The sequence below is a fragment of the Acinetobacter sp. ANC 4470 genome (assembly GCF_002135335.1).
In the GTDB taxonomy this organism is placed as follows: Bacteria; Pseudomonadota; Gammaproteobacteria; order Pseudomonadales; family Moraxellaceae; genus Acinetobacter.
The window spans coordinates 115,344-173,014 of record NZ_NEGC01000006.1; the positions used below are offsets into that span (position 1 = coordinate 115,344).

General features: G+C 38.3%; 54 protein-coding genes and 4 pseudogenes (2 of these 58 cut by a window edge). 41 read left to right on the top strand and 17 right to left on the bottom strand.

What is annotated here, in order from left to right; genetic code table 11:
* Positions 1-747: the 3' end of a penicillin-binding protein 1B gene (mrcB, locus tag B9T25_RS10405; protein ID WP_086188354.1), read on the top strand. 1,650 nt of this gene lie to the left of the window's left edge; the window shows 747 of its 2,397 coding nt (coding positions 1,651-2,397); its start codon lies beyond the left edge, outside the window; it ends in the stop codon at positions 745-747.
* A gap of 15 nt (positions 748-762) precedes the next feature.
* A complete protein-coding gene (locus B9T25_RS10410; protein ID WP_086188355.1) occupies positions 763-1,329 on the top strand; it encodes a hypothetical protein in 567 nt (188 codons plus the stop codon).
* A 59-nt stretch (positions 1,330-1,388) separates the two neighbouring features.
* Here B9T25_RS10410 and B9T25_RS10415 read toward each other — a convergent pair whose 3' ends face one another.
* Positions 1,389-2,288: a thiamine phosphate synthase gene (locus B9T25_RS10415; protein ID WP_086188356.1), complete on the bottom strand. Its 900-nt coding sequence runs from the start codon at positions 2,286-2,288 to the stop codon at positions 1,389-1,391.
* A 140-nt stretch (positions 2,289-2,428) separates the two neighbouring features.
* Here B9T25_RS10415 and hemP point away from each other — a divergent pair, with 140 nt between their 5' ends.
* Positions 2,429-2,599, top strand: coding sequence for a hemin uptake protein HemP (gene hemP / locus B9T25_RS10420; protein ID WP_086188357.1), 171 nt, complete (start codon positions 2,429-2,431; stop codon positions 2,597-2,599).
* A 69-nt stretch (positions 2,600-2,668) separates the two neighbouring features.
* On the opposite strand, the gene B9T25_RS10425 is transcribed toward hemP, so the two are convergent.
* The 4 genes from B9T25_RS10425 to B9T25_RS10440 all read right to left on the bottom strand — a co-directional run bounded on the left by B9T25_RS10425 (position 2,669) and on the right by B9T25_RS10440 (position 7,030).
* Positions 2,669-4,000 (bottom strand): sensor histidine kinase, encoded by a 1,332-nt coding sequence (locus tag B9T25_RS10425; RefSeq protein ID WP_086188465.1) that lies wholly within the window; start codon positions 3,998-4,000, stop codon positions 2,669-2,671.
* 4 nt (positions 4,001-4,004) lie between these two features.
* Positions 4,005-4,664, bottom strand: coding sequence for a response regulator transcription factor (locus B9T25_RS10430; protein ID WP_086188358.1), 660 nt, complete (start codon positions 4,662-4,664; stop codon positions 4,005-4,007).
* Positions 4,665-4,811: 147 nt separating this feature from the next.
* Complete coding sequence (locus B9T25_RS10435) at positions 4,812-5,174, bottom strand: NirD/YgiW/YdeI family stress tolerance protein (protein WP_086188359.1); 363 nt, start codon at positions 5,172-5,174, stop codon at positions 4,812-4,814.
* Between the two features lie 98 nt (positions 5,175-5,272).
* Complete coding sequence (locus B9T25_RS10440) at positions 5,273-7,030, bottom strand: GspE/PulE family protein (protein ID WP_086188360.1); 1,758 nt, start codon at positions 7,028-7,030, stop codon at positions 5,273-5,275.
* Positions 7,031-7,338: 308 nt separating this feature from the next.
* On the opposite strand from B9T25_RS10440, the gene B9T25_RS10445 reads away from it, so the two are divergent.
* Complete coding sequence (locus B9T25_RS10445; RefSeq protein ID WP_228146882.1) at positions 7,339-8,544, top strand: MgtC/SapB family protein; 1,206 nt, start codon at positions 7,339-7,341, stop codon at positions 8,542-8,544.
* Here the strand turns inward: B9T25_RS10445 and tsaA are convergent.
* Positions 8,541-9,260: a tRNA (N6-threonylcarbamoyladenosine(37)-N6)-methyltransferase TrmO gene (tsaA, locus tag B9T25_RS10450; protein WP_086188362.1), complete on the bottom strand. Its 720-nt coding sequence runs from the start codon at positions 9,258-9,260 to the stop codon at positions 8,541-8,543. The two genes, B9T25_RS10445 and tsaA, sit on opposite strands and share 4 nt — an antisense overlap.
* A 102-nt stretch (positions 9,261-9,362) precedes the next feature.
* On the opposite strand from tsaA, the gene B9T25_RS10455 reads away from it, so the two are divergent.
* Entirely contained in the window at positions 9,363-10,142 is a 780-nt protein-coding gene (locus tag B9T25_RS10455; RefSeq protein WP_086188363.1) for a ferredoxin--NADP reductase, read from the top strand.
* Between the two features lie 448 nt (positions 10,143-10,590).
* On the opposite strand, the gene B9T25_RS10460 is transcribed toward B9T25_RS10455, so the two are convergent.
* A complete protein-coding gene (locus B9T25_RS10460) occupies positions 10,591-11,157 on the bottom strand; it encodes a TetR/AcrR family transcriptional regulator (RefSeq protein ID WP_086188364.1) in 567 nt (188 codons plus the stop codon).
* A 261-nt stretch (positions 11,158-11,418) separates the two neighbouring features.
* Here B9T25_RS10460 and B9T25_RS10465 point away from each other — a divergent pair, with 261 nt between their 5' ends.
* Positions 11,419-12,258, top strand: a complete 840-nt coding sequence (locus B9T25_RS10465) for a hypothetical protein (RefSeq protein WP_086188365.1) — start codon at positions 11,419-11,421, stop codon at positions 12,256-12,258.
* A gap of 346 nt (positions 12,259-12,604) precedes the next feature.
* On the top strand, positions 12,605-13,330 hold the full coding sequence (locus B9T25_RS10470) for a DUF2071 domain-containing protein (RefSeq protein WP_228146878.1): 726 nt from the start codon (positions 12,605-12,607) through the stop codon (positions 13,328-13,330).
* A 203-nt stretch (positions 13,331-13,533) separates the two neighbouring features.
* Here the strand turns inward: B9T25_RS10470 and B9T25_RS10475 are convergent, their stop codons facing one another.
* Positions 13,534-14,163, bottom strand: coding sequence for a cation transporter (locus B9T25_RS10475; RefSeq protein ID WP_086188367.1), 630 nt, complete (start codon positions 14,161-14,163; stop codon positions 13,534-13,536).
* Positions 14,164-14,234: 71 nt separating this feature from the next.
* On the opposite strand from B9T25_RS10475, the gene B9T25_RS10480 reads away from it, so the two are divergent.
* From B9T25_RS10480 to B9T25_RS10490, 3 genes are all read left to right on the top strand, one after another.
* A complete protein-coding gene (locus tag B9T25_RS10480) occupies positions 14,235-14,651 on the top strand; it encodes a MerR family DNA-binding protein (RefSeq protein ID WP_086188368.1) in 417 nt (138 codons plus the stop codon).
* Between the two features lie 71 nt (positions 14,652-14,722).
* Positions 14,723-16,120 carry a tRNA 5-hydroxyuridine modification protein YegQ gene (yegQ, locus tag B9T25_RS10485; protein ID WP_086188369.1) on the top strand — a complete coding sequence of 466 codons (1,398 nt, stop codon included), beginning with the start codon at positions 14,723-14,725 and terminating at the stop codon, positions 16,118-16,120.
* An 11-nt stretch (positions 16,121-16,131) separates the two neighbouring features.
* Positions 16,132-16,386 carry a YfhL family 4Fe-4S dicluster ferredoxin gene (locus B9T25_RS10490; RefSeq protein WP_086188370.1) on the top strand — a complete coding sequence of 85 codons (255 nt, stop codon included), beginning with the start codon at positions 16,132-16,134 and terminating at the stop codon, positions 16,384-16,386.
* A gap of 280 nt (positions 16,387-16,666) precedes the next feature.
* Here B9T25_RS10490 and ahpF read toward each other — a convergent pair whose 3' ends face one another.
* Entirely contained in the window at positions 16,667-18,232 is a 1,566-nt protein-coding gene (ahpF, locus tag B9T25_RS10495; RefSeq protein WP_086188371.1) for an alkyl hydroperoxide reductase subunit F, read from the bottom strand.
* A 272-nt stretch (positions 18,233-18,504) separates the two neighbouring features.
* Here ahpF and B9T25_RS10500 point away from each other — a divergent pair, with 272 nt between their 5' ends.
* Positions 18,505-18,726 carry a DUF1653 domain-containing protein gene (locus tag B9T25_RS10500; protein WP_004648713.1) on the top strand — a complete coding sequence of 74 codons (222 nt, stop codon included), beginning with the start codon at positions 18,505-18,507 and terminating at the stop codon, positions 18,724-18,726.
* Positions 18,727-18,788: 62 nt separating this feature from the next.
* Positions 18,789-19,403 (top strand): annotated as a pseudogene (locus tag B9T25_RS10505) (O-methyltransferase).
* Positions 19,404-19,522: 119 nt separating this feature from the next.
* On the opposite strand, the gene B9T25_RS10510 reads toward B9T25_RS10505, so the two are convergent.
* Positions 19,523-19,729: a KTSC domain-containing protein gene (locus B9T25_RS10510; RefSeq protein ID WP_086188372.1), complete on the bottom strand. Its 207-nt coding sequence runs from the start codon at positions 19,727-19,729 to the stop codon at positions 19,523-19,525.
* Positions 19,730-20,038: 309 nt separating this feature from the next.
* Between B9T25_RS10510 and B9T25_RS10515 the strand changes: the two genes are divergently transcribed.
* The gene (locus B9T25_RS10515; RefSeq protein ID WP_086188373.1) at positions 20,039-20,812 is read left to right on the top strand and encodes a glucose 1-dehydrogenase; all 774 of its coding nucleotides are present in this window, start codon (positions 20,039-20,041) and stop codon (positions 20,810-20,812) included.
* A 103-nt stretch (positions 20,813-20,915) separates the two neighbouring features.
* Here B9T25_RS10515 and ahpC read toward each other — a convergent pair whose 3' ends face one another.
* Entirely contained in the window at positions 20,916-21,479 is a 564-nt protein-coding gene (ahpC, locus tag B9T25_RS10520; RefSeq protein ID WP_086188374.1) for an alkyl hydroperoxide reductase subunit C, read from the bottom strand.
* 512 nt (positions 21,480-21,991) lie between these two features.
* On the opposite strand from ahpC, the gene hrpA reads away from it, so the two are divergent.
* The 10 genes and pseudogenes from hrpA (at position 21,992) to B9T25_RS10560 (ending at position 34,816) form a co-directional block, all read left to right on the top strand.
* Complete coding sequence (gene hrpA, locus B9T25_RS10525) at positions 21,992-25,855, top strand: ATP-dependent RNA helicase HrpA (protein ID WP_416202363.1); 3,864 nt, start codon at positions 21,992-21,994, stop codon at positions 25,853-25,855.
* Positions 25,856-25,883: 28 nt separating this feature from the next.
* Positions 25,884-26,993, top strand: a complete 1,110-nt coding sequence (locus B9T25_RS10530) for a beta-ketoacyl-ACP synthase III (RefSeq protein ID WP_086188375.1) — start codon at positions 25,884-25,886, stop codon at positions 26,991-26,993.
* Between the two features lie 10 nt (positions 26,994-27,003).
* Positions 27,004-27,127 (top strand): annotated as a pseudogene (locus B9T25_RS14875) (glycerol acyltransferase); the annotation flags it as partial.
* A gap of 311 nt (positions 27,128-27,438) precedes the next feature.
* Positions 27,439-29,460, top strand: a complete 2,022-nt coding sequence (locus B9T25_RS10535) for a hypothetical protein (protein WP_086188376.1) — start codon at positions 27,439-27,441, stop codon at positions 29,458-29,460.
* Positions 29,461-29,532: 72 nt separating this feature from the next.
* A complete protein-coding gene (locus B9T25_RS10540) occupies positions 29,533-31,248 on the top strand; it encodes an AAA family ATPase (RefSeq protein ID WP_086188377.1) in 1,716 nt (571 codons plus the stop codon).
* Positions 31,249-31,366: 118 nt separating this feature from the next.
* Positions 31,367-32,350: an ion transporter gene (locus B9T25_RS10545; RefSeq protein ID WP_086188378.1), complete on the top strand. Its 984-nt coding sequence runs from the start codon at positions 31,367-31,369 to the stop codon at positions 32,348-32,350.
* 70 nt (positions 32,351-32,420) lie between these two features.
* Positions 32,421-32,635 (top strand): annotated as a pseudogene (locus tag B9T25_RS14880) (transposase); the annotation flags it as partial.
* A pseudogene (locus B9T25_RS14885) lies at positions 32,631-32,806 on the top strand (IS5/IS1182 family transposase); the annotation flags it as partial. The pseudogenes B9T25_RS14880 and B9T25_RS14885, both read left to right, overlap by 5 nt.
* A 258-nt stretch (positions 32,807-33,064) precedes the next feature.
* Positions 33,065-33,541, top strand: coding sequence for a hypothetical protein (locus B9T25_RS14460; RefSeq protein ID WP_143222469.1), 477 nt, complete (start codon positions 33,065-33,067; stop codon positions 33,539-33,541).
* A gap of 354 nt (positions 33,542-33,895) precedes the next feature.
* On the top strand, positions 33,896-34,816 hold the full coding sequence (locus B9T25_RS10560) for a LysR family transcriptional regulator (RefSeq protein ID WP_086188379.1): 921 nt from the start codon (positions 33,896-33,898) through the stop codon (positions 34,814-34,816).
* Between the two features lie 569 nt (positions 34,817-35,385).
* Here the strand turns inward: B9T25_RS10560 and B9T25_RS10565 are convergent.
* Positions 35,386-35,838 (bottom strand): DUF441 domain-containing protein, encoded by a 453-nt coding sequence (locus B9T25_RS10565; protein WP_086188380.1) that lies wholly within the window; start codon positions 35,836-35,838, stop codon positions 35,386-35,388.
* 140 nt (positions 35,839-35,978) lie between these two features.
* On the opposite strand from B9T25_RS10565, the gene B9T25_RS10570 reads away from it, so the two are divergent.
* A complete protein-coding gene (locus tag B9T25_RS10570) occupies positions 35,979-36,689 on the top strand; it encodes a pseudouridine synthase (RefSeq protein WP_086188381.1) in 711 nt (236 codons plus the stop codon).
* On the opposite strand, the gene B9T25_RS10575 is transcribed toward B9T25_RS10570, so the two are convergent.
* The 3 genes from B9T25_RS10575 to B9T25_RS10585 all read right to left on the bottom strand — a co-directional run bounded on the left by B9T25_RS10575 (position 36,682) and on the right by B9T25_RS10585 (position 38,571).
* Positions 36,682-37,125: a GNAT family N-acetyltransferase gene (locus tag B9T25_RS10575; protein ID WP_086188382.1), complete on the bottom strand. Its 444-nt coding sequence runs from the start codon at positions 37,123-37,125 to the stop codon at positions 36,682-36,684. The two genes, B9T25_RS10570 and B9T25_RS10575, sit on opposite strands and share 8 nt — an antisense overlap.
* A gap of 89 nt (positions 37,126-37,214) precedes the next feature.
* Positions 37,215-37,550, bottom strand: coding sequence for a type II toxin-antitoxin system RelB/DinJ family antitoxin (locus tag B9T25_RS10580; RefSeq protein WP_086188383.1), 336 nt, complete (start codon positions 37,548-37,550; stop codon positions 37,215-37,217).
* A 115-nt stretch (positions 37,551-37,665) separates the two neighbouring features.
* Positions 37,666-38,571: a pseudouridine synthase gene (locus B9T25_RS10585; protein ID WP_086188384.1), complete on the bottom strand. Its 906-nt coding sequence runs from the start codon at positions 38,569-38,571 to the stop codon at positions 37,666-37,668.
* Positions 38,572-38,708: 137 nt separating this feature from the next.
* Here B9T25_RS10585 and tsaE point away from each other — a divergent pair, with 137 nt between their 5' ends.
* The 4 genes from tsaE (at position 38,709) to hfq (ending at position 42,712) form a co-directional block, all read left to right on the top strand.
* A complete protein-coding gene (tsaE, locus tag B9T25_RS10590; protein ID WP_086188385.1) occupies positions 38,709-39,185 on the top strand; it encodes a tRNA (adenosine(37)-N6)-threonylcarbamoyltransferase complex ATPase subunit type 1 TsaE in 477 nt (158 codons plus the stop codon).
* Positions 39,178-41,136, top strand: coding sequence for a DNA mismatch repair endonuclease MutL (gene mutL, locus B9T25_RS10595; RefSeq protein ID WP_086188386.1), 1,959 nt, complete (start codon positions 39,178-39,180; stop codon positions 41,134-41,136). The genes tsaE and mutL overlap by 8 nt, the downstream gene beginning before the upstream one ends.
* Positions 41,137-41,142: 6 nt before the next feature.
* A complete protein-coding gene (miaA, locus tag B9T25_RS10600; RefSeq protein ID WP_086188387.1) occupies positions 41,143-42,087 on the top strand; it encodes a tRNA (adenosine(37)-N6)-dimethylallyltransferase MiaA in 945 nt (314 codons plus the stop codon).
* Positions 42,088-42,178: 91 nt separating this feature from the next.
* Entirely contained in the window at positions 42,179-42,712 is a 534-nt protein-coding gene (gene hfq / locus B9T25_RS10605) for an RNA chaperone Hfq (protein WP_086188388.1), read from the top strand.
* A 214-nt stretch (positions 42,713-42,926) separates the two neighbouring features.
* Here the strand turns inward: hfq and B9T25_RS10610 are convergent, their stop codons facing one another.
* Positions 42,927-44,231: a peptidylprolyl isomerase gene (locus B9T25_RS10610; protein WP_086188389.1), complete on the bottom strand. Its 1,305-nt coding sequence runs from the start codon at positions 44,229-44,231 to the stop codon at positions 42,927-42,929.
* Positions 44,231-46,693 (bottom strand): LPS-assembly protein LptD, encoded by a 2,463-nt coding sequence (locus B9T25_RS10615; RefSeq protein WP_086188390.1) that lies wholly within the window; start codon positions 46,691-46,693, stop codon positions 44,231-44,233. Before B9T25_RS10615 ends, B9T25_RS10610 begins: the two co-directional genes overlap by 1 nt.
* A 120-nt stretch (positions 46,694-46,813) precedes the next feature.
* Here B9T25_RS10615 and B9T25_RS10620 point away from each other — a divergent pair, with 120 nt between their 5' ends.
* From B9T25_RS10620 to B9T25_RS10680, 13 genes are all read left to right on the top strand, one after another.
* Entirely contained in the window at positions 46,814-47,827 is a 1,014-nt protein-coding gene (locus B9T25_RS10620; protein ID WP_086188391.1) for an aminoglycoside phosphotransferase family protein, read from the top strand.
* Positions 47,827-48,516 carry an N-acetylmuramate alpha-1-phosphate uridylyltransferase MurU gene (gene murU / locus B9T25_RS10625; protein WP_086188392.1) on the top strand — a complete coding sequence of 230 codons (690 nt, stop codon included), beginning with the start codon at positions 47,827-47,829 and terminating at the stop codon, positions 48,514-48,516. The genes B9T25_RS10620 and murU overlap by 1 nt, the downstream gene beginning before the upstream one ends.
* A gap of 84 nt (positions 48,517-48,600) precedes the next feature.
* Entirely contained in the window at positions 48,601-49,233 is a 633-nt protein-coding gene (gene rsmG / locus B9T25_RS10630; protein ID WP_086188393.1) for a 16S rRNA (guanine(527)-N(7))-methyltransferase RsmG, read from the top strand.
* Positions 49,234-49,258: 25 nt separating this feature from the next.
* Positions 49,259-50,041 carry a ParA family protein gene (locus tag B9T25_RS10635; RefSeq protein WP_086188394.1) on the top strand — a complete coding sequence of 261 codons (783 nt, stop codon included), beginning with the start codon at positions 49,259-49,261 and terminating at the stop codon, positions 50,039-50,041.
* On the top strand, positions 50,038-50,925 hold the full coding sequence (locus B9T25_RS10640; protein ID WP_086188395.1) for a ParB/RepB/Spo0J family partition protein: 888 nt from the start codon (positions 50,038-50,040) through the stop codon (positions 50,923-50,925). The genes B9T25_RS10635 and B9T25_RS10640 overlap by 4 nt, the downstream gene beginning before the upstream one ends.
* A gap of 26 nt (positions 50,926-50,951) precedes the next feature.
* On the top strand, positions 50,952-51,590 hold the full coding sequence (locus tag B9T25_RS10645) for a MotA/TolQ/ExbB proton channel family protein (RefSeq protein WP_086188396.1): 639 nt from the start codon (positions 50,952-50,954) through the stop codon (positions 51,588-51,590).
* Positions 51,591-51,598: 8 nt separating this feature from the next.
* Positions 51,599-52,021: an ExbD/TolR family protein gene (locus tag B9T25_RS10650; protein WP_086165799.1), complete on the top strand. Its 423-nt coding sequence runs from the start codon at positions 51,599-51,601 to the stop codon at positions 52,019-52,021.
* Positions 52,021-53,748, top strand: a complete 1,728-nt coding sequence (msbA, locus tag B9T25_RS10655; protein ID WP_086188397.1) for a lipid A export permease/ATP-binding protein MsbA — start codon at positions 52,021-52,023, stop codon at positions 53,746-53,748. Before B9T25_RS10650 ends, msbA begins: the two co-directional genes overlap by 1 nt.
* Before the next feature lie 3 nt (positions 53,749-53,751).
* Entirely contained in the window at positions 53,752-54,756 is a 1,005-nt protein-coding gene (gene lpxK, locus B9T25_RS10660; RefSeq protein WP_086188398.1) for a tetraacyldisaccharide 4'-kinase, read from the top strand.
* A 12-nt stretch (positions 54,757-54,768) separates the two neighbouring features.
* Positions 54,769-55,530: a 3-deoxy-manno-octulosonate cytidylyltransferase gene (gene kdsB, locus B9T25_RS10665; RefSeq protein ID WP_086188399.1), complete on the top strand. Its 762-nt coding sequence runs from the start codon at positions 54,769-54,771 to the stop codon at positions 55,528-55,530.
* Between the two features lie 29 nt (positions 55,531-55,559).
* Positions 55,560-56,543, top strand: coding sequence for a DNA polymerase III subunit delta' (locus B9T25_RS10670; protein ID WP_086188400.1), 984 nt, complete (start codon positions 55,560-55,562; stop codon positions 56,541-56,543).
* A 17-nt stretch (positions 56,544-56,560) separates the two neighbouring features.
* Positions 56,561-56,902, top strand: coding sequence for a PilZ domain-containing protein (locus tag B9T25_RS10675; protein ID WP_086188401.1), 342 nt, complete (start codon positions 56,561-56,563; stop codon positions 56,900-56,902).
* Between the two features lie 26 nt (positions 56,903-56,928).
* Positions 56,929-57,671, top strand: the 5' portion of a protein-coding gene (locus B9T25_RS10680; protein WP_086188402.1) for a TatD family hydrolase. 31 nt of this gene lie beyond the right edge of the window; 743 of the gene's 774 nt are visible here — the first part of the coding sequence; it begins with the start codon at positions 56,929-56,931; its stop codon lies beyond the right edge, outside the window.

Here is a 57,671-nt window from a genome sequence, read left to right on the forward strand (position 1 = left end):
TTAGGTGCTGTTGATATGTCACCTATGGAAGTGATGAGTGTTTATAGCAATTTTGCAACGGGCGGCTTCAAATATCCAATCAAATCAATTCGTTCAGTGGTCGATTCTAATGGTCGTTTGTTAGAACGTTACGGTCTTACAGTTCAAAACACAATCGATCCTTCTGCTGCGTATATTTTAAATTACGGTTTACAACAAGTCATGAGCGCTGGTACTGGGCGTTCGGCATATAACACGCTTCCTACAGACTTAAAATTAGCAGGAAAATCTGGAACTACGAATGATACGCGCGACTCATGGTTTGCAGGTTATTCTGGCAACTATTTAAGTGTAGTTTGGCTCGGTTTAGACGACAACAAAGTGACTGGTTTAACCGGTTCTTCAGGTGCACTTCCTGTTTGGACCAATGTCATGAAACAATTGCGCCAAAAACCAGTGAACTTACGCCAAACAGAAAATGTGCAATGGCAATGGATTGATCGTGCGACTGGACACTTATCTGCACAAGGCTGTGAAGGTGCAATGTATATTCCACTGCTACGTAATAATGTGCCTCGTCAGGCAACAGGTTGCGGTTTACCCCATTATCAAGTTGAGCCAGTTTACAATCCTGATACCGAAAACAATCAAGCACCCGCAGATCAAAACGATAGTATTGAAAACTATATTCGTGAAAGCGAAACTGAAATGCAGCGCGACCTTCCGAGTAATGAGAAAGTCATTTCAAGTGGTAGCTATGATAATTAGTGGTGAAAATTAAGAATGAATGTACGATTCAGCAGATATAAACAAATAGCAATCAGTTTAGGTTTAATAGGGTTGGTCGGCTGTCAAAGCCTACCTACCCCTCAGCAGCCAGAAGCAGAGAAAAAAACCTCTACTGAAAAAAAGGACATTAAAACATCGGATGGCGTTGTCATTACGCCTTATGATCGTGAAGAAATTCAACGTAAAAAAATGCAAGTGGTGATTCCTGAACAAAGAAGCAAACAGCGATTTGAAGATGGTCGTCAGCTACCTGCATTTCAAAAATTAATGCACAAAACTCAGCTAGCGTATAAACAAGGGAAATGGAATGAAGCAGAAGCTGCTGCACTGCAAGCACAGCGTTTAGCCCCACAGTCTGCCGAGACTTTTTTGTATTTAGCTTTGGTTGCGCATAAGAAAAACAAGCCTGAAAATGCTAAAGCTCTAGCGCAACGTGGGCTAAGTTATGCACAAAGCAATGCCATGAAGAAACAACTTTGGCTGGTGATTTTAAAAGCTGCACAACAGCAAAAAGATCAAAAAATGATTCAACAAGCACAAAAAGCCCTGAAAACCTTATAAAATTTAGAATGTATTGAAATCTAAAAGATATTGCTCAATACATCCTCTTAGACCGTTTTTTATAAGAATCGAATGCCTGCAATACCGTATGCACCCTGTTCTTGAGCCAGACCAAGATCACTCGCTTGCATGCCACCGAGTGCAAAAACAGGAATATCGACTTGTGAAGCTAAAGTTTTAAATTGCTCCCACCCAAGTGCAGGCGTTTCTGGATGTGTTACTGTCGCAAGGACTGGACTCAACACAATTGCATCACAACCAATGTGCTGTGCTTGTTGCATCGCTGCCAAATCATGACATGCAGCAATATAGCGTTTTCCAAGTGTTAAATCACCTTGCTTTAAAGACATCAGTTGCGACTGCTTTAAATGAATTGCGGAAACTGTTTGTTGTTGGATCGTATTCAATTTCGTATAAATATCAATATTGATAATGAGCTGAGATAGTTGCTCAACACTCAATTCTGCAAGTTCAACTATCTGCGCTTGAGTTCCCTCAACACGCCAATACATGAGTTGATCTTGATGTAATTGTCTCAAGCCATCTAATTGATCTGAAATCTTAATTTGGTGTGCCCAATGTAATCGTTGGATCATGGCTTGATTGGCTTTCGGAAAATTCAAATGCAATAATTCATCACGACTATACCATGCCCAAGGCTGTTGAATTTCATTCAATAATGCTGTGGGTACAATGGCATGAAATAAATGTAAGTTGACGATCACATCATCATATTCATGACGAATCACATCAAAAGTATGCCAATCCTGTAAACCGACACCGACTTCTTCATAAATTTCACGGCGGCATGCAGCCAAAGGTGTTTCACCCTCCTCTACCTTCCCACCTGGAAATTCATGCTTATTGCCCTGATGCTGCTTTGCTTCACGCCAGCCAACCAGTACTTTGCCCTGATGCAATAAAATCGCAATTGCAACGTGAATCGTAGGTTTGGACATTGCGTACTCCTTTGCGTGAAAATAGACCTAAGTGTAAGCAACTTTAAGTTTTTTATAAATTATTAAATAATTGATTGACAGGTCTATTCGATAATGATTATCATTTAAGTCGTTCCCCCATATACCACGGAGTCGAAGGAATGAACGCACCATTTAGCCTATTTACACGTAATAATGAAGCAGCTCACTCACTACCTATGTTGCACTCGAACAATCTATTTTCCCTAGGCAAAGAAATCCGAATTATGCATGCTGGAGAAGAATATCGTCTACGCCTCACTCGGAACAATCGACTCATTTTAACCAAATAAAAATAATTATAATTTAAGAATAATAAACGTGGAAACAAGCAGTATGTGCACAAACATACTGCTTGTTAGTTATTGAATGGGCAATTGTAGCGTGACCTGTAATCCACCATACCCAGATTTAGCAAAATGAATTTCACCCGCATGTAATTGCATTATTTTTTGACAAATTGAAAGTCCAAGTCCCGAGCCTTGTGTTTTTGTCCCTAAAGCACGATAGAAACGCTCACCTAAACGCTGCAAAATATCTTCAGTTAGCACTTGCCCATCATCAGCAATGGTCATAACCACATTTTGATACCTTTGTTGTACATCAATAAATACATGCCCATCTTGCCCAGCATAGCGAATCGCATTATCAACAAGGTTTCGCATACAGGTAAAGATTAGTTTTTCATTGGCAAGGATAGAAAGATCATCCGCGATATGTGTCGTAATCTGAATATTTTTCTCTAGTGCAAAGGGTTGTAAAGCTTGAATGACATCCGACACAACAACCTGTAAATTGACGTCTATTTTAGGTAATTGATCAACATTGGTTGGATCAAGGCGTGCCAGTAAAAGTAAATTTTCTAAAACTTGCGTACCACGACTGACATCATTTTGAATACTCGCCAAGTCCTGATCTAAATCTGGATATTTACGTTTAAGCACCTGTAAACGCATCTGAATAGCGGATAAAGGCGAACGCAGTTCATGAGAAGCATCCGCAGTAAAGCGCTGTTCTGCGAGCAACGATTGTTTAAGCCGCTGCAATAACTGATTCAACTGCAATACCATCGGTTGTAATTCTTTTAACGCAGGTACTTGCTGCTGAATGGGTGCTAAATCATCGGCATTTTTTTCAGCAATGTTTTTAGATAATTGCTGAATGACTCTAAATTGACGTTGCACCGCAAAATGTAAAATCATCCACTGCATGAACCAAAGCAAAATTAACACCAAGCTATAGCCCATGACATTTTGAGCCAGCTCTTTGAAGCGTTCCCCTACAGGTTGTAACATTGTCACAGACATATTAAGTTCAGCATCTTCAACACTATACATACGCCATAATTGCTGATCTTGCCAAATATAGCGATAACCATTCGATGCCTGCATTTGCAGTTTTGAATTTTGCTGTTCTAGCGGGAATTCTTTTGATTCGGTCAGTATATGTTGCTGATTTTTTAATTGGTATTGGATATCAAACTCATCGCTCAGCTCATCCACCTGTTGTCCTAAATGAGTGGTTATATCCGAAATCAAGAGCATATCGGCAATTTCATCCATGATTTGATCTTGCACTTGCATGGTCTGATACAGTGAAATCAGCACAAACAGCAACAATGCCAACAGCCCTGTCACAATTGAACTAAATAGTGAGGTTTTAATCAGTTTGGTTTGTAAAGAAACTGTTTTCAGCATATTAATCGTGACTCATGCGATAGCCTAAACCACGAATGGTTTTAATATATTGGCTGCCTATTTTTTTACGCAATTGATAAATAAAGACTTCAATCGCATTACTCTCTATTTCATCGCCCCACGCATATAAAGATTCTTCTAATTGTTCACGTGTGACCACATAATCTGGTCTTTGCATCAACTTATGCAAAATTTGAAACTCCTTTGCAGTAAGGTTAATGGGTTGACCATCTTGCTTTAGAGTTTTCGTTTGTGGGTCTAATTGTAAATTGGCAAAATGAAGATATTGCCCCACTTGAGTTTGATGTTGTCGTAATTGCGAACGTACGCGGGCTGAAAGTTCTTCCAAACTAAAAGGTTTGACTAAATAATCATTTGCACCTAAATCTAAACCTTCAACACGATCATGAATACTGTCTTGCGCTGTAATAAAAATCACTGGCGTGGGTTGCTGTTGTGCGCGTAAAGTTTTCAGAATGTCATCGCCATTGATTTTGGGTAGTCCACGATCCAGTAACACACAATCATACTGATGCTGCTCAAGGGCTAAAATGGCATGATCTCCACGCTCAACCCAATCGATATTATAACCATCCATTTCCAGCCATGTTTTGATGCTTTCTGCTTGGGAAGCATCATCTTCTGCCAGTAAGATTCGCATGTATTGTTCTCATATTTAGGCATAATTTAATTTTAAGATAACATGCTTTAAAACTTGTTGGATGCAAAAAACCACATGAATGAATCATGTGGTTTTGGGAGAGATATTTGCTTAAGCCGCTGCTTTTACGTCAGTTGCTTGAATGAACTAGAATTTAATGGCTTCCACATCAATTTCAACACGTTTTGCAGGTTTGTAATCGATGTCGACTTCACCAATTAAGGTAACAGGTGTTTTTGCAGAGATTGGCTTACCTTGCCATAACTCATCATCAATATCGACCGTAATCGTGCCAGTATTATCACGGAATTGATATTTTTCATCACCTACAGCTTTAACCACATAACCTTTAAGCTGTACTTTAGTATCGTCTTTTAAAATCAAAGCCTGTTTAACCGTTGTGGTCACTTGCGGTGCAATTGCAGTTTGATTCACTGCGGTATTTGCCATAGCAAATGTCGTTGCACCCACCAAACCTGCAATTAAAGCTACTTTTGAAATCATATTCATGGTTAAAACCCTCATTTTTGTGTTCACCTTTTCGATAAAGTCATTAAAACAAATAAAGATGAGGTGAATCTTAAGATTTCTTAATTTTCACCAATACTTTAATTTAAAGGCACCACGCGTAAAACTTCTTCTAAAGTGGTCATGCCTGCTAAAACTTTACGTGCACCTGCAATTCGAAGAGGTTCAATACCTTCTTTCTTGGCCTGATGACGCAACTGGTTTAAGTTAGCATTTGCCCCAATCAGTTGCTTGCTCTCTAGGCTTAAAGGCATAAACTCATAAATACCAATACGACCTTTATATCCAGTATGACGACATTCTTCACAACCGACAGCTTGGAATACAAAGTTGGGCATCTCGATCTCATAATCAAAAGTCAAATGCTTCCACTCTTGCTCATTAATAAAGGTTTCTTGTTTACAATGTGGACACAGTTTCCGCACCAGACGCTGTGCCAATACCCCTAGAATGGTCGCTGCAGTTAAAAATGGCTGAATGCCTAAATCATGCAATCGAGTCAGACTTGAAGGTGCGTCATTGGTATGTAAAGTAGATAACACCAAATGACCAGTCAACGCAGCTTGAATCGCCATATTCGCGGTATCATGATCTCGAATCTCACCCACCATAATAATATCGGGGTCTTGACGCATTAAAGCACGTACACCATCGGCAAAACCCAAATCAATCCCTTGATTCACCTGCATTTGGTTAAAACTGGGTTCAAGCATTTCAATTGGATCTTCAATGGTACAGACATTCACTTGTTCTGTTGCCAACTGTTTCAGTGAAGAATACAAAGTTGTGGTTTTCCCTGAACCCGTTGGTCCCGTCACCAAAATAATGCCGTGACTATGCGACGTTAAAGCTTGCCAAGCACTGAGTAAATCGCCTTCAAAGCCCAACTGTTGAAAACTTCTGACCAATACTTCAGGGTCAAAAATACGCATCACCATTTTTTCGCCAAATGCAGTCGGTAAAGTCGATAAACGCAGCTCGGTTTCTTGTCCTTTCGGGGTACGAGTTTTTAATCGGCCATCTTGTGGTTTTCGCTTTTCCGCCACATTCATACGACCTAAAATTTTAATCCGTGAAATCACCGCGGTCAGTGTATTGGCAGGCATTTTATAAATGGTATGCAACACACCATCTATTCGAAAGCGTACTTTTCCTGCATCTTTGCGCGGTTCGAGATGAATATCACTGGCACCTTGTTCAAAGGCAAACTGTAAAACCCAATCCACCAACTTGACAATATGTTGATCATTAGCATCTGGATTTTGGCTATCCCCTAACTGTAAAAGGGCTTCTACCCCTTTGTGATCTCGCTCATAAGCACTGGCTTTTTGCGATGAGTTTACAGCACGGCTGACTTGATAATACTCCACCAAATAACGCTGCAATTGCTCAGGACTTAATAATACACGCTGAATTTTTTTCGGTAAAAGACTATGTTCTAAGTTAGCAACCCATTCTGTTTTATAAGGTTGATCAGTAGCAATTAATACTTGATCTGACTGAATTTCAACTGCCAGAATTCTATTACGTAAAGCAAACTCTTGTGACATGACATTGGTCAGCGCCTGCACATCTGCTTTTAAAGGATCAATAATATAAAAAGGAATATTGGCTTTTTCTGCAATCCACTGACATAAACGGTTTAAAGTCAGGGTTGATTGAGGATGCGATTGATCCGCCAGAGCAAAATTTGCAATCCATTGTAATGGATGCCATTTTAGTTGCTCACGTTGCCGATGTGTCGTTTGTATCAATAGCTTATTGCGCTCGGTAATACGTCCATCTTTTTGTAATTGTTCTAGACACCAAGATGTGTCCATTTCAAAATTAAAATTCATTGTTCTAAGCCCCAAAACAGAACAATACTATATCAAACTATATTTCATCTCGCTTAAATCACTTTTAGAAAAAGAAGCGCTTTAGCATTAAATCAGCTTTCTTGCTCCTTTTATGCCTTTCAAATAAAGGCGATCGCTGTTCTTAACTTAACGACAATTACGCTTTTACTTTCGCTGATTTATAGCCAATAATGTTTCACATACTGTTCAATTAATCAGCAGATTTCTCAACCTTAATGTCTTGGATTAATACTGTGAATAATCTACTTGACCTATCACTGCAAAGTACATCATTTCAAGAGTTACTGATGATTATGGCTGCGGCTTTAGGTTGTGGTTTATTAATAGGTTTAGAGCGCGAGAGAAGTAAGCAACGTGAAAATCAACATAGCTTTGCAGGAGTTCGTTCCTTTGTGATCTGTGCATTACTCGGTGCACTCTGTTTTACCTTTGGCGCTATTTTTGGTCTTATCGGTGCAATCATTATTGGTGGAATTGGTATTTTTTCGCTTAAAAACCAACTTAAAGATCCTGGGGTAACCACTGAACTAGCATTCGTGATGACCTATTTTATCGGCGCACTTTGTCTATGGAATATTACACTGGCTGCAAGTTTATCCGTTGTATTAACCATTATTTTAATGATGAAACATTCGATGCATGGTATTGCAAGCAAATGGATTACCGAAGCTGAATTTAAAGATGGTTTATTTTTACTCGCACTGATTTTAATCGGCTTACCGCTGACTCCAAACACGCCTTTATGGGGCTCAGTCCTCAACCCTTATATTATTTTAAAACTACTTGCGCTCATACTGCTGGTTCAAGCTTTAGCACATATTGCAAAACGCTTACTGTCTTCAAAAAATGCGCTCATTCTTTCAGCTGTAGCATCTGGTTTTGTCTCTAGTACAGCCACCATCGCCAGTTTAGGTATGGAAGTTCGCTCGGGTCGTGCTGAAGCCAACGCCAATGCGGGGGCAGCACTCATGTCCTGCATTTCCACCTTATTGCTGTTGTTAATTATTGTGGCTGGAGTGTCGGTCAGTTGGTTAAAAGTTTTAATTTTGCCATCACTGGCTGCAATCATTATTCTAGCACTCAGTGCCTTATGGCTTTTGCGTCATACCCAACCACTTGAAAAAATAGAATTAATCGATAGCCGAATGTTTAGCTTAAAAGAAGCTGCCATCATTGCAGGCACATTAACCATTATTCAAGCAGGTATTTATGGACTCAATCTTTTGCTTGGGGATGCAGGTTTAATTGCAGGAACGCTGTTAGCTTCGCTATTTGAAATTCACGCGGCGGCGGCAGCAGTAGTCATGCAAGGTGATCCAACAAACTTAACATTACTCTATGCCATGATTTTAGGCTTAGGTTCGCATGCTGTTTCAAAATCGATTAATGCGGCTTTAACGGGTGGTTGGAAATTCGCACGCGTATTCGTTCCAGTTCAAATACTCCATATTCTTGTTTTAATCAGTGTGCTTTGTTGGATTACCCTACGCTAGAGTTGAACAATATCAACAACCGTAATGTTGTCCAATCCGACAGAAAAACTCACATCCAAATGGGCAAAATTCATTTTATAAATTCGCTCTGCATCATGTTGATAAGCAGGTCTTGGATCCAGTGATAAAACTTGTTCCAATTCATGCGCAATTCGATCATCTAAACTCTGAGTTTGAATTAAATTTTGCTTTTGTTGCTCGGCACTTTCTGTCCAAATAACCAGCATTCGTTCAGGCTCATGTTGTGCATAACCACTTTTTGCGTCTGCAACTGCATCTGAATATTGAATATATGGCTTAATATCTAAAATTGGTGTGCCGTTAAGCAAATCACTCCCGGTCACATAAACACGAACGGACTTACCAACTTTTTTTACTTCTTTCAACTGCACCACAGACAAACCCATAGGTGCAGGACGATACATACTACGTGTCGCAAATACCCCGATTTTCTTATTTCCACCTAAACGTGGTGGTCGGACTTGAGGGCGAAATTTATGGCTATCTTGTTGATTTTTATTGTCATGGAACTGCCAAATCAACCATAAATGACTAAATTCATCAATGCCCTCGAACGCCAATAAATCATTATAAGGTTCAAGCATTTCAATATAAGATTCAACTTGAACTAAATTGGGTTGCCTCGGAATACCAAATTTTTCACAATAAGGTGAATTCATATAGCCAATAATAGGCAGTTTAAGTTCAGTAGTCATCACTTTTTCTAATAAGCTCAATTAAATATATTCAGTTTATCGAGAATGTTTTTAGATTAGAATAGTAAGCTGTTCTAATTTGATAATTTATTGAGACCTTTAATGGCTGCTTTCAACGTCGAAAAGATTACTCACGTCCACCACTGGAATGACACCTTATTCTCTTTTAAAACCACACGTGATACTGCGTTACGTTTTAAAAATGGACAATTTGTAATGATTGGTCTTGAAGTAAACGGTAAGCCTTTAATGCGTGCTTATTCTATTGCCAGTGCTAACTACGAAGAAGAATTAGAGTTTTTCTCTATTAAAGTTCCAGATGGTCCTTTAACCTCTATTTTACAAAAAGTAAAAGTGGGCGATGAAATCTTAATTTCTAGAAAACCTACAGGGACTTTAGTGCTTGATGACTTAAATCCAGGTAAAAACTTATATCTGCTTTCTTCAGGTACAGGTCTTGCGCCATTCTTAGCAACCATTCGTGATCCTGAAACCTATGAACGCTTTGAAAAAGTCATTGTTGTTCACGGTACACGTTTCATTTCTGAATTGGCTTACCAAGACTTAATTTTAAATGAACTTCCAAACAATGAGTTTTTCGAAGAATTAGGTATTAAAGATAAACTGGTTTACTACCCAACAGTAACACGTGAAGAATATCCAAACCAAGGACGTGTAACGACTGTAATTGAAACGGGTGAGATCTTCGAAAAAATTGGTCTACCACGTTTCAACCCAGAAACTGACCGTGCAATGCTTTGCGGTAGCCCGTCTTTCCTAGACGACGTTGCTGCACTTCTTGACCAACACGGTCTTAAAGAATCTCCACGTATGGGTGTTCTTGGTGACTACGTAATTGAACGTGCATTCGTTGAAAAATAATACCGTGCAATATTGAAAAACCGAGGAGTTTCCTCGGTTTTTTTTTAATTTCAAAGATTTATTTTTTATCAAAACCGAACAAAAAACAACCATACTGACGATTTTGGTCAAAATTGGTCAAAAAACTGACTAAAAATTGTTGTCTTAAGCAATAAAATTACCTATACTCTCAAACACAAACAGACAGGTCTGTATACTCCTGATTTGTTTTATTTAGCTGAAATTTATAATACATCCAGAGGGCACTTTACAAGTATAAAAACAACATAAGAAGGGAGTTTTCAAACTCCTCATAATATTAATATTTTAGCCTATTTTATTATGAAATAGACTTCAATATTAATATTGAACCAAGAACTTTCAGCGAGGCGTGATATATAACTATAATATTCACGCTTTTTTTATTTTTTAAATTTAGAAACTACAATGGATAAGGCACAGTAAAAATTTAAACTGACATAAGTTCCAATTGAATTAACTGATAAACACGTTTCCAATATTCCTCAATATTGACCGAATCTTTATCAATTTGTGCTTGTATCGTCATCCCGTCCAAAATGCTCGTCAGAAGTATAGCCAACTGAAGTGGCTGTTTTATTTTTAACTGTTCTAAAGCAAAACGAATTCGCTCCAGTAACCACTCTTTATATTCTATAGCGGGCTGCATCGTTGATGGATATATTTTAGAAATTTCCTCAACAGCCTTCTGAAACATGCAACCATTAAAGTCTTCCATGTGAAACCATGCCTGATACCAGAAGAAAATGGCTTTTACATGCGCTAAGTAGTCATTGTCGTCGCATTTAGCAATTGCAGCACCTAAAGATGCTTGTATATTCATATTTCTACGATACAAGCATTCCTCAATCAGTTTCGCTTTAGATGGAAAATATTTATAAAATGTCATTTTAGCGACACCGGATTCACTAATGATCCGATCGATCCCAATTGAGTTATAACTGTAAGAATTAAAAAGATGCAGTGCAGTATTAATTATGTCGTCTTTTTTGGACATGCTACTTACCTACCAACCTTATTTTCATTGTATGCTGAACCAAAATCAAATAGAAAAAATGCATCTTTTTAATGATCTAATGCGAATATGAAATAGTATAACATTTTTTGAATCGTATTAAAAAAAATCATGTTTATCACTTATTACTCTATTCATTCTACAAGAACAAATGTTTGAAATAAAAGTCTTTTATAAAAAATGGTGTAGCGTATTTATATTTTTTTTACTATGATTGAAAGATTCGAAGACTGACCTCCCCTTATGAGTACACTTTCTTTCACTCAATCTAAAAATGCACGGCTTGAAGCTTTAAGTTTTATTAAAAAGTCTATTCCGTCTACCTTATGGAACAAGCATGTCCATGAGGTTCAACAACTTAAACAAACTTGCCTACAACATCCGTTGTTTCAGCATCCAATTTTAACGCGTCTTAACACTCAAACTTTGTCTTTAGAACAGTTAAAATTCATCCATCTCAACTATTTTACTGCCATTGTAAAAACCTTTACTGATGCGCTCAGCATGGTTATTTATCAAGCTTTACAGCTAGAAAATCATGAAAATATTCATGAAGTAGACCGTGTTCATGCTAAAGCCCATGCTCGCTATTTACTATCTCTCAACTTGATTGATGAATTAGGTTTTAATACATATGAGCTAAGTTTGAGTTCACCAGCAAAATCGCATCTGATTTACTTTATCGATTTATTAAGATTACTACAGGTCGATCCTTTAGATCAAAAAGCAGTGGTTACAGAAGCCTATGATCTCAACCAATTCAATCAGCCACACCTACCTTCTTATGACAGTTTATTGTTAATTTTAGCCTGTGCAGAATTGCAGGTGATCAAATACAGTGAAGCACTCAGAATTAATTTAAAAAAATACGACGTGCAATTTACACATGGATATTATGCTTGTCATGGTGTGGTGGATCATTCAAAAAAATTAGCCAATGATGACAATCATGAAGACGATATTTGGGCACTTTTCACCCAAAGCTATATGCATATTCAACGACCTGCTTATGAACAACTCATTGAACAATACCTACAGCTTTGGCAAAATTTTTGGAGCAAAATGGACAATCCAACTGCATAAACATTTGTTTTTAAATATTTTTATTGTTCATAAAGCACTGTATATTTGATTAAAAAGTCTGTCAGTCGCTTGAAATAACTCTGTTTCTAAGAATTATTCGATTTTAAAAACACTTTTGTAAAGCCCACTTATAGTCGTGGCACCCTTTCCCTTGCTTGTCTGAATTAGAAAAACTAAATCTGTTAAAAGAAAATGTGCATAATGTTTCATCTATATTTACGCATCTGTAAACTTTGTTTTATATTTACTCAACAATTATAAATTTTCCAAATTGGTTAAAATGACTTTTCCAAACTTAAATTTTCAAGACTTTTTATACCCGCGCCCCAAGCCGACGGGCCTGGATGTGCAATGTAAGCTGCAACATTTTGCACTGATCACTTATGCAATCGACCCCATCCGTTTTAAAGACATTATTCCTGCACGATTTAAATTGGACACCATTCAATATCAAGGCAAAGAACAGGCTTTGATGTCTGTCGTTCCATTTATAACTGTTGATTTTACTTCTGCTGTGTGCCCTTTTCCTAACTTCACTATGGAACAGACCGATTACCGCGTTTATGTGGTCGATCAGGAAACACAAGAACGCTGTGTATGGTTTATTGGCACGACTTTAGATTCTTGGACCTTGCTTGTGCCGCGCCATTTATGGCAATTACCGTGGCACCCAGCAAGTTTTGAATTTGACTGTCAGCAAGATAATGCTGGATTGTATACACAGTATAAAGTGCAAACTCAATCTGCATGGGCCAGCTCAGCATTGCATTTAACCCAATCTGAAAGTGATGATTGGAACTATTCCGGCTTTCCAAATTTAGAAAGTTATCAGGTCTTTTTAACTCATCCGCTGGCAGGTTTTTATCATCGCCGAGATGGAAAATTAGGTACTTACCGTGTGTGGCATGAACGCTTGCAGCCCAAACCGGCACAACTACTGCATGCCAAATTTGAACTTTTAGCGCGTATGAAGTTAGTGTCGTTTGAAAATCAATTACAGCCTTATAGTGTGCTAATTGAACCTGTTAATGAATTTACGATTTATCTGCCGCCGACCATACTCGGCGAATAAAAAAAACAGAGGTCTAGACCTCTGTTTTTTATTGATCTAATTGTTGTTATTTTTCACAATGAATAGGGAAATCTGATTCCATTGGTGCAGGAGACCAGAAAACTAACTCGCTATCTGTTAATGTTCATACGCTGTTTTTCGCTCAGCCATAACGGTGAAATATCTGTTTCAGATCTTCCCTTAAGATATGTGAGGAACGCCTATTAATTGACTGCGGTGACTCTATTATCTTTTCGCTCATGAAGTGCTTTCACCACCACCTGATACCCACCCGTTAAACCTAAAGCAGCCATAATCACCGCCACAATAATATCCGGCAACATACTTCCTGTTCCAAATACACCAATCGCGGCAAATATTACCGCAGTATTACCAATGGCATCGTTACGGCTGCAAAGCCAAACCGACTGCATATTCGAGTCACCATCACGAAAAGCATATAAAATGATCGCTGACACAACATTTGCAATTAAAGCCAAAATCCCAATTGCACCCATGGTTATCGCTTCAGGCGAAATACCTTGCATATAGGCATAAATCACTTTGCCAATGACCACAAAACCAAAAGTAGCCATTACAATACCTTTCGCTAAAGCAACGGTTGCACGCCAATATAAGCTTGCACTAAGTACAGCCAACGAAATAGCGTAATTCACGGCATCACCAAAGAAATCCAGCGAATCTGCCCATAACGCAGATGAATGTGCATAAGCGCCCCCCATTAGTTCAACAAAGAACATGGTCAAATTAATGAATAGCACAATCCATAAAGCCGTTCTAAATTTGCTATTGGGTTTTAGCGGTGCTGGTTCAGCACTGCAACTACAAGCCATGGCATACCTCTTGTTTAAAGTTTAAACTGTATATGCTATTTAAAACTATGGTCTAACTCCAAGGTCAAGGCATGCAGCAGTATTTAATTGGTGATTTAGCAAAGAAAGCGCAATTAAGCACAGACTCAATTCGTTTTTATGAGAAAAAACTGCTGATTAAAGCAAATTTTCGTGCAGAAAATAACTATAAATATTATGATGAAGAAACATTAAAACGGCTGATTTTTATTAAACGCTGCCGTGCATTGGATATTTCGCTGCACGAAATTGCCGAATTAATCGAATTAACCAAACAGCCAAAGCAAGATTGTTTGGTTATTGACCACTTGATTGAACAGCATATTCAGCAAGTGGAAGAAAAACTGAACGAACTGCAAAAATTTAAAACTCAATTACAGGAACTGCGTCAATCATGCAGTTCAAATACTACCGTAGATCGCTGTAATATATTAAAAAACCTAAAATTGAGCACAGATAAACCTTACTAAAATACTAGGTTGAATCATTTTTTTATATCCTTACAATAAAGACATATTTTTTATATGCCTTTATTTAAGTCATGACTATTTCCCACGTAACTGAACTCCTCTCTCCGGCTGGTTCACTTAAGAATATGCGTTATGCATTTGCTTATGGAGCCGATGCCGTTTATGCAGGACAGCCACGTTATAGCTTACGTGTACGTAATAATGCGTTTGATCATGACAACTTAAAAATTGGTATTGCTGAGGCACATGCTTTAGGCAAAAAATTCTATGTGGTCGCAAATATTCAACCACACAACAGCAAACTTAAAAATTTTATTCAAGACCTTGAGCCTGTTGTTGCCATGCAGCCTGATGCTTTGATTATGTCTGATCCCGGATTAATCATGATGGTGCGTGAACATTTTCCAGACGTTTCGATCCATCTTTCTGTTCAAGCCAATGCGGTGAACTGGGCAACGGTGAAATTTTGGAAAAATATGGGCTTAACCCGTGTCATTTTGTCACGTGAATTATCTTTAGAGGAAATTGAAGAAATTAAACAGAATGTGCCTGATATGGAAATTGAAGTTTTCGTACATGGTGCACTCTATATGGCTTATTCCGGTCGTTGCTTACTTTCAGGCTATATGAATAAACGTGATGCAAATCAAGGTGCTTGCACTAACGCATGTCGCTGGGAATATAAGATTCACGAAGCAGCAGAAGATACCTCTGGGGATGTCATTCCAGTCCAACCACTGGAAACGGCATCTTGCTGCAACAATAAAGATGCCGATGAGCAACACGCCATAGAACAACACCAATTTGGCGAACCGGTTTTATTACAACGTAATGAAGAAGAAATGTTCGCTGCGGAAGAAGATGAACATGGTACGTACTTCATGAACTCTAAAGATTTACGTGCCGTTCAGCATGTCGATCGTTTAGCGAAAATAGGCATTCACTCATTAAAAATTGAAGGTCGTACCAAATCTTACTTCTATTGTGCACGTACTGCACAAATTTACCGTAAAGCACTTGATGATGCACTGTCTGGTCAAGCTTTTGATCCAGCATTAATGAATCAATTAGAAGGTTTGGCCAACCGTGGTTATACCGAAGGTTTCCTACGTCGTCATGTGCATAGCGAATATCAAAACTACGAAACGGGTTCATCACGTTTTAATCATCAACAGTTTGTCGGTGAGGTTTTAGAACGTAATGGCAACTATATTAAAATTGAAGTTAAAAACCGTTTTGACGTGGGTGATTCATTAGAACTCATGACTACTTCTGGCAACATCACTTTTACGCTGACTGAAATTTTAGACAAAAAAGGCCATGCTATTTCTGAAGCCAAAGGCTCTGGTTATATCGTTGATATTCCTGTTCCTGCCAATGTCGATATGAACCATGCCCTGCTCATTCGTAATCTACCGTATTCAATGCAAGATATTACCGCCTCTGCACTGGCATATGTAGCGAGCTAAGAGATAAACGTATGGCTTTATTGATTACCAATCAATGTATTAATTGCGATATGTGCCTGCCTGAATGCCCTAATGAGGCCATTTTGGAGGGCAGTAAAGTGTATGAAATTGATGTAGATCGTTGTACAGAATGTGTCGGTTTTTATGATCATCAGACCTGTTTAGCCGTTTGCCCCATTGACTGTATTACGCCGCATCCTGAGTACTTAGAAACACGAGTGCAATTGCTGGAAAAATTCAAAGGATTGGACTTATTTAAAGCTTAATATTTGCCATTGAGTTGGAACATTAATTGCTTAATTAAATAAAAAAAAGCTTGGGAAAAGTAAAATAATAAGATTGCAAAACAAAAAATGTTTAATGCAACCGTAAATCTAAGGTGCTTGGGGACACTTTAGATTTACACATTGCAAGCATAAAAAAGGAACTTAAGGATTAGCCTCCAAAGTTCCTATAAAACAAGAATATTTGAGAAAAATAATAGTCAAATAACGCGTGATGAAGAGGTTAAGGTGCTTGGGGACACTTTAACCTCTTTTTTATTATTTACATCCCCGAACGGATGATGTAATCAAAAGCTGAGAGTGATGCTTTCGCGCCTTCACCAGTAGCAATGATGATTTGTTTATATGGCACTGTGGTACAGTCACCTGCTGCAAATACACCTTTCACATTGGTTTCATTACGATCATTAATCACAATCTCACCACGGTTGGAAAGTTCAACATTGGATGCTTTTAAGAAATCCGTATTCGGTAACAAACCAATTTGTACAAAGATTCCAGCAAGCTCAATGCTATGTTCGACATCCGTTGCACGATCTTTGTATTTAAGTGCAGTCACTTGTGCACCATCACCGACCACTTCAGTCGAAAGTGCATTCATGATCACGGTGGTATTTGGCAAGCTGTTGAGTTTATCTTGTAAGACTTGGTCTGCACGTAATTTGGTATCAAACTCAACCAAGGTCACATGCTCAACAATCCCAGCAAGATCAATTGCCGCTTCCACACCTGAGTTACCCCCACCAATCACTGCAACACGTTTGCCTTTAAACAATGGGCCATCACAGTGTGGGCAGTACGCCACACCACGGGTTTTGTATTCTTGCTCACCCGGTACATTCATTTCTCTCCAGCGTGCACCTGTCGATAAAATAATGGTTTTTGATTCCAGTTTAGCGCCATTCTCCAATGTCACTTCAACTAAACCATTCACCGTTTCATCAGCACCTTTAATCGCAGCCACTTTTTGTAAGTTCATGATGTCGACATCATAAGCACGCACATGCGCTTCCATTTCAGCGGCAAACTTCGGACCTTGTGTTTTTTGTACTGAAGTGTAGTTTTCAATGTCCATGGTATCCATGACTTGACCACCAAAGCGTTCCGCCACAATACCCGTTTGAATGCCTTTACGTGCCGCATAAATGGCTGCGGTATTTCCCGCAGGACCACCACCAATCACCAGTACATCAAACACACCTTTGGCATTGAGTTTTTGTGCATCTTTACTCGATGAGTGTGTATCTAGTTTTGCCACAATTTCTTCCAAAGTCATACGACCTTGACCAATATGCTCACCATTTTGGAACAACATTGGTACGGCCATGATTTTGCGTTGTTCAACTTCGTCTTGGAAGAACGCCCCATCAATCATGGTTGCAGTGGCATTTGGGTTGTTAATGGCAATCAGGTTTAAAGCTTGYACCACGTCAGGACAGTTATGGCAGCTTAAAGATACGAATACATCAAAATCATCGCTTAAGTTTAAGCCTTTGATTTGTGCTAAAACTTCATCAGATACTTTAGGTGCATAACCCGATACTTGTAACAAAGCCAAGATCAGTGAGGTGAACTCATGACCCATTGGCAAACCAGCAAAGTTAACTCGTGGTTGCTCACCCACTTTGGCAATCCCAAAACTTGGACGACGGCTATTTGTGCCATCAAAACGAGCCGTCACTTGATCGGATAATGCTGCAATTTCAGTGACCAATTCTTTAATTTTGTCTGATTTGTCAGAATCATTGAGCGATGCCACAATTTCAATTGGACTTTCTAAGCGTTCAAGTAGGGTTTTTAATTGTGCTGAAGTATTTTGATCTAACATGGCTAAGGTCTCCAAAGGAGTAAATGTCTATTGAATGTAGTCATCATAAGATAAATCAATAAATAGGTAAAACAGTTTGTTTTTATAATTATAATCGAATAAGTAGATTGATTATTCGTCATTGATGTCAGTAATATTTTAACTTTGGATATCAGGGTTTAATGCGTGTATTCAAACATTTATTAGATATTTTATGGAAACATTAAATTTATGTCATGATCAATAGGTAATTTGATTATGATGAGGGAAACTTTTTCACTGGGCAAAAATCAATGAACCTTAAATCTGGAATTTATCAACATTATAAAGGGAATTTATATCAAGTTTTTCATGTGGCAACACACAGTGAAACAGGTGAAAAGCTGGTGGTCTATCAGTGTTTATATGGTGATTATTCTATGTGGGTGCGTCCATTAGAGATGTTTCAAGAAACGGTTACTTTATCTGATGGTCAAGTGCTACCACGATTTAAATTGATTCAAGAGACGGCTTAAATATAGTTTTTATTATAGATAAGTTAGGCTCAGAACAACCGCTAAAGATTAGGACATCTGATATGAGCATGAGTTTACTATTTCAACAACGGATGCAAGAGTTGTATCAAAGTTTTATCAAATTTGATGCTTTACAAACTGACCGTATTAAGCGTTATCGAAATATTGAACCTGACTCTGCATTATTTTTAGCCATGCAAATTCGGATCCAGCAATCTAAAAAAATTCTAGAGATTGGTACTTCGACAGGTTATTCGACTTTATGGCTAGCCAATGCTGCGAAAGAAACGCAAGGTCATGTGACAACTCTCGAAATTGATCAATCACGTACAACAAAAGCAAAGAAATATGCTCAAGAATTAGCATTGGATGATGTAATTGATTTTTGGGTAGGTGATGCTCAAAACTTTCTTGAAAATAGTGTAATGCAATATGATTTTATTTTGTTAGATGCAGAACGTATTGCTTATGTTGATTATTGGACCTATCTACAAAATATGATGAATCCGAAAGGGGGTGTTTAAATGGTGGATAATGTGATTTCTCATACGGCAGAAGTTAAAAAATTTATTGAGTTAGTAACAAATGATGAACGGTTCATGACGATGATACTATCTATAGGGGCAGGTATATTTATGGTTGCTTATAAACAATCTTCTAATCTTGTCTGTGGTTAGATTGCTTGTATAAAGCATTTATCAATCAGTATAGATTATATTAATTTGAAAATAATATAATTGAAGGTTTCCTGCATTATACAAGTGATCTAATACTTTGAATTATTCATTTTCTGAGTTTACTGAATTGAAAGCCGCGTAAAATGTACATCATATTCTAGGTATTTGTGTACAAAGGCTGTTTTATCACTACAACGCAACAAATTATTATAAATAAATTCAGGGACAGGGTAGTACAGCTCTCCCGAGCCATTATTATAAAAAATTTTTAAATAGCGTGAAGATGCATTGTATTTATAAGAAGTTACCATAAGTATTGTTTCCATAAGCAACTCCTTTTTATTGTTTATTTACAGACTTCTATGCTACCTCTGTTTCATTTAAAGGTAATTAAAAAGACTTAATGGATGTATAGCAAATTTGTAACTAAAAAATAAAATGAAGCAGAGAGGTGCAATATGCAAAAATAATAAATTAAAGCAAGCTCTATTTTAAATTATTGATTTTTTATAATTTCATATAATGTTACTTATATACTTAAATCTGTATATCAAAAAGTTATGCAATGAGATAAAACTGATAAGAATTATACTATTTCTTCTCTCATAATAAAGTTTGATAAAAAAGGTATTGGCATGAAAATGAATGAGCTTTTTAACCTAAAAGATAAAGTCGCTATTGTTACAGGCGGTGCGGATGGTATTGGTAAGGCAACGGCATTACTTTTAGCAGAAGCAGGTGCGCATATTGTTATTGGCGACTTAAATATGGAAAAAGCTCAAAAGGTGGTGGAAGACGTTGAGCAAATAGGCGTACGAGCTTTAGCTGTGCAATGTAATGTTTTAGATGATCTGAGTTTGGTTAATCTTGTTGATTTAACCGTGCAAACTTTTGGTACGGTCAATATTCTAATTAACAACGCAGGCGGTGGAGGTGGAGGACGTGAAAATCCTTTTCAAATTACCATTGATGACATTAAGCGTGATTATGAGCTCAATGTATTTAGTGGCTGGCGCTTAAGTCAGTTATGCGTACCGCATATGAAAAAATCAGGTTATGGTTCAATTGTGATTACTTCTTCAATGTCTAGTAAAAATGCCTCTCCAAATATGAGTGGATATGGAGGATCTAAAGCTGCTGTCAATCATATGGTTGCGAACCTAGCCTTTGATTTTGGTCCAGAGGTTCGAATTAATGCAGTTGGCCCTGGTGCAACGCGAACCGCTGCTTTGGTAAGTGTGCTGACCCCAGAGATTGAAGAGAAAATGTTGCAGCATACACCCATAAAAAGACTGGGAACGGCAGACGATATTGCAGGAGCAATGTTGTATTTTGCCTCGCCAATTTCAGCGTGGGTGAGTGGACAAACTATTTTTGTAAATGGCGGCGGTGTTCAGACTTTAGATTAGATTCTAGTTTGATAAAATTAATAAAAATTTAAGCAACTTAGATTAGCAATAAAAAAACCACGCTAGAAAGCGTGGTTTTTGAATCAGTTCAATCTAATAGAAATTAGATTTTACCCACTAGGTCAATTGAAGGCGCTAAAGTTGCATCGCCTTCTTGCCATTTAGCTGGGCAAACTTCACCTGGGTGAGCGTGAACATATTGAGCTGCTTTAACTTTACGAAGAAGTTCAGAAGCATCACGACCAATACCACCAGCGTTGATTTCAACGATTTGGATTTTACCTTCAGGATCGATTACGAAAGTACCACGATCAGCAAGGCCAACAGATTCAATTAATACTTCAAAGTTTTTAGCAAGCGTCCAAGTTGGATCACCAACCATTACGTATTCAATTTTTTTGATTTCTGCTGAAGAATCGTGCCAAGCTTTATGCGTGAAATGCGTGTCAGTAGAAACTGAAAAGATTTCAACGCCTAATTTTTTGAATTCAGCGTAGTTGTCTGCAAGGTCACCAAGTTCAGTTGGGCAAACAAAAGTGAAGTCAGCTGGATAAAAGAAGAATACAGACCATTTGCCTTTAAGATCAGCTTCAGTCACTTCAATAAATTGACCGTTGTGGAATGCTTGTGCTTTAAATGGTTTAACTTCTGTATTAATTAAGCTCATCATTATCTCCATGATCGAGGTTTGTATTTAATTTCTAAAAGAATAGCGAATTTTTTGTTATTGATGAAACAGTATTTTTACATTATTGAAATCGGAAAAACCGAATTAAATATTGTGAAGTTTACTATTTCATCAAATCTGATCTTTTTATTGATTAAGCCATGTAAAGATGATGGCTTAATGACAAAACATCAGTTTTTCGGCTTGCCTTAGAAGATGAAGGCTGGCTATCTAAAATTCAAGGGTAAGTTTTTAAAAAAGTAGATTTCTTTTTGAAGATCAAATCGTTTTTGCGGTGAATTATGACAGTAAATATAAATTGTTAGATCGTTTTATATGGTTTATGAATGTGATGGTCTACGAATTTCAATAGCCTATTTAAACTTAGATCGTGAGCTGTTCTGATGTTTTTGAATATTCTTTGCATTAAATGCAATGAATAAATATTGCGTTGTCTTTCTCTCGAGAGCGTTACAGCGTAAAATGTGCAGTTCAATTTTTTGTTTTGGGATATGTTATCTGTGTTAAGTCATTTAAATGTAGATCAATGGGTCATGGCGCGTGACCATCATCGTTTAAATCGACTACGCAAAGGTAAAGATGCCAGTGAGGCGCAATATCAGGAACTTTTTGAAAAATCCAATCATAAAGTCCGTGAACGTCTATCACGTCTCCCAAATATTCGACTGAATCAAGATTTACCCGTGACCCAATCTGCGGATCAGCTCATTAAAGCGATTCAACAACACCAAGTGATTATTGTGGCAGGGGAAACGGGGTCGGGGAAAACCACGCAGTTACCACAAATTGCCATGCTGGCTGGACGTGGTTTAACAGGTATGATTGGTCATACCCAACCACGTCGACTGGCTGCACGTAGCGTATCACAGCGTATTGCCGAAGAAGTTGGTGAAAAACTGGGTGAATCGATTGGTTTTAAAATCCGTTTTAATGAACAAGGTTCGCAAGACTCTATCGTCCGTTTAATGACGGATGGTATTTTACTGGCTGAACTGACAAATGATCGCTATTTAACCAAATACGACACCATTATTATTGATGAAGCGCATGAGCGTTCGCTCAATATCGACTTTATCATGGGGTATTTAAAACAACTCCTGCATAAACGTCGTGATTTAAAAGTCATCATTACTTCAGCAACTTTAGATGTGAATCGCTTTAGTCGTTACTTTTTTGATGCCCCTGTTTTTGAAGTAGAAGGACGAAGCTTTCCAGTAGAGCTTCGTTATCGTCCCATTTCAGAAATGACCATTGGTGGTAGTGATGACGATGAATTTGACGACTTTGAAGAAAATTTGCCGCGTGCAGTGGTTCAAGCGGTAGAAGAATGTTTTGCTGATGCTCAAGAAAAAGGACATCCTGAACATGCAGATATTTTAATATTTGCCAGTACAGAACAAGAAATTCGCGAGCTACAAGAAACCTTACAAAAGCATGGTCCACGACATACGGAAATTTTACCGTTATATGCTCGCTTAGCATTGGCTGAACAACAAAGGATTTTTAGTCCGGGTGGTGGTGGACGACGTATTATTATTGCCACCAACGTGGCTGAAACGGCTTTAACTGTGCCGAATATTCGCTATGTTATTGATAGCGGGTTTGCCCGTATTTCACGTTATAGCTATCGTTCACGGGTACAGCGTTTACCGATTGAGGCTGTATCTCAAGCCGCAGCGAATCAGCGTAAAGGGCGTTGTGGTCGTATTGCACCGGGTGTGTGTATTCGACTGTATTCAGAAGATGACTTCCAAAGTCGCCCTGAGTTTACCGAACCAGAGATTAAACGAACCAATCTTGCCTCGGTGATTTTGCAGATGCAAAGTCTCAATTTGGGAGATTTGGAAGCTTTTGACTTTATTGAGCCGCCAGATCATCGCTTGGTCAATGATGGACGGAAGTTGCTGCTTGAACTTGGGGCAATGAATGAGAAGAAGTCTGAATTGACGAAAATCGGTCAAATGATGGCAAAGATGCCAATTGACCCACGTTTGGCACGAATGATTTTAGGCGGTGCACATTTTGGTGTCTTGAATGAAGTGCTGATTATTGTGGCTGCACTTGCTGTGCAAGACCCACGTGAACGCCCGAATGATAAACAAACCCAAGCCGACCAAAAACATGCGTTATTTAAGGAAGGCGATTCAGACTTTTTGTTCTACATTAAGTTATGGGAAACCTTACAGAATAACCGTGAATCGATGAATGAAAATAAGCGTCGTAATTTCGCGCGTCAGCATTTTCTCAGTTGGTTACGTTTGCGTGAATGGAAAAAAACGCATGAACAACTCTCTGAATTGGCTCAGGGTTTAAAGCTTTCATTTAATGATAAAAAAGCCAGTTATGAAAACTTACACCGTGCTTTATTGACAGGGCTACTTTCGTTTATTGCCAATAAGACCGATGAAAAAAATGTCTATATGGCTGTTCGTCAGCAAAAAGCCCGTATTTTCCCTGCATCGACTTTACATAAAGGTGGAGCATCTTGGGTGATGGCATTTGAGATGGTGGAAACCTCACAAGTGTATTTACGGACTTTGGCGAAAATTGAACCTGAATGGATTTTGCTTGCTGCACCTGATTTGTTGAAGCATCACTATTTTGAACCGCATTGGTCGAAAAAAGCAGGTATTGTGAATGCCTATGATCAAATTTCATTGTTTGGATTGATTATTCAGCCAAAGCAGTTAATGAATTATGAAAAGGTTGATCAAGCCGCAGCTCATGAAATTTTCCTGCGAGATGCTTTAACCACAGGCAATTTAGGTATTACACCACCATTTTTAAAACACAATTTGCAGAAACTAGAAGAAGTAGAACGTGTTGAAGACAAATTACGTCGTCGTGATTTGGTGGTGGATGAAGAAACCATTTATCAATTCTATGCTTCCAAAGTACCTGAAGATGTGGCCAGCCGACGTGCTTTTGAAGATTGGCGAGCGACGATAGAACCGCAAAATCCACGTTATTTATTTGTGGATGATGATGCGTTGTGGATGAATGATCGTCCGACCACGCAGCAATTCCCTGATTATCTACACAATGGTTCATTGCGTTTCGCTGCAAGTTATCGCTTTGACCCAAGTCATGATGAAGATGGCGCCAATGTTAAAATTCCTGTACAGGCTTTGCCGCAGGTCGATGAAAATATTTGGTCATGGGGAATTCCCGGCTGGCGACAGGATTTGATTGAAGCATTATTAAAATCTTTGCCGAAAGATAAACGCCGAAATTTAGTGCCTATTCCTGATACAGCGCGTAAGTTGATGAAAGGCATTGATGCCGTTCATTTGCATGAACATATTTTTAGTTATTTGGCATTTCAACTGCGTGGGGAACAAATCACAGCAAAAGACTTTAGTTTTGAGCGTATTGATCAGTATTTGTTGCCATTCATTAAAGTGATTGATGAAAAAGGGCATGTGATTGAACAAGGGCGTGATTTAGTCGAACTGAAAGCACGTTGCCGCACGGAAACACATAGCCCTGTCAAACAGCTTAAAGGCGAATTTAAAGCTTTCCCTGAAAGTTTTACCTTTGAAGCATCGCAGAAAGTGACAGGGGTGATTGTTAAGCAATATCAAGCTTTAGTTCCTGTTAAAGCATTTGCAGAGCTGGATGCAAAAGATGAATCTGGTGTGGTGATTCAAACTTTTAATGATCAAGCAGAAGCGATTCGTCTGCACCGCGAAGGGGTGATTCGTCTAGTTTATATGCAGTTGGGGGATTTGAGTCGTCAACTGAAAAAACAGATTTCTAAACCGCTGGCTTTGGCATATTCCCCATTGGGTGACAAAGCACAGTTAGAACAAATGTTAGTTTATGCCACACTACAGATGTCAATAAATGATCTTCCTGTCAATGCTGAAGAATTTCAAAACTTAATTTTAAATGTAAAAAAATCTTTCCTTACGCAGGGACAAGAGGCATTATCCATATTGAGTGATATTTATATCCAATGGCAGGATATCCGTCGGAAATTGTTGGTTTTAGACGATTCTCTGTTTGGAAAAAATATAGATGATGTTGAAGATCAGCTTGATTTAATGAATCTTTCCAACTGCGTATATGTCAAATCTTCAGACATATGGCAGGAGTTTCCACGTTATTTAAAGGCTTTGGTCTTGCGTTTAGAGCGCTTGCCAAATAACCTACAAAGGGACAATTCTGCCATTGATCAAGTTGATCCATGGATGGAAAAATTATTTAAGTTTAAAAATGATGCTCGCCTAAAAGAACTGTACTTCATGATTGAAGAATTTCGCATTTCTTTGTTCTCACAGCCAATGAAAACAAAGATGCCTATTTCTCCAACCAGATTGCAAAAAGTATGGAATCAATTGGGCATCGGTTAACATAGTGCGATATTAGTAGGAGTTTTACATGGGCATTCGTATTACAGGTACAGGCTTATATCATCCAGAAGAAGCCATTAGCAATGAAGAGTTAGTGACCAGTTTAAATGCTTATGTGGAACTGTTTAATCACGACAATGCTGATAAAATTGCAGCGGGTGAAATAGCCGCACGTCGCGGTTCAAATGCTGAATTTATTGAAAAAGCATCTGGTGTTAAAAGCCGTTATGTTGCTGATAAGTCAGGTGTGTTAGACCCAAAACGTATGTATCCACGTTTACGTGAACGTAGTAATGATGAGCTTTCTATTCAGGCAGAATGGGGCGTGACTGCGGCTAAACAAGCGATGGAAAATGCAGGGGTAACTGCAGAAGATATCGATGTGGTTATTCTGTCATGTTCAAATATTCAACGTGCTTATCCTGCGGTTGCAATTGAAATTCAATCTGCTTTGGGGATTCAAGGTTACGCTTACGACATGAATGTGGCATGTTCTGCTGCAACATTTGGTTTAAAGCAAGCCGCTGATGCCATTAAATGTGGCGCACGCCGTGTATTGCTAGTTAATGTTGAAATCACCTCCGGTCATACCGATTTCCGTTCACGTGACTGTCACTTTATTTTTGGTGATGTTGCGACTGCGTCGATTATTGAAGATACGACCACCAAAACTGGTTTTGAAATTGTAGATACGCATTTGTTTACCCAGTTTTCAAATAATATTCGCAACAACTTCGGTTACTTAAACCGTAGTGAAGATGCAGTGGTAGATGACAAATTGTTCCGTCAGGATGGTCGTAAAGTCTTTAAAGAAGTTTGCCCATTGGTGGCTAAAATTATTACCACTCAACTTGAGAAAAATAGCATTGCACCAAGCAATGTGAAGCGTTTTTGGTTACATCAAGCCAATGCCAGTATGAATGATCTGATTTTAAAATATGTAGTGGGTAAAGATGCTGATCGTGCGCTTGTACCGATTATTCTAGATGAATTTGCTAACACGTCTTCTGCTGGTGTAATCATTGCATTGCATCGTACTGCAGACGAAGTTAATGATGGTGAATATGGTGTACTGTGCTCATTCGGTGCAGGTTATTCTGTTGGGTCGATTCTTGTACAAAAACATGTTGTTGGCTAAGTCATAAAGAATACTACGTGGGTCATCATACCTTTATGTTGTGATTGATTCGCCGATGATTATTGTACTTATACAATAAAAATAAAATGGTTGTGGTCAGTATTGCTGACCATAGCCATTTTTATTTGCCGATCTGACGTAATTATATTTTTCAATTTATATCCAACCCAAATTCAATGCATATTGAACGATTAAAAGATTTTCATGACTAAATTCAACAACAAATGTGTTGAGGATGAGAACATTTTAAAAGGTGAAAATATTTGATTTTTGAAATTGGTATAGCCTTGTTTATGTGAGATCTATATTTTTTATAATTGAATATCAAATAATTAAGTATAAATTCTGGTCAGCTAGGTTTGCTTAAATTCTCTCTTCGGCATACATTATCTTCACGATATATTATTAAATTCACCGTGAGATGTGAGTTCAATGTGAGGCGAGTATGGAACAGGGTTGTTTAGTACCGCAGTACCCATTCATTGCGAAACAGTTATTTAGAGTTTCTAAAAGTCTAAATGAAATTTTTCAGGATCAGCTCAATATTGTCACTGATCTAAATGCTCAAAATATGTTTCGTGTCGATCAAGAACGGCATTGTGTATACATCGCAAATGGTTTGTTTCAACTACAGTTTTCTGCACCTACATCAGTTCAGAGCAGTATTTTATGTTGTGATTTTAATTATGTGGGGCAAAAAGCAGAATTGGTTGAAGAATTTATATTGCATGATCTGTATTTTTTAACTGGTGATTTAAAACCACAACATTCCCTCTTTCTGCGTCAAAAGGCTCAACAGTTTCGGCAAGTTTTACTAGATCAAGTTTATGTATGGATCAATGGTGCTGAGCGGGTCAGTATTTTTTTGAAACAGCTTTCTTTGCTTCAAGCTGAAATGATTGATCATCTGATGATGAAGGCTGATTTTTATCAGTCTACCGTCTTGACTGATTGTGTGATAAATAAAACCCCAGTACCTGAATATATTATTAAAATTGTGCAAGAGATTTGTTCTATTCAAGGTGTTTGTGCGGATGAGGTTCTACCGATACAGCCTTTGATGGAATGTTTGGATGATTTTTGTTTTAGTGCAGCTCAATTTTTACCTCGCCCCATGTATCGTATTTTGGCATTGTCATTTGCAGAGCGCTTTAATTTAAATGAGTTAATCGAACATCAAGATGATATAAATTTGCTCTATCGTCATGCAGAAGAGAAAAGTCATTTATTAGGTTTTGTTCGTTTAATGCGACGTGAACTGTGGCAACGTGATGATTTATTATCAAAGCATAATTTTCTTGACCTGAGCACGACTGTTTGGCAAAAGAAGGTGGCAAAACTGCCATTATTTGATTATCCACGTGCTGTGAACTGGTTGTTTAAGCAATCAACTGAAGTATTGGATTGGCTTAGCGAAAATATTCAACAGAGCAGTGTGAGAGTTGCTGTAACTGCACTTAGTTTTGTTGATAGCAGTCAGATGCATCCACAGATTATTTTGGCGACTTTACAATATTTTCAGCATTCATCTGCACGTATGTTTATTCAGAGTTGCCATTATTTTGCCATGCAAGAAGCATGGTTCGAACATGAAAAGAATTATACAGTCATCCTAAAAGGGCAAAAACAATCTATTGATGATCATCGCATCGCCATAAATCCTTCTATTTTGTACTTGGATGAATGGATGGCATTGATGCGGAATGTCGCGAAAACGGATGCTCAAATGACTAAACATATCTATCTGCGTTTAAGTCGAGTCATGCAAGCGTATATGTTGCATCTGCATAAAATAACGCAATCTTTATCTGATGATCTTATGGACTATATTCACCCAGAAACGCATCAAAATCGTGATTTTTATACGGTATTACAGCGCTATAAAATACAGTTGGATGAGTTTAGGCAAATTTTTTATGTACGTGGTCGCTATACTCGAGTATCGGTCTTTGATGCGTATGTTCGCGATTATTTGGTTGATTATTTTACAGATAACAAAATCGTGCCTAAAAATACCACCTGGATCGGTCTGTTTCATCAAGCCGTGCATTGGCATGATCAAATCCAAACACAAGAAATGATGAACAAGTTAAAGAAAAATTTCGCCTTAGCGGTATGGCAACCCATCACATTAAGCAAAAGAATTCAATTTTCAGATTGGTGTTTTGAAGAGCTGGCAAATTTAGAGCGAATTATTGAAGAATCTAAACGATATCATCATTGTTTAGCTGCCAGTTATGCACAGCATATTGTTGATAGGGAGTATGTGGCTTTTCATATGTCATCTCAGGCGGTTCAACAACACATGACTTTAGGTTGCTATGTTCGAGATGGGAAGCTGGTCTATGATCAGTTGGAATATTCCAATAACCGTAAAGCAGAAGCGCTGGTTGTGGATGTTGCAGTGCAATTTATTGCTTGGTTAAATTCACAATATGGTTGCTTAAGTGACACCTCATGTCGTTAAACTTTTTTCTGGGCTTAACTTTTGTGGAAAAAATCGGTAGGCTATAGCCGTTAATTTATGGTTATAGGTCTTATGAAACAAGAAACTGCACTCAAGCTTTTAAAAGCGGGCGAAAATGTCTTTTTAACAGGTTCGGCTGGTGCAGGGAAAACCTATACACTCAATCAGTACATCAACTATTTGAAAGCACGTAAAGTACCTGTCGCGATTACCGCTTCAACAGGTATTGCTGCAACACACATGAATGGGATGACTATTCATACGTGGGCAGGCATTGGTATCAAGGATTTTTTATCTGATGCCGATCTAAAAAACATGAAAGAGCGTAAGTATTTAAAAGAGCATTTAGAAAATGCCCAAGTGTTGATTATTGACGAAATTTCAATGTTGCATGCCAAGCAACTGAACTTGGTTAATCAAGTTCTAAAATATTTTAAAGAAAGTGATGAAGCCTTTGGTGGGGTTCAAGTCATTGTTGCGGGTGATTTTTTTCAGCTGCCACCTGTTGGTAAGAAAGATGAAAATAATCGTGATAAGTTCTGCTTTATGTCAGATGCTTGGGTTGAAGCGAAATTTCGGGTCTGTTATTTGACCGAACAACATCGTCAGGGCAATGATTATTTAAATGACATCTTAAATGCTATTCGTAGTCAAAGTATTACTACGGAACATCTGCAAGCTTTAGAACAAACCAATCAACAAAATATTGGTGAAACTTTTACTCGTTTATACACCCATAATATGGATGTCGATGCGATTAACTTTAAACATTTAAATGCAATTGAGGCGGATGGTCGCCAATTTGATGCGGTATGTGATGGTAATGATAAGCTAATTGAAACCTTGAAATCTTCAGTTCGAGCGCCTGAAAACTTAACCTTAAAGAAAAATGCCAAAGTGATGTTTGTAAAAAATAACTTTGATATGGGCTATATCAACGGCAGTTTAGGTGAAGTGATTGGTTTTGAAGAAGACGATGATCATGGCATTTTACCAAAGGTAAAGCTTACCGATGGCACTGTACTTGTGGTAGAGCCTGAAACATGGTCGGTGGATAATGATGCAGGGAAAACCATTGCCAGTTTTCAGCAGATTCCACTGCGCTTAGCATGGGCTATAACCATTCATAAATCACAAGGCATGACCTTAGAAGCTGCGGAAATCAACCTGAGTCATACCTTTGAGAAAGGGCAAGGTTATGTCGCAATATCGCGACTCAAAGCCTTAAGTGGCTTAAAACTGCTCGGAATTAATCAACAGGCACTTGAATTAGACAGTTTAGCCATTAAAGCAGATCGCCGCTTTCAGGAATTGTCAGATGAAGCAGAAACTCACTTTGAGTCGATTGATTTAATCCCTCAACATAAAGCGTTTATTCGTCACTGTGGTGGAACGTTGAATGAAACTGAAATTCAGCGCAATGAAAAGAAAATTTCAAAAAGTGCGGGCAAAACCAATTATGCCACTGCAACACTTGATGAAACACGTGAGCTTTTTGAAAAAGGCTATGAAATTCAAGATATCGCTGTTGAACGTGGATTAACCCCTGCAACGATTATTAATCATTTGGCCAAACTGCATAAAGAACAAGGTTTAGATATTGCTGTGGCCCATCCGGGGGATGAAGTGGTTGAGCAAGTACGTAAAATTTATAAGCGCTTAATGAAACGTCAAAGCGCTGAAAACTTTAGTGAAGAAGGGTCAATTAAACTACGTCCTATTGTAGAAGCGACTACCCCACGTATGGGTTATGATCAGGTACGTTTAGCCCTGCTTTTTGTCGAATAGTATTGATGGTGATTGGTTGAAAGTACTTCAATTTAATATGAATATTTAGAAAATTTCATATATAAAGACTTAAGTTGCGCTACACTGAAAAAATCTTATTCAACAGCAACGCACGGATATGGAATTCAACGCGTGGTACAAGCTTCGCAGATTTGTTTATGATAATTTGCATAACGATGACTATGAAAGTACTTTTAGTCGCTACGTAAACGTCTTTCTTATTTTATTGATCATTGCTAATACAATTGCAGTTTTACTTGAGTCGATTAATGATATTTATCTGTCGTACCAACTGTACTTTGATGCTTTTGAATTATTTTCCATCTTTATTTTTACAGCCGAATATTTATTACGATTTTGGGCAATTGCTGAAAAAAACCAGTTTAACAGTGCATGGCAAAATAGATGGTTGTGGGTACGAAGTGGTGGTGCAATCATCGACTTACTTTCCATTTTACCCGCATATATTAACTTCTTTGTGCATATCGATTTACGTTTCCTACGAATTCTCAGATTATTTAGGTTGCTCAAACTGACGCGTTATTTTGTATCGTTACAAATTTTATTGCGTGTGATTGAACGTGAAAAGGGCTCATTTCAAGCGGTTATTTTTATTTTATTGATTATGATTGTTATGGCAGCAGCTGGGGTGTATGTCGTTGAAAATAAAGCACAGCCAGAAGTATTTAGTTCAATTCCTGCTTCTATGTGGTGGGCAGTAGTCACATTAACCACTGTGGGCTATGGTGATGTTACGCCAATTACGCCGTTGGGTAGGTTTCTTGGAGCATTAATTACGATTTTAGGTGTCGGTTTAGCTGCACTTCCAGCAGGTATTTTGGCGAATGGTTTAGCGAGTGAGCTTGAACTGCGTAAGCAAAAGTTGGAATTAAAATTTCGTGAACTTTTACAAGTCGCTGAAATTGATTTTTTTGCTGATGAAGAAAAAATTGAAAATTTACGTAAAGAAGTCGGCCTTACTGTTGAGCAAACGCAGGATATTTTATTACAGCTCATTCGTGAGAGTAAGGAAGAAGAACTAGAGCAAGAAAGGAATAAATATTGTTTCTGCCCGCATTGTGGGCATAAGCTGCCTGATTAAAGTTTTAGCTTCATGGGGCTTTGTTACACAACCCTATCCGTAAGTGCTTATTCACTCATATACATCTCAGATGAATGAACCTGTACCTAAAATATATCGAACAACTAATTGGTCAATCTATAACAAGTCCCTGATCCATCGTGGAAATATCACGATTTGATGCGAATACTCAATGGTATGCAAAATCAAGTGAGAAACAAGGAAGGAATCAAACCTATTCTAGATGTTGCAATCCAATGCTGTTTAATAATTAAATCACTATTTCTGCTTTCTTTACGCATGGTCAGGTTATCATCGACGAAGTTTGGTGGAAACCAAGATGCACTGTATTAAATTATTAGGCGATAAATTGTCAGCAAAGTATTTTTAAGTTAGGTCAATGAAATTCATGCCCGTATAGCCGCACTTAATAAATTCACTGAATTAGGGAGACCTCATACCCAAGTTGTGCCTTAAGCTTCAAGAGGCTCGAGGAAATTCAGCTTTTAAATGTTTGTGCAACAAAGCCACAGTAATACACCAGTGACAGTAAACACAGTTTACGTTGGCATGATATTCTAAGAATTAGTAGTGATCTGTTAATATGTATTCAGTCTAAATACGCCCTTTGGCTTGAATCGCAAAAAAGCGTCCGTAGATTCAACCATTTTTTGCACATTGTTAACATAGAAAACAAAAATGAGAGATTTACTAAATGCTTTTTAGAAAAATATTATGGCTAACTATTCAATCATCGTTGGAGTTATTGCATTTTGGAGTGGAGTAAAAGTTCAGCAAGCTCGGTATGATGATCTTTGTCTTGATCTTGGTGGTGGTCGTAATCCTAACAATTATCTAATCTGTGTTGTAGAAAATGTTAGCGATGCTTTTTGGATTGGACCAATTCGGGTGACACATCATGACGTTGTTGAAGTCGTGCGTGAAGAAGATAAAAGAATTTATATCAAACTTAAACAGAATATTGCGAAAGTGCTATCGAGCTATACAAAGCAGTCGGTGGGGCAACAACTTGAACTTAGGCTTCATGATCACGTGATAAATTCCGTTCAGATTGCAGAACCCTTGCAGACAGGAGAAATCCTTATTGTTTTGACCTCTATTGAAGATGCTAACCAGCTTGAAGCATTGTTAGCATCGCCAGCATTGAAAAAACTTCAAATGATTGATTCTAAAGTGATAAGAACTAAATAGATCAATGATCTATAAAAATAGCCTCTAAGAAAAAGGCTATTTTTATTTTGAAATACGGTACTACAATAAATTATGCCGCTTCAGTCAGCTCCGTACGTACTTTTTTTGCCATTTTTATTAATGCAGAATGCTGTTTCAGCTTTCTAATAATATTCTTCCGTAAATTTAAGTTTAGGTTTTGCACCCACACGTGGGTAGCCAAGAATATGAGGAGTAATCGTCATAATGTTTTTCTAACAGGACATGCTTTTCGTTGAAAATATCATCGAATAAAATCAAACATGAAACGAGCTAATGAATTTAATGCTAAGATGAAATGTATTCATTAGTGTAAATTTCATTGGTTCTTTGTTCATGTTAGAAATTCGTCATTTGAAAACTTTAATTGCATTACGCGAACACGGTTCATTGGTCGCTGCTGCTAATGATTTATGTTTAACGCCTTCGGCCATTTCACATCAATTGAAAGAATTAGACCATTGGTATGGCGTAGAAGTGGTCAATCGTCGTAGTAGACCTGTTACATTTTCTAATGTAGGGCAACGTATACTTAAGCTCGCTGATGATATTTTGCCACAAATTCAAATTACTCAAACAGATATTACCCGAATTGTGCATGGTCAGACGGGACGGATTATTTTTTCATCTGAATGTCATAGTTGCTTTGATTGGCTCATGCCTTTATTGAATCAGTACCGTCATATGTATCCTGATGTGGATCTAGATTTTGCTTCAGGTTTTGAATCAAATCCACATGAACTTCTGCAAAATGCAGAATTTGATATGTTGATTACCGCTGATCCTATCGCCTTAAAAGGTATTGAATATTTTCCGATTTTTGAATATGAATCACGCTTGGTCTTGTCCAATACACATCCTTTGGTTAGAGCGGAACGTATTACAGTGCAAGAGTTGGCAGAAGAAACCTTAATTACCTATCCAGTGGATAAGCACCGTTTAGATATCATGGCTAAATTATTTATTCCAGCCAATATCTTGCCGAAGCATATTCGCACGACCGATTTAACCCAAATGTTGATTCAATTAGTTGCAAGTGGGCGTGGTATCGCTGCTTTGCCTGATTGGGTAGTGAATGAATATGAGCAAAAAGGTTGGGTGACTTCCCGTCGTTTAGATTGTGTTTCATCTACAGGATTACGCCGTACTTTATACGCAGGTTATAGAACGGAAGAGAAAGAAAAAAGTTACTTTGAGGGCTTTTTAAAGCAACTGGCTAAGTTCTCTCAAAAGCGTAATCAGTACTATTCTGCATAAATAGGATTAGTCTTAATTTGGAATATTAGATAACTTACATAAATTAAAAAATGCTCAATATGCGATTCTTTAGAACCAGCACTACCTCATTTGATTGATTCAGTTTTTATGCCTTTGTGTAGGCATTACTCTACTTTTGAAAGGTCAAAATGAGGAGCTTAAAATATATTTTGAGTCCGCAAGAAAAACCTTTTTTCCCATACACGACATCCTGAGCAAGTTTTTAAGCACTGCTTTAAAATTCAGCGCAAGGATGGGAAACGTGTGGCATTCATGCCACACTCACGAATCCAATACCTGCTAAATTTTGGTTTTAAGAACGATTTGCATTGATCGAAAAATGACTTATTAAAGAAGTCTATTGAGATGATCAAAAAACAGATGAGTTAAAGGATAGGCTCATTTGTTTTTCATACTTTAAGATTAAAAAATTTGATTAGTTATTTGATATATAAAAATAAATATAGAAAATTTTATTTTTAGATACTGTGATTTTAAATTTAATATGTAGATCACAGATCTTTTAATCTTGCTGGAATTTTAACGAGCCCAAATAACAGCACATTTTTTTATGAATATCCAATAAAGAGTGTCAGTATGCCAGCAGCGATTAAAGGGCCAACGGGAACACCGCGTAAGACAGCAACGCCAGCAACGGTACCAATGAGCAAGCCTGCAACTACATCAGGCTGATTGGTCATGAGTTTAACGCCACGTCCACCGAGCCATGCCACTAAAAGACCAATTGCGATTGCAAGTAAGGACTTCCAGCTCATAAATGATTTTAAAATAGCTTCACCTGGAATTTTTCCACTGGCGATGGGTGTTAGTACACCAATGGTCAGAATAATGATGCCAATATTTAATCCATGTTGTTGCAAATAAGGAAAAAACTCACTGAGTGGGGTAATTCGAAAAACAATCAGTACTCCAGCAGCAATCGTGATAGCACTATTATGGCTAAAGATACCACAAGCTAATAAAATCAAGAGCACGATGAGATTTAAATCTAAATTGGACATTACTTTTGCTGGGGATAAGGAAAGATCATATCTATTGTATAGGGTTTTAAACTTAGATTTGCTTTAAAGCGCTGGAACAATAAAATTAGTCTTCATTTCAGTATAGAATGCGCCTTTCATGATAGTTAAAAGGTTCGTTTATGTTCTTGGAGAAAATGTTGCAGTCGCAAGGTTTTGGTTCACGCAAACATTGCCAACAGCTCATAAAAAATGGAGCGATTGCCATCCAAGGTGAGGTTATGAGTAATGCAAAACATAAACTGGATCTGAATCATTTAAATTTTTCGGTCTATGGTGAAAGTTTTGAGTATCGTGAAAATATTTATATTGCCTTAAATAAACCACAAGATTATGAATGTTCACATCAGGCAACGCATCATTTCAGTGTATTTGATTTATTTGATGATGTATTGATGAACCGTGGTTTGCAATGTGTCGGTCGTTTAGATCAGGACACCAGCGGCCTTTTATTATTGACAGATGATGGTCAATTTCTACAAGCCTTAACGCATCCGAAAAAACACGTCGCGAAAGTATATCGAATGCAAACGGCCGATCCTGTGACCGAACAACAAATGCAGCAATTGAGACAGGGTGTCGAGTTACGCAATGAATCGGGGAGCTTTGCTGCAACAGATGTGATTAAGATTGCAGAACATGAATTACAGATGACCATCCATCAGGGGGTTTATCATCAAGTTAAGCGAATGTTGGCTGCTGTGGGAAATAAAGTTGAACAGTTGCATCGTCAGCAAATTGGCGCTTTAGAACTTCCAGATTTAGAACAAGGGAAGTGGATTTATCTGACTTCAGAACAAGTTGAGCTTGCCAAAACACGCATGTCTATTTAAGGAAACAATGATAAGTTTGAAACTCATCATCTTTGATGAAGCCCATTTGTTCATAAAGTTGATGTGATTGATAATTATTTTTTTCTGTTTGTAGGCTAATTCGTTGTGCATTTTCATGTCTTGCAAATAAAATTGCAGTATCAATCAGTTGTTTTGCTGAACCCTGACGACGATAAGTTGGGGTTACATAAACATCGTCTAAAATATAATAGGTCGAGCAAGCCACGGAAGAAAAGCCCATATACAGTAAAATAAAACCAGTCAAAGTATCATCTTTTACATGAATAAAAATAACACTTTCTTTATTTTGAAAGCGTTGGTTTAAAAATTGATAGGAAAGGCTTAGATTTGAAGATGCGCCGTAAAATTGTCGGTATTCATCGAATAACACAGCAAGTGGGTGTAAATCTTCTAAAGTTGCACGTCTTACGATCATCTGATACTCCATGTTTTTATTATCTTTGCATGAAGCATACCTAAGTTTTTACGAGATTTTTTTAAATTTTGTTTATAAATGCAACACTGTTAAGTTTTGTCACTTTCACCCAAAATCGCATTTAGCTCTTCAAATAAGTCTAAATGATCGTCATCTAAAATAAATTCTTGATCGGTAGCGGTAGATTGTTCTGTATCACTATTTAAAGTATTTTGCAGCTGCTTTAATTTACGAATTTTATTGAGTTGATCTAGATTTATGCTCTGATTCTCAATTGAAAAAGGAATGGATTTAGTTAAAACGACTTGTTTAAAGAACAGTCGAACGGCTTGTGCAGGCGTAATCCCCAATTGCTTAAATACAGCAAAAGCATACTTTTTTTCTTGGGAGTCAAGTCTTATTTGATAAACTTCAGTTTTTCTCATGATTTTTTGCTTACATCTAATTACTTAACTTTTCAGCATTTATTTTAATCAAATCTAATGTAATTTCAACACTCATACACTCTTTTTATGAAAATATTTTGTAATGACAAGCATATTACAATGTCAGTTCGAAATGTGACGAAAATTCCATTTCTTGTAAAGTAATCGGATCATTAAAGCGAATATGCTTTGCAAGAAGCTGAAGGGGTGCTGAAAAATCATCTTCCCTTTTATGTTGCACTGCTGGGTAGAAGGGATCATTTTTTATTGCAATACCTAAGCTATTTAAATGAACGCGTAATTGGTGCTGTTTTCCCGTAATCGGTTGCAGTCGATATTTGCCCCAAATCGTATTGTGTTCGAGTAAATCAATTTCCGTTTCACTATTTACAATTCCAGCAACGACTTTCATGGTGTAGAAAGGTTCACCTTTTTGCATTCTTAAGCGTGTATAACAAGGAAATGTTAAATCTGCATGAAAAGGTGCGATGGCATGATAGGTTTTTTGAACCTCACGCAGCGCAAACATCTGTTGATAGATTGCTCGTGTGGCGACTTGCTTAGAGAATAAAACCACGCCCGCTGTTTCGCGATCTAGACGGTGAATAGGTGTTAAAAACTCATTGCCCGTTTGTTTTTTTAGACGAACCAAAAGCGTTTCTTGGACGTATTGCCCTGTTGGGCTAATGGTTAAAAAATGTGGTTTATCGATCACTAATAAATGTTCATTTTCAAATAAAATTTCATGCTCAAAGGGAACATGGATTTCATGTGCTAAAAAACGATAGTAAAACACATGACTATTTTCAATATAGGGTGAGTTAAAGTTTAAGATATTACCAAGAGCATCATAAATTAAACGGCTACTAAAGCGTTGTTGCCATTCATTTGCTGCAATATGTGGAAATTGCTGACAGAGATATTGATAGAGACTTTGAGGTGTAGGCAAAATTTGAGGCAAAAACACTTTGCTTGCACTTACGCCATTGAGCATGGGGGGAGTAAATTCAGTCTGGGTCATGTGATGTATCGTGCGTATCAATCAATAAAAAATTACAATGAAATGTAGGAAAAGTTACACATTTAGAAGTGCGAGCATGGGCAATAAAGCGGTGCGATGCTATCATAATTGTTCTTTTGAGTTTTGTCGTGAGTAATATGCAGTATTCATTTAATTTAAACCTAAACAATGAAGACGATACCCAAAATTTAGCACAGGTTTTGGCACAGCATTTTACCACGGGTGTGGTTTATTTAATTGGTGATTTAGGTGCAGGGAAAACGACGCTGACACGCTATTTTTTGCAAAATTTAGGGCATAAAGGCGCGGTTAAAAGTCCAACTTATACTTTGGTTGAACCCTATAATGTTAATGGTAAAGATATTTTTCATTTCGATTTATATCGCGTAAATGATCCTTATGAACTTGAACTAATGGGGATTCGTGATTATTTAGATACGCCTGATGCACTATTTTTATTTGAGTGGCCATCTAAAGGTGGCGATGAAATTCCGCAACCGGATTTGATTATTAATATTGAAAAATCTGAAGATGAGCTGACGCGTACAGCCCATTTGAGTTTTTCATCAGCAGCCCTCAAACAAGCATTAGAGAGTCAATTGAACAATGCGTGATGATTTAAGCGAACGTCGTATTCATACTCTTCATCCTGCGTTAGCCAATCAAATTGCCGCAGGTGAGGTGATTGAGCGTCCTGCATCAGTGGTGAAAGAGTTATTAGAAAACTCGATTGATGCAGGCGCGACAGAACTGATTGTTCGTGTTGAGCAAGGCGGCAGCACCTTAATTGAAATTATTGACAATGGTCGTGGTGTACATCCTGAAGATTTAGCCTTAGCAGTTATGCGGCATGCCACCAGTAAAATTCAAACTGCGGATGATTTACAAGCCATTATGAGCTTGGGGTTTCGTGGTGAGGCATTGGCTTCCATTGCTGCCGTTTCACGTTTAACTTTAACCAGTAGTCAAAATAATGATGGTATTGGTTATCAAGTGGAAGTGAATGGCACTGCTTTTGATTATCAAGAAATTCAAGCTGTAGCGACTCAACAAGGAACACACATTCGTGTGCAAGATCTTTTTTTTAATGTGCCTGCTCGGCGTAAATTTTTAAAAAAGCAGGGCACTGAGTTTGGACATATTGAAGAAATCGTACGTCGTTTGGCACTCACACATTTTAATATTCGCTTTGTGCTCGAACATAACAATAATATTCGTTTGAACTTGCCGATTGCGGATAGTGGTGAATTGCGTTTTCAACGCGTTCAACAATTATTAGGTCGGGCATTTACCGAAAATGCCTATTGGATTGATGCTGATAGCATCAGTATGCGTTTATCTGGATGGTTAGGTCATCCATCCGATGCACGTGGGCAAGCAGATTTACAGTATGTCTATGTTAATGGACGGATTGTGAAAGATAAAACCATTTCACATGCGCTACGTATGGCTTACGATGGTATTTTACATGGACATCAGCATGCTGGATATTTACTTTTCTTAGAAGTTGATCCTGAAAATATTGATGTTAATGTGCATCCAACCAAAAATGAAATCCGTTTTTTAAATCAACGTGAAGTACATGAGTTTGTCCGTCATTATGCCAAAGAGACACTTGCTCAATTTCAAACAGCAAGTATTGATTTAGCCCAAGCCATGAAAGTGCAAGATCACGTTGTACATGCTCAAACTCAACATCCGCGTTATCAGGAGCAATTTCAATTGCATCGGACTGCAGAGTCTCAACAGCCTATGATGTCGGTTGAGTCATCTGCTGAATTATTAACGGATTTTAATGCCAGTAGCCCACAAACTGTGCAATATTCAGCAGCATCTTCGCAAAGCAGTTATGTAGGCTCACAACAGGTAAATAATGCCCTGAAAAGTTATCTATCTCCCTTGCGAGATGGCGTAACAGCAAATTCAGCAGATATAGAACTGAACCAGTTTGAGCAAAACTCAGCAGTAAAGGTGGATGAGCATCCTTTGGGTATTGCAATTGCACAATTGCATGGCATTTATATTCTTGCGCAGAACATTGAAGGTTTAATTGTTGTGGATATGCATGCCGCACATGAGCGCATTGTATTGCAACAAATGAAAGCTGCGTGGGATAAACCTGAATTTTGGACATCACAGCAATTGCTTATTCCTAAAGTGATTAGCATTAGTCGTATGCAAGCCATGCGAGTTGACGATTTAAAAGATCAGCTTGCGCGTTTAGGTCTTGAAATTGATCAATATGGTGATGAACAGGTGATTGTACGCGGTGTGCCCGCTATTTTACATAAAGCCAATTTTGAATCTTTATTACCTGAATTATTAAATGATTTAGATCCAAATGATGAGGCTCAAGGCTTATTACAAAAACGTGATCAAATCTTAGCGGGCATGGCATGTCATGGCGCAGTTCGTGCCCATCGAATCCTTAGCCTTTCAGAAATGAATGCTTTGCTACGTCAAATGGAACAAACCGAATTTGCCAGTCAGTGTAATCATGGACGTCCAACTTGGCGTGCATTTCCACTTTCACAATTAGATAAACTTTTTGCTCGAGGAGAGTAGTTGTACATGTCAAATCAATTGCCGGTCATCAATTTAATGGGACCAACTGCAAGTGGTAAAACCGCTTTGGCATGTGAGCTGTATGAACAAGGTCATTTTGAGCTTATATCCGTCGATTCTGCACTGGTTTATCAGGATATGGACATTGGTACCGCAAAGCCGACGAAAGAAGAGCAGGCGCGTTATCCGCATCATTTGATCGATATTATTACTCCTTTAGAAGTTTATTCAGCAGCACAGTTTGTAGAAGATACTTGTGTGTTGATTGACGACATGCATGCACGTGGAAAAACGCCGATTTTAGTCGGAGGAACGATGCTGTATTTCAAGGCTTTGTTAGAGGGCTTGTCGAGTAATTTACCAAGTGCAGATTATGCAGTCCGCGCTGAAATTGAAGCTCAAGCGGAGCAACAGGGCTGGGATGCCGTTTATGCCGAGTTATGTAGCGTAGATGCATTGGCAGGTGAAAAATTTAAGATCAGCGATAAACAACGAATTATTCGTGCATTAGAAGTGTTTAAACTCACTGGGCAGCCGATTACAAAACTACAAGCTGAACAACCCAAAAATGTACCATATCGTTACACTTTTCATAATCATGCTTTACTGCCAGATCGTGTAGAATTACATAAACGTATTGAAAAACGTCTTAAAACTATGTGGGATATCGGATTTTTGCATGAAGTGGAAATGCTGATTGAAAAATACGATTTAAATGATAATTTACCCTCAATGCGTTCCGTAGGTTATCGTCAAGCTATAGAATTTATACAAAAAAGTGACCAAAGTCGTGGAAAACGACAAGAAATGGAGGATAAATCTTTATTTGCGACACGACAACTTGCAAAACGTCAATATACTTGGTTAAGATCTTTGCAAGAGTCGCATAATTTTAAAACATATTTGACGATAAAGCAGGCTCAAGAAGACTTGCGAAACTGTTACGGATAAAGCAAAATTTAGTAACTATCTTTTTTATAATTTTTAATTGAAAAATAGAGATAGTTTTTGCGCTGATTTTTAAATTTTTTGGAGTTATAACATGTCTAAAGGTCAAACTTTACAAGATCCGTTCTTGAATTCTCTCCGTAAGGAACGTATCCCTGTTTCTATCTTCCTTGTGAATGGTATTAAATTACAAGGTCATATTGAATCTTTTGACCAATATGTAGTTTTATTAAAAAATACTGTAAGCCAAATGGTTTACAAACATGCAATTTCTACTGTTGTTCCTGCACGTAACCCACGTCCTGCTGGTGCTCCTGCTGGTGCTCAAGGCGCTGGTGGTTTTGGTGCTACCCAAAGCACTGGTGGTGGCTTCGGTGGTCAACCTGGCGGCTTCGGCGGTCAACCTGGCGGCTTCGGCGGTCAAGGCGGCTTCGGCGGTCAAGGTAGCTTTGGCGGTCAACAAGGTGGCTTCGGCGGTCAACAAGGCGGCTTCGGCGGTCAACAAGGCGGCTTCGGCGGTCAAGGCGGCTTCGGCGGTCAGCAAGGTGGCTTTGGTGGTCAATCAAATACTGGTTTTGACGGTGAAACTAAATTTGAAGACTCTCCAGAAGACGAAAATAATCGTTAATTGTTGATTCATAAAAAAACCTCTCCTTGTGAGAGGTTTTTTTATGAAAAAATTATATTTGTATATTAAAAAGTGTGTGTTTGTTTAGAAATAAGCTTGTTAAAGCTATTGGAAAGCGCTGTTGAAGTAGTCAGCCATACATAGATTGATTAGTTGAATAAAGAACCAGCTGCTAATTGCAGCTGGTTCTTTATTCAAAATAAATAAGTTGAGATTATTTATTTTGTTTACGATCAAGATTTGGGTCTTTTATCTCTACAAAGGCATTGTTACGAATTTCACGTAACCAGCTATCGAGCTCTGCATCAAATTGACGCTCACCTAAAATTTGACGAGCCATACGTTCTTGGTATTCGTGAGTCATATCTTGTTGGCGAGTATCTGCCACTTGAAGAATGTGCCAACCAAATTGAGTTTGGAATGGTTCACTGGTTTGACCAACAGGCGTACTTTTCATACGCGCGTCAAATTCAGGAACCATAACACCGGGGCTTACCCAACCTAAGCTACCACTATCGCGTGCAGAACCTGGGTCATTGGAGAAGGTGGATGCAAGTACTGCAAAATCTTCACCCGCTTTTAAACGGTTATAAATGCTATCGATCTGCTGTTTTGCATTGTCTGGGCTGACTACTTCTGATGGTTGAATCAAAATATGGCGTGTTTTATATTGAGACACAATCGCTTTTTGTTCTGCACCTTTACGATCTACCAATTTTAAAACATGTATACCATCACGTACAGGAATTAAATCAGTTGTTTGACCCACTTCTAGGGAGGTTACACGAGCTGCGAGTTCGCTCGGGATTTCAGATAGATTACGAAAACCCATATCTGCACTTTCAACTTTTACGCCATTGGCTGTAAATTTTTTATCAATTGCAGCAACATCATTACTATCTTTTAAGGCAGCTTTAACTTGCGCGGCAACCTGTTCAATATTTTTTTCACCGGAAACACGTACATGTAATACATGAACTTGATTGCCTAATGCAGCTTGACCTTGAGGGGTTTTTAAGAAGTTTTCAACATCTTGGTCACTAATTTTAATTCGTGACATCACCATTTGTTGACGTAAACGATTAATGGCTAAATCTTCTGCAATACGATTGCGCAAAGACTCATAAGTGGAAGGTGCAATGGCATCTAGTTTTTGTTGAAAAGCTTCTAAACTTTGAGTTCCAGACTGGTTTGCAACTTTCATGACTGCTTCATTTAAGCTTTTTTCATCCGCTTTGATGTTATAGCGTTTAACTTGTTCAAGTTGTGCTTGGCGAATAATCAGTTGATCAAGTGCTTGTTGTTGCAAATATTGCTCTGGTGGAACTGGTTTTTTTTGCGTTTCAAATTGGTGTTTAATTTCCGCAATATTCTGTTCTAAATCGCTTTTTAGAATGACACTGTTATCTACTACAGCAACAACTTCATTGGTTGGTTGTGCGAAAGTAGTCATTGATGAAGATAAAGCTAAAGCAAGCGCAGTCGCTTTAAAAAAATGTTTTAACTGGATTGTCTTCATTAACGTTGTGTCCAAGATTGATTAATATTATTGAAACCTAGAATACGATTCTCTAGTAGTGATGAAAGTTTGTTATTGAAACCACCTAAGCCTTTGAGGCTAATTTCAGCCATGATGGCACGTTTAGCGTTCACACCATCTTCATTGATATTGTCTAGGTCGTTGTAGTAAGAACGTCCATAGACTGAAATGCCCCAACAACACGACTCGTAATTGACACCGAGTAAATACTCACGTGCCACGTTATTCTCGATATCGTATTGGGCATGACCCATAATGCGCCAGTTATTTGATAATGGCTGAATGAAAGATGCAACGACTTGATCATACTGATTTTGTCGGTTTGGAATATCTTTACGATAGAAGTAACCCACATTATAAAGATTGCCTTTATCGCCAGTGTAATAGAGCTGTAAATCACGTTGAGCATCGTCACCATTCGACATCCAAGCCGAGTTTGCACCAATACTAAAATTTTGTGAAAGTTGGCTGGTTACACTTAAAACAGGACCTGTACGATTTTCAGTATCAAACTCATCTGCCACGTTATCCAAATTTACGCGTCGATCTTCAAAATAATAACTTTGACCGACACTGGCTTTTAAGCGTTCTAAGCCAATTTCATCAAATAGGCTGTAGCTTAGACCAAGTGTTAAGAAATTATTGTCTTCTAAACGGTCGTGTCCATAGAAGCGGCGTGCGCTAAATAATTGATCATAATTAATAGAGGCAGTTGCTGAATCAAAGTTCGGATTGCCTGCTTGGTTTTCATACGGTGCGTAAGCGTAAAATGCGCGTGGAGTAAGGGTTTGTAAGTATTTGCCATCTTTTTCAAAGGTTAAACCCGCATCTAAAGTAAATTGTGGAACAGTCACAGATTGACTTTCATTAGATGAGTTGGTGTTTTGGTTCAGTGCATCAATGGTATTTTGATCGTAAAAAGTATTTACATTGCGAATCGATACTTCTGGAATGACAAATGACCACGGATTGCGGTAGTTATAACGAACGGCAAAATCATTATAGATACGAGTACCACTTGGTTCGAAAGTTGTACTTGTTCCATTGCTGAGATCGCTAATCTCTTTTTTAAAGTAAGCCGTATCGTGATTAAACTCGTATTGTAAACCCAGTGGATTGCCTGTTTTATAATTTAACAGGAATTGTGGTAAACGTGCATAAGGACGGTCTTCATCAGGAACAGTTTTATCCAAAGTTTGGAAGTCTTCAACCTTTAACTGCGCTTTTAAGCCTGGGATACCATTTTTATAGTTGAGTTCCCATGCGCGGCGTAAGTTTAAGTCGGTTTTAGAGTTTGGATTGTTATTTAAATCAGCGAAATAATCTTTATCTGATGCGTAGTTATAATCTAAGTTGGTAGAGAACTGCTCGTTGATTTGCCAGTTATGCAGTAAGTGTACATCTTGACGCTCTTGGTCATCATACTTTTTATCAGAAGCTAAATAACCGCCCCAAAGCATACCTGAGCCGAAATTTTCGGTTAAATAACGGAATTCACCTTCTAGCATTGCTCCACGATCAGCAATATAGCGTGGTGTCACGGTCGCATCGTAATTGGGTGCTAAATTTAAATACACAGGTACAGCAAGTTCTACACCACCATCATTGGTGAAGCCAAAACTTGGGCTTAAAATACCTGTAGTACGGCGGTCATCAATTGGGAAGTTAAAGTAGGGAACGGCTAAAACTGGAACATCTTTAACATAAAGCTTGGTTCCGCGAGTTTCTCCGCGCCCTGTTTCTTGATTCAATGTGATTTTATTGGCTTGGATTTTCCAAGTGGGTGTTTCATCTGGTGGGCATGTGCTGTATGTCGCATTGTTCATGACTACAATATTTTCAGCAGTGCGGGAAATTTTTTCCGCGCGACCATGCGCATCTTGTTGTTCTGAAATATAGAAGCTGTTATTTAAATCGCCTTGCTGTGTTTTTAAGTTGTAATTGATCTGATCACTTTGGGCGAGCAAACCCGCTTGAGCCATTTGAACACGACCTTCAGCATTGGCAAAGGTTTGGGTTTTATCAATGGTAATTTTATCGGCACGAATTTGACGACCATTTTGGTCAATCAGCACATTGCCTTCAAGTACTGAGTCACCCTGTGGGTCGTAATGACCATAATCAGCGGTCACCACTGAAGTCGCTTCAGCAGCACTTGCGACTTTCGTCTCTGGACTAATTGGCGTGATCCAAGCACCTTGACAATAAGCCGAGCTTAAATGCTGTCCTTGCCGTTGCTGCGCTTCGGGTACGGACTTGTCAACGTAGTATTGTTCAAAAAACTGTTGTCCAGGATAAGCTTCTTGAATGCTGTCCTTCATTTTTTGATTGTTAACAGCCGAAGCTGGAAGTGTGGACTCAGCATAGCTTGAAATCGAGCTGCCACATAAAAGGGTCAAGATAGCAGTCGCTAAAGGATTAAATTTGAACTGATGCTTCATTTGTCTCATTAACCAAGTATGCTTAATCGCAATTAATTATTCTCGCATCATAGAGAAAAAGTTGATAAGTGGCTACACTTAGTACTTTAAAAACTCAGCCTGTTTTAGAATTTATCGCAAATGAAAACACAACGTGAACAAATCATACATACATGGATTACATCTGTACTTGATTCAGATCAATTTGAAATTAATTTTTTGCCAGGCGATGCAAGCTTCCGTCGTTATGCACGAATCAAGTTGAATAATAAAACATTTATGCTCATGGATGCACCACCAGAAAAAGAAGATTGTGTACCTTTTGTGACGATTGACCAGTTTTTCGATACACATGGTGTTCGTGTACCGCATATCGTTGCAAAAGATTTACAACAAGGTTTTTTATTACTTGAAGATTTTGGTGATGTTTTACTCTCAACCCTGCTGAACGATGCCACTGTTGACGCCTATTATGCGCAAAGTTTTAAACAGTTAATTGAACTTCAAGCAATTGATGGTGTGAAACAGTTTCCTGAATATTCGTATGAGAAATTGCTCAGTGAAATGCAATTGTTGACGGATTGGATGCTGCCATCACTACACATTGAGCCAACAAAAGAAGAGCAAGCGTTAATTAAACGAACATTTGCAATTTTGGCCAATGCCGCATTAGCGCAGCCTCAAGTGATTGTACATCGTGATTTTCATAGCCGTAATTTGATGAAAATTGAAGGTGAAACGGAACTTGGTGTGATTGATTTCCAAGATGCGGTAATTGGTGCGGATACTTACGACTTAATTTCCATTACCCGTGATGCTTATGTGCAGTGGAATGCAGATCAAGTTTATGCATGGTTTAAAGTTTTCTATGATTTGTTGCCTGAGGCTGCAAAACAAGACCGTGATTTTGAACAGTTTAAGCGTGATGCTGATTTCGTGGCGATTCAACGGCACATTAAAATTTTAGGTATTTTTGTGCGTTTATTTGAACGTGATGGAAAAACAGGTTACCTCAAAGATTTACCGCGTGTGATGTGGTATTTACTTAAAGAAAGCAAGCCATATGCAGAATTACAACCGTTTATGCAATTTATTCACGCTAAAGTAATGCCGAAATTTGAAGCCAAATACGGTATTTACGAGGTTGCTGCATAATGAAAGCCATGATTTTAGCTGCGGGTTTAGGCAACCGCATGCGTCCACTGACGTTATATAAGCCAAAACCATTGCTTGAGGTTGGTGGTAAGCCATTGATTGTATGGCATATCGAAAAACTAAAAGAAATTGGTGTGACTGAAATAGTCATTAATTCTGCATGGTTAGCCGATGTTCTGATAGCTGCTTTGGGCGATGGATCACAGTTTGGTGTACAAATTAGCTGGACACGTGAGGATGAAGGGTTGGAAACTGCGGGTGGCATCATTAATGCCTTACCATTGCTTGGTACAGAACCTTTTATACTGGTGAATGGTGATGTCTGGACAACCTTTGATTTTGCCTCTTTACTTGATGTAGATCTTGCAAATGATCTTGCTCACTTGGTTTTTGTGAGTAATCCTGAGCAGCATCGAAATGGTGATTTTACCCTTGCAGACGGGCGAGCTTATACCTTTGATCAAAATCAACAGGGTGAAAATTTAACCTTCAGCGGAGTTTCCGTCATTCATCCTAAAATGTTTGATGGTCTGGAAAATGGCAAACGACCACTTGCACCTTTGTTAAAAAATGGCATGTTGGAAGGGAAAGTTTCAGCAGAAAAAATGCAAGCAGCTTGGGTTGATGTTGGCACACCTGAACGATTAAGTGACCTAGATCTACAGATTCGTCAAGGGATGTATGCTTAAGTGCATAATCACTAGGCGTTAACTACTGTTCCACGGCTTAGAAATAGGTATACTTCAGTTTAATTTTATTGAGATGTCTTCTTTATGCATCCTTTTTTTCAAGACTTAAAGCAAGGTAGTCAAACGCTTGGCTTAGATTTGAGTGAAGAAGCATTAAATCTATTGCTAAAGTATCAAGATGCACTTGTGCTGTGGAACAAAGCTTATAATTTAACAGCGATTCGTGATCCTAAAGAAATGTTGGTGAAACATTTACTAGATAGCCTTAGTATCTTAAAAGACTTACCTCAAGGTCGTTTGCTCGATATTGGTACAGGTGGCGGTATGCCGGGCATGATCATTGCTTTATGTCAGCCAGAACGGGAATGTGTTTTACTCGATTCAAATGGCAAAAAAATTCGTTTCTTGAAGCAATTTATTGCTGATTTAAAACTAAAAAATGTAATTGCAGTGCAAACACGTGTCGAAAATGAAGACAGTATCAATGACTTGGGACAATTTGATGTCATCACCAGTCGTGCTTTTGCATCCTTAATCGATTTTGTTGCGGCATCGAAACCGTATATGCATGAGCACAGTATCATTGCTTCAATGAAAGGCTTAATTCCTGAAGAAGAAGTTGAAGTCATTAAAAAAGAATTTAGCTGTGACATCGTTGCATTAACGGTTCCACGCTTAGATGAGCAACGTCATCTACTTTTGTTAAAACGTATTTAATTATTTTTGAAGGGTTGGGGTTACCATGGCACAAATTATTGCGATTGCGAACCAAAAAGGTGGTGTAGGCAAAACCACAACCGCAGTAAATTTGGCAGCATCGTTAGCTGTGTTAAAGAAGCGCGTTTTACTGGTGGATATGGATTCACAGGGAAATGCCACGATGGGATCTGGTGTCCAAAAAAATGATCTTTTATATTCAGTAACCGATGTTTTGTTGGGCGAAGTTCCGATTGAAACAGCCATTACCAAAGCTGAAGTGGGTTATAAAGTTTTAGGTGCAAATCGTGATTTAGCCGGTGTAGAGCTTGCGATTGCAGAACAAGAAGGTCGTGAGTTTATTCTGCGTGAAGCATTAAAAGAAGTAGAGCATTCTTTTGATTATATTATTGTGGACTGCGCGCCTAGTTTGAGTTTAATTACAGTCAATGCTTTGGCAGCAGTGCAGGGTGTGCTTATTCCAATGCAATGTGAATATTATGCACTGGAAGGTTTAGCTGATTTAACCCAAACCATTGATCGCATTCAACAAGCACTTAATCCCGACTTGAAAATTATCGGTGTGTTGCGCACCATGTATGATGCGCGAAATGCATTGACACGAGATGTTTCTGAAGAGCTTGAGCAATATTTTGGTAAAAAACTGTATGACACTGTCATTCCGCGTAATGTACGTTTAGCGGAAGCACCTGCACATGGTTTGCCGATTATTTTCTTTGAAAAAAGTTCAAAAGGTGCAGTTGCTTACTTAAACTTAGCAGCTGAAATGGTAAAAAAAAGTAAAGTACAAAAAGGAATTACAGCATGACCATAAAAAAACGAGGGTTGGCTAAAGGTCGTGGTTTGGATGCCTTGCTTGGTTCAATCCAAAAAGAAAAACTACAAATGGAAGCGCAGGCTTTAGATCATGGTCAGTTAAAACAAATTAATGTTCACTTGCTGACTCGTGGTGAATATCAACCGCGACGTTTTATTCATGAGCACGATCTTCAAGAGCTCGCGGCTTCAATTGAAAAACATGGTGTGATGCAACCCATCGTCATCCGTCCAATCGATAATGAAAAATTTCCTTATGAAATTATTGCCGGTGAGCGCCGCTGGCGAGCGGCACAACTTGCGGGTTTAACTGAAATTCCTGCGATTGTGCGTGATCTAACCGATCAAGTTGCGATTGCTTTAGCATTGATTGAAAATATTCAGCGTCAAGATCTGAATCCAATTGATCAAGCGATGGCATTACAGCGCTTTCATGAAGAATTTGGCTTAAGTCATCAAGAAATTGCAGATACAGTTGGCAAAGCGCGGACGACAATCAGCAATTTATTGCGTTTACTGTCTTTGGCAGAATCAGTCAAAGATTTTATGCAGCAAGGTCTGCTTGATATGGGGCATGCCCGTGCAATTTTAACGTTAAAAGCTAAAGATCAGCTTAAAATTGCAGAACATGTGATTGAAAAAAGTTTATCTGTGCGCCAAACAGAGCAATTGGTGCGTGATTTGAATGCACCTAAGCAAGAAAAAGCCAAAGCAGACGTTGCATCAGATATTCAACAATTAACGCAACGTTTAGCAGAACGTTTTAGTGCAGATGTAAAGATTGATCATAATAAGCAAGGTAAAGGGAAATTAGTTATTCAATATCATTCTCTGGATGAATTGGATGGCATTCTAAATATTTGTTTCGCAGAGTAATTTTTTGATTTTATTGGGGAAAACACATGTGGGAATTAGTCAAAGCAGGTGGGTGGTTAATGCTGCCCCTTGTTTTATGTTCGATTTTTACTGTTGCAATTACAATTGAACGTATGATTCGGTTAAAAAAAACGATGATTTTGCCAAAAGCATTGTTGTTGAGCCAGACTCAAAATGCACATACAGTCATGCAGCAACTACAACAAGATAAAGTATTAACAGGCAGTACTTTAGGACGTATTTTTACTGCGGGCTATCAAAGTAAAAATCAAAATGAACAATATGCTCGTGCACAAATGGAAGTAACAGCTTCTCAAGAAATTGGCTATTTGGAAAAAAATATTAATTTCTTAGGCACATTAAGTGCTGTAGCGCCACTTTTAGGTTTGTTGGGTACTGTTTTGGGTATTATTGAATCATTTTTGGTGATTGATTTAGGCACCAATAGTAATCCAACGCTCATGATTCCTGGTATCTCAAAAGCCTTGATTACCACTGCAGCTGGGATGTTTATTGCAATTCCAGCATTATTTGCTTATCGTTATTTTCAGCGTTTAGTGCAAGAATATGTTGCAGAGCTTGAGCAACAATCGACATTATTTCATGCAGCACTTTTCTATCAAAATTCTACAGATGAAGAACAAGATCTTAGAAAAGCAGGTTAAGGTGAAAAATGAAATTCAAACGCACACAAGTTGAAGATATTCACATTAATCTGACACCCATGATTGACTGTTTATTGTTTATCTTGGTTTTTTTATTGTTATCAACCACATTTAACCAATTTAGTCGTATGAATTTAACTTTGCCCGATGCGCAAGGTGTTCCGCCTAAACAATATGAACATAAAATTGAAGTGGTTGTGGATGCTTCAGGGCATTATTCAATTAATGGGCAATCGATTGCGAGTAAAGAAGTTGTCGATTTAAATACGGCAATTAAACAGATTTCTAATGAACGTCGTGATTTAATGTTTGTGATTGCTGCCGATGCTAAAGCCACACATCAAGATGTGATTCGTGTGATGGATGTTGCGGGTCAGCTAGGATTTGTTAATATTAATATTAGTACTAAAGTTCCGTCTAGAGGTTATTAGTGAAGCAAGATTTTAAAGCCTACGTACGTCTTTTAGAGTATCTAAAGCCTTTTTGGGGAGTGGCAATACTCGTTTTTATTGGTTTTGCAATTAGTGCTGCAACAGAAGTATCTATTGCAAAATTATTAGAAAAAATCATTACGGCAATTCAGCATAAAGATCAGGGCTTTACTTCTATATTTCCTTTTTTGGTGATCTTGTTGATGTTTTTCCGTGGGGTCGGTTCCTTTGTCGGGGGCTATTTTACGGCTGTCATCTCGCGCAATTTAGTCTTTAATATTCGCCAAGAGGTTTTTTCAAAATTACTTAGATTACCATCTCAGTATTATTTGGATAATACCAGCGGTCATATCACTGCTAAAATTATGTATAACGTGGAGCAGCTAACAGCAGCTTCATCTGAATCGCTGAAAATCATTGTTCAGCAAGGTCTAATCGCCATTGGATTGTTGGGCTATTTGTTATATAGCAATTGGCGATTGACGCTTATTATTTTGGTTTTTGCTCCGTTGATGGGGTTGCTGATTCGCAAAGCGTCAAAACGTATGCGTAAATTATCGATACAAGTTCAAGATACCATGGGTGATGTGAACCATGTGGTGCAAGAAACGGTTAATGGTAATTTGGTGGTCAAAGGTTTTGGTGGGCAAGAGTATGAACAATCTCGTTTTAAAGACCACTCGCTTAGAAACTTAAAACGTGGTCTAAAAATGGTGGTGGTGCAGCAGCTCAATAGCCCCATTGTACAATTCATTATGTCAATTGCGATGGCTATTATTATTTGGATTGCATTACGACCAGAAATTTTACGTGATACCAGCGCTGGGGAATTTGTTGCCTATATTACCGCAGCAGGGATGTTAAGCAAGCCAATCAAAGCACTGACCGATGTCAATGAAAAAATACAACGTGGTATGGCTGCAGCACATTCAGTTTTTGAATTATTGGATTTACCTGAAGAAAAAAATACAGGTACTTTAACGCCTGTGCTTAAAGGTGACATTCAATTCCAGAATGTGAATCTAATTTACGCTGACGGTCATCAAGCGATTTATAATTTTAACTTAAATGTTAAAGCGGGTGAAACGGTTGCATTGGTTGGGCGCTCAGGTGCAGGAAAAACATCTTTAGTGAATCTACTAATGCGTTTTCAAGATGCGACTTCGGGTCATATATATTTAGATCAGTACGATATTCAAGATATAGATTTGAACACCTTACGAACTCAAATCTCCATGGTTAATCAGCAAGTGGTGTTGTTTAATCGAACGGTACGTGAAAATATTGCTTATGGGCAGCTTGAGAGTGTATCAGAGGCAGATATTATTGCTGCTGCTAAAGCTGCTTATGCGCATGACTTTATTATGGATTTGCCGCAAGGTTACGATACTCCTTTGGGTGCGCAAGGTTTGAACTTGTCAGGTGGGCAACGTCAGCGTATTGCAATTGCACGGGCCATTTTGAAAAATGCGCCAATTTTGATTCTGGATGAAGCAACCAGTGCGTTAGATAATGAATCAGAATACTTTATTCAGCAGGCTTTTGATGCGGCAATGCAAGATCGAACGACTATCGTGATTGCGCATCGCTTATCGACCATTGAAAATGCTGATCGAATTGTGATGATGGATAAAGGGACAATTGTCGAGCAAGGGACGCATGTAGAATTGATCGCCAAACATGGTGCTTATTATCAATTGCATCAGCGTAATTTTGAGGAACATTGATTTATGTCAGTTGCACAATTTATTCAAGATGCTTGGAATCAACAAGCGAAGTGGTTAATTGTGCTAAGACCTTTGGCATGGATCTATCGCGGTGGTTTTTTGTTGAATAAAAAACTGTACCAAGTGGGCATTAAATCAAGTTATCAAGCACCAGTACCCGTGATGGTGATTGGTAATATTACCGTGGGTGGTAGTGGTAAAACACCGTTACTGATTCAGTTGGTTAGTTATCTGCAAAGTCAAAATATTCGTGTTGGTGTGATTAGCCGTGGTTATGGTGGGAAAGGGCCTTTTCCAGCTTATGTGGATCTAGAATCTGTGCCAGAAGCTGTGGGGGATGAACCTTGTTTGATTGTGCAATCAACCAATGTTCCCATGGTGGTGGGTTCAAATCGACAACGCAGTATTGAGTATCTATTATCCAAGCATGACTTGGATTTAATTATTAGTGATGATGGTTTGCAACATTTGGCTTTACAGCGTCAAATTGAGTGGATTGTACTGGATCAGAATCGTGGCTTAGGTAATCAGAAAATATTACCTGAAGGTTATTTAAGAGAACCTGTTAGTCGATTAAGTACAGGAACTGTGATTGAACATGCAGCAAGTCCTACATTAGCTTTAAACATGCATTTAGAAGTGGATACGCCATATTTACTTAATGCCATGGAAGCTAAAATTTTTAATCCAGCCAATAATTTCTATGCTGTCGTTGGGATTGGTTTTCCACAACGTTTTTATCAAACTTTAGATTCTATCGGTATTCATCAATTTCAATGTCATGAATTTCCAGATCATTATGATTATGAAATCGCAGATCTGCAATTTGAAGATAGCAATCCAATTATTACCACTGAAAAAGATGCAGTGAAAATTTTGCCCTTATTAAAGCAAAACCCAGATTTTAAGCGGGAAATTTGGGTCGTTCCTGTTGAAGCGGTACTTTCGCCTGAGTGCTATGAGATTTTACATCAGCAATTACAGCAATTCGGTATTCAAATTTCTTAAGGTTCATCATTTATGAAACATATTGTTATTCCTGCACGTTTTGCAAGTTCACGTTTACCCGGTAAGCCATTATTGGAAATTCATGGTCGTCCAATGATTTTACGTGTGGTTGATCAAGCAAAAAAAGTCGCGGGTTTTGATGATTTATGTGTTGCTACTGATGATGAGCGTATTGCTGAAGCCTGTCGTGCTGAAGGTGTAGATGTTGTGCTGACTCATGCAGATCATCCATCGGGTACAGATCGCTTAAGTGAGGTTGCTCGAATTAAAGGTTGGGCAAGTGAGGACATTGTAGTCAATGTGCAGGGCGATGAACCTCTGCTGCCAGCACAGTTGGTACAGCAAGTTGCGCAATTATTGCAATCACAGCCTGAATCCTCCATGTCAACATTGTGCGAGCCTATTCATAGTCTAGAAGAATTTAAGCGTGACAGTATTGTGAAAGTGGTGATGTCTAAATACAACCAAGCCTTGTATTTTAGTCGTGCGACTATTCCTTATGATCGAGATGGTGCTCAGCAAGAGCTTCAATCCTTGCATCCGCAAGCATATCGCCACTTAGGTTTATATGCTTATCGCGTCAATTTGCTACAAGAATATGTGTCTTGGGACATGGGTGTATTGGAACAGCTTGAAAGCTTGGAGCAATTACGTGTACTTGAAAATGGTCATCGAATTGCGATTGCGGTTGCAGAAGCAAACTTGCCACCAGGTGTTGATACACAAGCCGATTTAGATCGTCTGAATGAAATGGATGTGTCTTGCTTTGAGTAAGATTTTGGCTAAGTTTGGACCTAAATTCAATGCAAAATAATGTGGTTGCTCAAGTTTACCCGTGGCAAAAAACGGTTTGGGATACGCTAACGGGGCGTTTCCCAAAAATTGGACATGGCTTACTTTTTTATGGCAAAAAAGGCTGTGGTAAAGAGGCTTTCGCACAATATTTTTTGGCATGGGTGTTGTGTGCAAATCGAGATGTAAACAATGCGCCCTGTGGTGAATGTAGTAGTTGTCTATGGTTGAAGTCGGATACTCACCCGAATTATGTCTACATCAGCACAGATGAGGAAAATAAAAAGCAAAATGCGAAAATTAAAATTGAAAAAATTCGTGATTTATTACCTTTTGTGCAACAAACCGTAGATGGCTGGCGTGTCATTGTGATTGAACCAGCGGAAGCGCTGAATATTGCTTCTGCAAATGCATTATTAAAAACACTTGAGGAACCAGGTGATCGAATTGTCATTATTTTATTGGCAGATCATTATTTGAAACTTCCTGCGACCATTCGCAGTCGCTTACAGCATTTTGCTTTGGATCGGATGTCTGAAGTGCAAGCAGATGCATATTTAACTGAGTATTTGCCAGATTTAAATCAGAGCCAAAAACAATTGTTGCTTAATTTGTCTAATCAAATGCCACTGCAAGCAATGCAACTGGCAAGTGCTGAATGGCCAAATAAACGACAAGAATTTTTAAATGATTGGCAAAAACTGGTGATGCAAAAAAATATGCCAATGGCAATTGCGACCAAGTGGGGTAAAGCACTCAATTTTAGTGATTTTGCGCAAATGTTTGAATACTTGTTGTCCGATTTAATTTGTGTCAAGCTAAATCAACAAGTCAAAAATCATGATTTGGATTTCACTGTACTAGCAGAACAATATTCATTGGAATTCTTATTTAGCATTTACGCTGACTTGCAACAATCTAAACAATTTATTGAGCAGAACGTACAAAGTAATTTAGTGCTTGATCAATTGTGTATAAAACTAATGAATGTTTAAATTTAAAGGGGAATATGATGCAACCACGTATGGGCGGTATTATTCAAGTGAATATCCCAGATACAGCTACTTTGTATGCCAGTTATATGCCTTATGTTGTGGGTGGTGGATTATTTGTTCCGACCAAACAAGTGGTTCAATTGGGTGACGAAGTTTTTGTACTGGCAACTTTGCCTGAACAATCACAGAAAATTCCTTTAACGGGGAAGGTGATTTGGATTTCACAAAAACAAAATGGAATTAAATTACAAGGATTTGGTATGCAGCTTTCTGGAGAGAAAGGCATTTATTACAAATCAGAAGCCGAAAAACTGCTTGCAGGTATTAAGTCTGAAGGACGAAGTAGTTACACTATGTAGCTGTTTAAACTCTTTAGGATCTTACCGTGTTTGTAGATACTCACTGCCATTTAACCTTGCTTGACCTAACTCCATATGATGGTAATTTAGATCTAGCATTAGCACAGGCGCGTGAAGCGGGCGTATCCAAATTTATGAGTATCTCGGTTGATCTGGATGATCATATTGAGCTTGCTAAAATAGCATCACGTCATGACGATGTTGGATACAGTGTTGGTGTTCATCCTTGTGAAGACCCTGCGACGATGGCACGTGCAACTACAGATTATTTAATCGAGCTTGCGCAACCAGAAAAAGTTTGGGCGATTGGTGAAACAGGCTTGGATTATTTTCACAGTACAGACTTTATTGCAGAACAAAAAGAATGCTTTGCACGTCATATTTATGCCTCTCAGGCGGTGAAAAAGCCTGTAGTTGTGCATACCCGTTCTGCAAAACATGACACGGTTGATATCATTCGTGCTGAAAAGTCGACTCATGGTATTTTGCATTGTTTTACTGAGGATTGGGAAACCGCGAAGGCTGTTCTTGATTGTGGCTATTACGTGTCATTTTCAGGTATTGTTTCGTTTAAAAATGCTCAAGATTTAAGAGATGTGGCGAAGCAAGTGCCGCTTGATCGTGTTCTGATTGAAACGGATAGTCCTTATCTGGCACCGATGCCTTATCGAGGGAAATCTAATGAGCCAAAATACGTTCCCTATGTAGCCAAAGCCTTAAGTGACGTATATGATAAGTCGATTGAGGAAATCGCTTTCATTACTATGCA

Excerpts from the sequence above, each read along its gene's own strand:
- B9T25_RS10410 (WP_086188355.1), top strand. The coding sequence starts at position 763 with ATGAATGTACGATTCAGCAGATATAAACAAATAGCAATCAGTTTAGGT.
- B9T25_RS10415 (WP_086188356.1), bottom strand. The coding sequence starts at position 2,288 with ATGTCCAAACCTACGATTCACGTTGCAATTGCGATTTTATTGCATCAG.
- hemP (WP_086188357.1), top strand. The coding sequence starts at position 2,429 with ATGAACGCACCATTTAGCCTATTTACACGTAATAATGAAGCAGCTCAC.
- B9T25_RS10430 (WP_086188358.1), bottom strand. The coding sequence starts at position 4,664 with ATGCGAATCTTACTGGCAGAAGATGATGCTTCCCAAGCAGAAAGCATC.
- B9T25_RS10435 (WP_086188359.1), bottom strand. The coding sequence starts at position 5,174 with ATGAATATGATTTCAAAAGTAGCTTTAATTGCAGGTTTGGTGGGTGCA.
- B9T25_RS10440 (WP_086188360.1), bottom strand. The coding sequence starts at position 7,030 with ATGAATTTTAATTTTGAAATGGACACATCTTGGTGTCTAGAACAATTA.
- B9T25_RS10445 (WP_228146882.1), top strand. The coding sequence starts at position 7,339 with ATGATTATGGCTGCGGCTTTAGGTTGTGGTTTATTAATAGGTTTAGAG.
- tsaA (WP_086188362.1), bottom strand. The coding sequence starts at position 9,260 with ATGACTACTGAACTTAAACTGCCTATTATTGGCTATATGAATTCACCT.
- B9T25_RS10455 (WP_086188363.1), top strand. The coding sequence starts at position 9,363 with ATGGCTGCTTTCAACGTCGAAAAGATTACTCACGTCCACCACTGGAAT.
- B9T25_RS10460 (WP_086188364.1), bottom strand. The coding sequence starts at position 11,157 with ATGTCCAAAAAAGACGACATAATTAATACTGCACTGCATCTTTTTAAT.
- B9T25_RS10465 (WP_086188365.1), top strand. The coding sequence starts at position 11,419 with ATGAGTACACTTTCTTTCACTCAATCTAAAAATGCACGGCTTGAAGCT.
- B9T25_RS10475 (WP_086188367.1), bottom strand. The coding sequence starts at position 14,163 with ATGGCTTGTAGTTGCAGTGCTGAACCAGCACCGCTAAAACCCAATAGC.
- B9T25_RS10480 (WP_086188368.1), top strand. The coding sequence starts at position 14,235 with ATGCAGCAGTATTTAATTGGTGATTTAGCAAAGAAAGCGCAATTAAGC.
- yegQ (WP_086188369.1), top strand. The coding sequence starts at position 14,723 with ATGACTATTTCCCACGTAACTGAACTCCTCTCTCCGGCTGGTTCACTT.
- B9T25_RS10490 (WP_086188370.1), top strand. The coding sequence starts at position 16,132 with ATGGCTTTATTGATTACCAATCAATGTATTAATTGCGATATGTGCCTG.
- B9T25_RS10500 (WP_004648713.1), top strand. The coding sequence starts at position 18,505 with ATGAACCTTAAATCTGGAATTTATCAACATTATAAAGGGAATTTATAT.
- B9T25_RS10510 (WP_086188372.1), bottom strand. The coding sequence starts at position 19,729 with ATGGAAACAATACTTATGGTAACTTCTTATAAATACAATGCATCTTCA.
- B9T25_RS10515 (WP_086188373.1), top strand. The coding sequence starts at position 20,039 with ATGAAAATGAATGAGCTTTTTAACCTAAAAGATAAAGTCGCTATTGTT.
- ahpC (WP_086188374.1), bottom strand. The coding sequence starts at position 21,479 with ATGAGCTTAATTAATACAGAAGTTAAACCATTTAAAGCACAAGCATTC.
- hrpA (WP_416202363.1), top strand. The coding sequence starts at position 21,992 with ATGTTATCTGTGTTAAGTCATTTAAATGTAGATCAATGGGTCATGGCG.
- B9T25_RS10530 (WP_086188375.1), top strand. The coding sequence starts at position 25,884 with ATGGGCATTCGTATTACAGGTACAGGCTTATATCATCCAGAAGAAGCC.
- B9T25_RS10535 (WP_086188376.1), top strand. The coding sequence starts at position 27,439 with ATGGAACAGGGTTGTTTAGTACCGCAGTACCCATTCATTGCGAAACAG.
- B9T25_RS10540 (WP_086188377.1), top strand. The coding sequence starts at position 29,533 with ATGAAACAAGAAACTGCACTCAAGCTTTTAAAAGCGGGCGAAAATGTC.
- B9T25_RS10545 (WP_086188378.1), top strand. The coding sequence starts at position 31,367 with ATGGAATTCAACGCGTGGTACAAGCTTCGCAGATTTGTTTATGATAAT.
- B9T25_RS14460 (WP_143222469.1), top strand. The coding sequence starts at position 33,065 with ATGGCTAACTATTCAATCATCGTTGGAGTTATTGCATTTTGGAGTGGA.
- B9T25_RS10560 (WP_086188379.1), top strand. The coding sequence starts at position 33,896 with ATGTTAGAAATTCGTCATTTGAAAACTTTAATTGCATTACGCGAACAC.
- B9T25_RS10565 (WP_086188380.1), bottom strand. The coding sequence starts at position 35,838 with ATGTCCAATTTAGATTTAAATCTCATCGTGCTCTTGATTTTATTAGCT.
- B9T25_RS10570 (WP_086188381.1), top strand. The coding sequence starts at position 35,979 with ATGTTCTTGGAGAAAATGTTGCAGTCGCAAGGTTTTGGTTCACGCAAA.
- B9T25_RS10575 (WP_086188382.1), bottom strand. The coding sequence starts at position 37,125 with ATGATCGTAAGACGTGCAACTTTAGAAGATTTACACCCACTTGCTGTG.
- B9T25_RS10580 (WP_086188383.1), bottom strand. The coding sequence starts at position 37,550 with ATGAGAAAAACTGAAGTTTATCAAATAAGACTTGACTCCCAAGAAAAA.
- B9T25_RS10585 (WP_086188384.1), bottom strand. The coding sequence starts at position 38,571 with ATGACCCAGACTGAATTTACTCCCCCCATGCTCAATGGCGTAAGTGCA.
- tsaE (WP_086188385.1), top strand. The coding sequence starts at position 38,709 with ATGCAGTATTCATTTAATTTAAACCTAAACAATGAAGACGATACCCAA.
- mutL (WP_086188386.1), top strand. The coding sequence starts at position 39,178 with ATGCGTGATGATTTAAGCGAACGTCGTATTCATACTCTTCATCCTGCG.
- miaA (WP_086188387.1), top strand. The coding sequence starts at position 41,143 with ATGTCAAATCAATTGCCGGTCATCAATTTAATGGGACCAACTGCAAGT.
- hfq (WP_086188388.1), top strand. The coding sequence starts at position 42,179 with ATGTCTAAAGGTCAAACTTTACAAGATCCGTTCTTGAATTCTCTCCGT.
- B9T25_RS10610 (WP_086188389.1), bottom strand. The coding sequence starts at position 44,231 with ATGAAGACAATCCAGTTAAAACATTTTTTTAAAGCGACTGCGCTTGCT.
- B9T25_RS10615 (WP_086188390.1), bottom strand. The coding sequence starts at position 46,693 with ATGAAGCATCAGTTCAAATTTAATCCTTTAGCGACTGCTATCTTGACC.
- B9T25_RS10620 (WP_086188391.1), top strand. The coding sequence starts at position 46,814 with ATGAAAACACAACGTGAACAAATCATACATACATGGATTACATCTGTA.
- murU (WP_086188392.1), top strand. The coding sequence starts at position 47,827 with ATGAAAGCCATGATTTTAGCTGCGGGTTTAGGCAACCGCATGCGTCCA.
- rsmG (WP_086188393.1), top strand. The coding sequence starts at position 48,601 with ATGCATCCTTTTTTTCAAGACTTAAAGCAAGGTAGTCAAACGCTTGGC.
- B9T25_RS10635 (WP_086188394.1), top strand. The coding sequence starts at position 49,259 with ATGGCACAAATTATTGCGATTGCGAACCAAAAAGGTGGTGTAGGCAAA.
- B9T25_RS10640 (WP_086188395.1), top strand. The coding sequence starts at position 50,038 with ATGACCATAAAAAAACGAGGGTTGGCTAAAGGTCGTGGTTTGGATGCC.
- B9T25_RS10645 (WP_086188396.1), top strand. The coding sequence starts at position 50,952 with ATGTGGGAATTAGTCAAAGCAGGTGGGTGGTTAATGCTGCCCCTTGTT.
- B9T25_RS10650 (WP_086165799.1), top strand. The coding sequence starts at position 51,599 with ATGAAATTCAAACGCACACAAGTTGAAGATATTCACATTAATCTGACA.
- lpxK (WP_086188398.1), top strand. The coding sequence starts at position 53,752 with ATGTCAGTTGCACAATTTATTCAAGATGCTTGGAATCAACAAGCGAAG.
- kdsB (WP_086188399.1), top strand. The coding sequence starts at position 54,769 with ATGAAACATATTGTTATTCCTGCACGTTTTGCAAGTTCACGTTTACCC.
- B9T25_RS10670 (WP_086188400.1), top strand. The coding sequence starts at position 55,560 with ATGCAAAATAATGTGGTTGCTCAAGTTTACCCGTGGCAAAAAACGGTT.
- B9T25_RS10675 (WP_086188401.1), top strand. The coding sequence starts at position 56,561 with ATGCAACCACGTATGGGCGGTATTATTCAAGTGAATATCCCAGATACA.